The organism is Jongsikchunia kroppenstedtii DSM 45133 (assembly GCF_000380485.1).
GTDB lineage: Bacteria > Actinomycetota > Actinomycetes > Mycobacteriales > Mycobacteriaceae > Jongsikchunia > Jongsikchunia kroppenstedtii.
The window spans coordinates 1-56,308 of sequence record NZ_AQYG01000045.1; the positions used below are offsets into that span (position 1 = coordinate 1).

Annotated in this window: 57 protein-coding genes (1 of these 57 cut by a window edge); 24 read left to right on the forward strand and 33 right to left on the reverse strand. The window is 67.1% G+C overall.

Translation table 11 applies throughout. The features are described 5' to 3' along the window. Positions 1-64: 64 nt before the first annotated feature. The 3 genes from G341_RS21515 to modA are packed head-to-tail and all read right to left on the reverse strand — an operon-like array spanning position 65 to position 2,368. Positions 65-793, reverse strand: coding sequence for an ABC transporter ATP-binding protein (locus G341_RS21515; RefSeq protein ID WP_018178734.1), 729 nt, complete (start codon positions 791-793; stop codon positions 65-67). Beyond that, a complete protein-coding gene (locus G341_RS21520; protein ID WP_043451048.1) occupies positions 790-1,581 on the reverse strand; it encodes an ABC transporter permease in 792 nt (263 codons plus the stop codon). Before G341_RS21520 ends, G341_RS21515 begins: the two co-directional genes overlap by 4 nt. 28 nt (positions 1,582-1,609) lie before the next feature. Then, a complete protein-coding gene (gene modA, locus G341_RS0108695; RefSeq protein ID WP_018178736.1) occupies positions 1,610-2,368 on the reverse strand; it encodes a molybdate ABC transporter substrate-binding protein in 759 nt (252 codons plus the stop codon). Between the two features lie 227 nt (positions 2,369-2,595). Here modA and G341_RS0108700 point away from each other — a divergent pair, with 227 nt between their 5' ends. Together G341_RS0108700 and G341_RS0108705 are read left to right on the forward strand one after the other, a co-directional pair. After that, positions 2,596-3,648 (forward strand): ATP-binding cassette domain-containing protein, encoded by a 1,053-nt coding sequence (locus G341_RS0108700; RefSeq protein WP_018178737.1) that lies wholly within the window; start codon positions 2,596-2,598, stop codon positions 3,646-3,648. Beyond that, complete coding sequence (locus tag G341_RS0108705; protein WP_018178738.1) at positions 3,645-4,499, forward strand: ABC transporter permease; 855 nt, start codon at positions 3,645-3,647, stop codon at positions 4,497-4,499. The genes G341_RS0108700 and G341_RS0108705 overlap by 4 nt, the downstream gene beginning before the upstream one ends. A gap of 164 nt (positions 4,500-4,663) precedes the next feature. On the opposite strand, the gene G341_RS0108710 is transcribed toward G341_RS0108705, so the two are convergent. After that, on the reverse strand, positions 4,664-6,043 hold the full coding sequence (locus tag G341_RS0108710; RefSeq protein ID WP_018178739.1) for an ROK family protein: 1,380 nt from the start codon (positions 6,041-6,043) through the stop codon (positions 4,664-4,666). Between the two features lie 126 nt (positions 6,044-6,169). Then, a complete protein-coding gene (locus G341_RS24285) occupies positions 6,170-6,298 on the reverse strand; it encodes a hypothetical protein (protein WP_281171105.1) in 129 nt (42 codons plus the stop codon). 209 nt (positions 6,299-6,507) lie between these two features. Between G341_RS24285 and G341_RS0108715 the strand changes: the two genes are divergently transcribed. Then, the gene (locus tag G341_RS0108715) at positions 6,508-7,497 is read left to right on the forward strand and encodes a sigma-70 family RNA polymerase sigma factor (protein WP_018178740.1); all 990 of its coding nucleotides are present in this window, start codon (positions 6,508-6,510) and stop codon (positions 7,495-7,497) included. A 15-nt stretch (positions 7,498-7,512) separates the two neighbouring features. Here the strand turns inward: G341_RS0108715 and G341_RS0108720 are convergent, their stop codons facing one another. Next, entirely contained in the window at positions 7,513-8,142 is a 630-nt protein-coding gene (locus tag G341_RS0108720) for a TetR/AcrR family transcriptional regulator (RefSeq protein WP_018178741.1), read from the reverse strand. 177 nt (positions 8,143-8,319) lie between these two features. Between G341_RS0108720 and G341_RS0108725 the strand changes: the two genes are divergently transcribed. The 5 genes from G341_RS0108725 to atzF are packed head-to-tail and all read left to right on the forward strand — an operon-like array spanning position 8,320 to position 15,006. Further along, the gene (locus G341_RS0108725) at positions 8,320-9,864 is read left to right on the forward strand and encodes an amino acid permease (RefSeq protein ID WP_018178742.1); all 1,545 of its coding nucleotides are present in this window, start codon (positions 8,320-8,322) and stop codon (positions 9,862-9,864) included. Between the two features lies 1 nt (position 9,865). Continuing rightward, positions 9,866-10,702 carry an urea amidolyase associated protein UAAP1 gene (locus G341_RS0108730; protein WP_018178743.1) on the forward strand — a complete coding sequence of 279 codons (837 nt, stop codon included), beginning with the start codon at positions 9,866-9,868 and terminating at the stop codon, positions 10,700-10,702. Next, positions 10,699-11,328: an urea amidolyase associated protein UAAP2 gene (locus tag G341_RS0108735; RefSeq protein ID WP_018178744.1), complete on the forward strand. Its 630-nt coding sequence runs from the start codon at positions 10,699-10,701 to the stop codon at positions 11,326-11,328. The genes G341_RS0108730 and G341_RS0108735 overlap by 4 nt, the downstream gene beginning before the upstream one ends. Before the next feature lies 1 nt (position 11,329). Further along, entirely contained in the window at positions 11,330-13,348 is a 2,019-nt protein-coding gene (locus tag G341_RS0108740) for a 5-oxoprolinase/urea amidolyase family protein (RefSeq protein ID WP_018178745.1), read from the forward strand. Further along, a complete protein-coding gene (atzF, locus tag G341_RS0108745) occupies positions 13,345-15,006 on the forward strand; it encodes an allophanate hydrolase (RefSeq protein WP_018178746.1) in 1,662 nt (553 codons plus the stop codon). The genes G341_RS0108740 and atzF overlap by 4 nt, the downstream gene beginning before the upstream one ends. Positions 15,007-15,010: 4 nt before the next feature. Here atzF and G341_RS0108750 read toward each other — a convergent pair whose 3' ends face one another. The 5 genes from G341_RS0108750 to G341_RS0108770 form a co-directional block, all read right to left on the reverse strand. Then, positions 15,011-15,436 carry a universal stress protein gene (locus G341_RS0108750; RefSeq protein WP_018178747.1) on the reverse strand — a complete coding sequence of 142 codons (426 nt, stop codon included), beginning with the start codon at positions 15,434-15,436 and terminating at the stop codon, positions 15,011-15,013. 82 nt (positions 15,437-15,518) lie between these two features. Continuing rightward, positions 15,519-15,848, reverse strand: coding sequence for a helix-turn-helix domain-containing protein (locus tag G341_RS21525; protein WP_018178748.1), 330 nt, complete (start codon positions 15,846-15,848; stop codon positions 15,519-15,521). A 230-nt stretch (positions 15,849-16,078) separates the two neighbouring features. Beyond that, positions 16,079-17,203 carry a site-specific integrase gene (locus G341_RS0108760; protein WP_018178749.1) on the reverse strand — a complete coding sequence of 375 codons (1,125 nt, stop codon included), beginning with the start codon at positions 17,201-17,203 and terminating at the stop codon, positions 16,079-16,081. A gap of 104 nt (positions 17,204-17,307) precedes the next feature. Further along, the gene (locus G341_RS0108765) at positions 17,308-18,012 is read right to left on the reverse strand and encodes a helix-turn-helix domain-containing protein (protein ID WP_018178750.1); all 705 of its coding nucleotides are present in this window, start codon (positions 18,010-18,012) and stop codon (positions 17,308-17,310) included. Next, positions 18,009-18,521 (reverse strand): hypothetical protein, encoded by a 513-nt coding sequence (locus G341_RS0108770; protein ID WP_155826868.1) that lies wholly within the window; start codon positions 18,519-18,521, stop codon positions 18,009-18,011. The genes G341_RS0108765 and G341_RS0108770 overlap by 4 nt, the downstream gene beginning before the upstream one ends. A 207-nt stretch (positions 18,522-18,728) precedes the next feature. Between G341_RS0108770 and G341_RS0108775 the strand changes: the two genes are divergently transcribed. The 6 genes from G341_RS0108775 (at position 18,729) to G341_RS0108810 (ending at position 24,297) form a co-directional block, all read left to right on the forward strand. Continuing rightward, on the forward strand, positions 18,729-18,920 hold the full coding sequence (locus G341_RS0108775; RefSeq protein ID WP_245556945.1) for a helix-turn-helix transcriptional regulator: 192 nt from the start codon (positions 18,729-18,731) through the stop codon (positions 18,918-18,920). Between the two features lie 121 nt (positions 18,921-19,041). After that, positions 19,042-19,680: a hypothetical protein gene (locus G341_RS0108785; RefSeq protein WP_018178754.1), complete on the forward strand. Its 639-nt coding sequence runs from the start codon at positions 19,042-19,044 to the stop codon at positions 19,678-19,680. An 89-nt stretch (positions 19,681-19,769) separates the two neighbouring features. Next, entirely contained in the window at positions 19,770-20,564 is a 795-nt protein-coding gene (locus G341_RS23025; RefSeq protein WP_020411036.1) for a bifunctional DNA primase/polymerase, read from the forward strand. Beyond that, positions 20,555-21,631: an AAA family ATPase gene (locus G341_RS0108795; RefSeq protein WP_020411037.1), complete on the forward strand. Its 1,077-nt coding sequence runs from the start codon at positions 20,555-20,557 to the stop codon at positions 21,629-21,631. Before G341_RS23025 ends, G341_RS0108795 begins: the two co-directional genes overlap by 10 nt. A 147-nt stretch (positions 21,632-21,778) precedes the next feature. Next, positions 21,779-22,393: a hypothetical protein gene (locus tag G341_RS0108800; RefSeq protein ID WP_018178756.1), complete on the forward strand. Its 615-nt coding sequence runs from the start codon at positions 21,779-21,781 to the stop codon at positions 22,391-22,393. A 743-nt stretch (positions 22,394-23,136) separates the two neighbouring features. Continuing rightward, the gene (locus G341_RS0108810) at positions 23,137-24,297 is read left to right on the forward strand and encodes a phage major capsid protein (RefSeq protein WP_018178758.1); all 1,161 of its coding nucleotides are present in this window, start codon (positions 23,137-23,139) and stop codon (positions 24,295-24,297) included. Positions 24,298-24,401: 104 nt separating this feature from the next. On the opposite strand, the gene G341_RS0108815 is transcribed toward G341_RS0108810, so the two are convergent. From G341_RS0108815 to G341_RS0108825, 3 genes are all read right to left on the reverse strand, one after another. After that, entirely contained in the window at positions 24,402-24,830 is a 429-nt protein-coding gene (locus G341_RS0108815) for a hypothetical protein (protein WP_018178759.1), read from the reverse strand. A gap of 45 nt (positions 24,831-24,875) precedes the next feature. Continuing rightward, positions 24,876-25,109 carry a hypothetical protein gene (locus tag G341_RS0108820; protein WP_018178760.1) on the reverse strand — a complete coding sequence of 78 codons (234 nt, stop codon included), beginning with the start codon at positions 25,107-25,109 and terminating at the stop codon, positions 24,876-24,878. Positions 25,110-25,333: 224 nt separating this feature from the next. Then, entirely contained in the window at positions 25,334-26,107 is a 774-nt protein-coding gene (locus G341_RS0108825) for a TetR/AcrR family transcriptional regulator (protein ID WP_026303434.1), read from the reverse strand. 97 nt (positions 26,108-26,204) lie between these two features. On the opposite strand from G341_RS0108825, the gene G341_RS21535 reads away from it, so the two are divergent. The 3 genes from G341_RS21535 to G341_RS0108840 all read left to right on the forward strand — a co-directional run bounded on the left by G341_RS21535 (position 26,205) and on the right by G341_RS0108840 (position 29,868). After that, on the forward strand, positions 26,205-27,752 hold the full coding sequence (locus tag G341_RS21535; protein ID WP_155826870.1) for an MFS transporter: 1,548 nt from the start codon (positions 26,205-26,207) through the stop codon (positions 27,750-27,752). A 34-nt stretch (positions 27,753-27,786) separates the two neighbouring features. After that, complete coding sequence (locus tag G341_RS0108835) at positions 27,787-28,428, forward strand: histidine phosphatase family protein (RefSeq protein ID WP_026303435.1); 642 nt, start codon at positions 27,787-27,789, stop codon at positions 28,426-28,428. A gap of 384 nt (positions 28,429-28,812) precedes the next feature. Continuing rightward, the gene (locus G341_RS0108840) at positions 28,813-29,868 is read left to right on the forward strand and encodes an MCE family protein (RefSeq protein ID WP_018178764.1); all 1,056 of its coding nucleotides are present in this window, start codon (positions 28,813-28,815) and stop codon (positions 29,866-29,868) included. Positions 29,869-29,874: 6 nt separating this feature from the next. Here the strand turns inward: G341_RS0108840 and G341_RS0108845 are convergent, their stop codons facing one another. The 11 genes from G341_RS0108845 to G341_RS0108895 all read right to left on the reverse strand — a co-directional run bounded on the left by G341_RS0108845 (position 29,875) and on the right by G341_RS0108895 (position 43,477). Next, entirely contained in the window at positions 29,875-30,891 is a 1,017-nt protein-coding gene (locus G341_RS0108845) for a phosphotransferase family protein (protein WP_018178765.1), read from the reverse strand. Then, entirely contained in the window at positions 30,884-32,101 is a 1,218-nt protein-coding gene (locus G341_RS0108850) for an acyl-CoA dehydrogenase family protein (RefSeq protein WP_026303436.1), read from the reverse strand. The genes G341_RS0108845 and G341_RS0108850 overlap by 8 nt, the downstream gene beginning before the upstream one ends. A 73-nt stretch (positions 32,102-32,174) precedes the next feature. Next, complete coding sequence (locus tag G341_RS0108855) at positions 32,175-32,819, reverse strand: TetR/AcrR family transcriptional regulator (RefSeq protein WP_018178767.1); 645 nt, start codon at positions 32,817-32,819, stop codon at positions 32,175-32,177. A 17-nt stretch (positions 32,820-32,836) separates the two neighbouring features. After that, entirely contained in the window at positions 32,837-33,316 is a 480-nt protein-coding gene (locus tag G341_RS21540) for a hypothetical protein (protein WP_018178768.1), read from the reverse strand. A 64-nt stretch (positions 33,317-33,380) separates the two neighbouring features. Continuing rightward, complete coding sequence (locus tag G341_RS0108865; RefSeq protein ID WP_018178769.1) at positions 33,381-33,851, reverse strand: DUF4334 domain-containing protein; 471 nt, start codon at positions 33,849-33,851, stop codon at positions 33,381-33,383. Between the two features lie 55 nt (positions 33,852-33,906). Further along, positions 33,907-35,424 carry a flavin-containing monooxygenase gene (locus tag G341_RS0108870; protein ID WP_018178770.1) on the reverse strand — a complete coding sequence of 506 codons (1,518 nt, stop codon included), beginning with the start codon at positions 35,422-35,424 and terminating at the stop codon, positions 33,907-33,909. 121 nt (positions 35,425-35,545) lie between these two features. After that, positions 35,546-37,012, reverse strand: coding sequence for a flavin-containing monooxygenase (locus tag G341_RS0108875; RefSeq protein ID WP_026303437.1), 1,467 nt, complete (start codon positions 37,010-37,012; stop codon positions 35,546-35,548). 9 nt (positions 37,013-37,021) lie between these two features. Then, positions 37,022-38,551, reverse strand: a complete 1,530-nt coding sequence (locus G341_RS0108880) for a flavin-containing monooxygenase (protein ID WP_018178772.1) — start codon at positions 38,549-38,551, stop codon at positions 37,022-37,024. A 10-nt stretch (positions 38,552-38,561) separates the two neighbouring features. After that, positions 38,562-39,482 carry a ferritin family protein gene (locus G341_RS0108885; RefSeq protein WP_018178773.1) on the reverse strand — a complete coding sequence of 307 codons (921 nt, stop codon included), beginning with the start codon at positions 39,480-39,482 and terminating at the stop codon, positions 38,562-38,564. Positions 39,483-39,541: 59 nt separating this feature from the next. Then, complete coding sequence (locus tag G341_RS0108890; RefSeq protein WP_018178774.1) at positions 39,542-40,528, reverse strand: alpha/beta hydrolase fold domain-containing protein; 987 nt, start codon at positions 40,526-40,528, stop codon at positions 39,542-39,544. 87 nt (positions 40,529-40,615) lie between these two features. After that, positions 40,616-43,477, reverse strand: coding sequence for a DUF2232 domain-containing protein (locus G341_RS0108895; protein WP_155826874.1), 2,862 nt, complete (start codon positions 43,475-43,477; stop codon positions 40,616-40,618). Positions 43,478-43,627: 150 nt separating this feature from the next. Between G341_RS0108895 and G341_RS23765 the strand changes: the two genes are divergently transcribed. Together G341_RS23765 and G341_RS0108910 are read left to right on the forward strand one after the other, a co-directional pair. After that, complete coding sequence (locus tag G341_RS23765; RefSeq protein WP_155826876.1) at positions 43,628-44,080, forward strand: hypothetical protein; 453 nt, start codon at positions 43,628-43,630, stop codon at positions 44,078-44,080. A gap of 62 nt (positions 44,081-44,142) precedes the next feature. Further along, a complete protein-coding gene (locus tag G341_RS0108910) occupies positions 44,143-44,607 on the forward strand; it encodes a guanyl-specific ribonuclease (protein WP_425402069.1) in 465 nt (154 codons plus the stop codon). Between the two features lie 10 nt (positions 44,608-44,617). Here the strand turns inward: G341_RS0108910 and G341_RS0108915 are convergent, their stop codons facing one another. Together G341_RS0108915 and ku are read right to left on the reverse strand one after the other, a co-directional pair. Then, positions 44,618-45,010: an NUDIX hydrolase gene (locus tag G341_RS0108915; RefSeq protein WP_018178779.1), complete on the reverse strand. Its 393-nt coding sequence runs from the start codon at positions 45,008-45,010 to the stop codon at positions 44,618-44,620. Then, positions 45,010-45,924, reverse strand: coding sequence for a non-homologous end joining protein Ku (gene ku, locus G341_RS0108920; protein ID WP_018178780.1), 915 nt, complete (start codon positions 45,922-45,924; stop codon positions 45,010-45,012). The genes G341_RS0108915 and ku overlap by 1 nt, the downstream gene beginning before the upstream one ends. Before the next feature lie 75 nt (positions 45,925-45,999). On the opposite strand from ku, the gene G341_RS0108925 reads away from it, so the two are divergent. Together G341_RS0108925 and G341_RS0108930 are read left to right on the forward strand one after the other, a co-directional pair. After that, complete coding sequence (locus G341_RS0108925) at positions 46,000-48,507, forward strand: ATP-dependent DNA ligase (protein WP_018178781.1); 2,508 nt, start codon at positions 46,000-46,002, stop codon at positions 48,505-48,507. 50 nt (positions 48,508-48,557) lie between these two features. Further along, positions 48,558-49,349 carry a metallophosphoesterase gene (locus G341_RS0108930; protein ID WP_245556946.1) on the forward strand — a complete coding sequence of 264 codons (792 nt, stop codon included), beginning with the start codon at positions 48,558-48,560 and terminating at the stop codon, positions 49,347-49,349. Positions 49,350-49,437: 88 nt separating this feature from the next. Here G341_RS0108930 and pntB read toward each other — a convergent pair whose 3' ends face one another. From pntB to G341_RS0108950, 3 genes are all read right to left on the reverse strand, one after another. After that, positions 49,438-50,841, reverse strand: coding sequence for a Re/Si-specific NAD(P)(+) transhydrogenase subunit beta (pntB, locus tag G341_RS0108935; RefSeq protein WP_018178783.1), 1,404 nt, complete (start codon positions 50,839-50,841; stop codon positions 49,438-49,440). Between the two features lie 6 nt (positions 50,842-50,847). Then, positions 50,848-52,386: a Re/Si-specific NAD(P)(+) transhydrogenase subunit alpha gene (locus G341_RS0108940; RefSeq protein WP_018178784.1), complete on the reverse strand. Its 1,539-nt coding sequence runs from the start codon at positions 52,384-52,386 to the stop codon at positions 50,848-50,850. A gap of 188 nt (positions 52,387-52,574) precedes the next feature. Beyond that, entirely contained in the window at positions 52,575-52,883 is a 309-nt protein-coding gene (locus G341_RS0108950; protein WP_018178785.1) for an ArsR/SmtB family transcription factor, read from the reverse strand. Positions 52,884-52,998: 115 nt separating this feature from the next. Here G341_RS0108950 and G341_RS0108955 point away from each other — a divergent pair, with 115 nt between their 5' ends. Beyond that, positions 52,999-54,213, forward strand: coding sequence for an MFS transporter (locus tag G341_RS0108955; RefSeq protein WP_018178786.1), 1,215 nt, complete (start codon positions 52,999-53,001; stop codon positions 54,211-54,213). A 9-nt stretch (positions 54,214-54,222) separates the two neighbouring features. Here G341_RS0108955 and G341_RS0108960 read toward each other — a convergent pair whose 3' ends face one another. Both G341_RS0108960 and G341_RS0108965 read right to left on the reverse strand, forming a co-directional pair. Continuing rightward, the gene (locus G341_RS0108960) at positions 54,223-54,726 is read right to left on the reverse strand and encodes a hypothetical protein (protein WP_018178787.1); all 504 of its coding nucleotides are present in this window, start codon (positions 54,724-54,726) and stop codon (positions 54,223-54,225) included. 8 nt (positions 54,727-54,734) lie between these two features. Further along, on the reverse strand, positions 54,735-54,944 hold the full coding sequence (locus G341_RS0108965; protein ID WP_018178788.1) for a helix-turn-helix transcriptional regulator: 210 nt from the start codon (positions 54,942-54,944) through the stop codon (positions 54,735-54,737). A gap of 109 nt (positions 54,945-55,053) precedes the next feature. Between G341_RS0108965 and G341_RS0108970 the strand changes: the two genes are divergently transcribed. Further along, entirely contained in the window at positions 55,054-55,527 is a 474-nt protein-coding gene (locus G341_RS0108970; RefSeq protein ID WP_162140708.1) for a GtrA family protein, read from the forward strand. 66 nt (positions 55,528-55,593) lie between these two features. Here G341_RS0108970 and G341_RS0108975 read toward each other — a convergent pair whose 3' ends face one another. After that, positions 55,594-56,187 carry a TetR/AcrR family transcriptional regulator gene (locus tag G341_RS0108975; RefSeq protein ID WP_018178790.1) on the reverse strand — a complete coding sequence of 198 codons (594 nt, stop codon included), beginning with the start codon at positions 56,185-56,187 and terminating at the stop codon, positions 55,594-55,596. A 102-nt stretch (positions 56,188-56,289) separates the two neighbouring features. On the opposite strand from G341_RS0108975, the gene G341_RS0108980 reads away from it, so the two are divergent. Then, positions 56,290-56,308, forward strand: the start of a protein-coding gene (locus tag G341_RS0108980) for a cytochrome P450 (RefSeq protein ID WP_018178791.1). It continues 1,130 nt past the right edge of the window; the window shows 19 of its 1,149 coding nt (coding positions 1-19); it begins with the start codon at positions 56,290-56,292; its stop codon lies off the right edge, out of view.

The window sequence follows — 56,308 nt, forward strand, 5'->3', positions numbered from 1 at the left end:
CCTACCGAGCCGCCGTGGTCCTACAGGCATGCCTCCGCTGGACACGCCTATTAGGAGACACGCCCTAGCTGAAGTAGTCGTCTACACCGCCCGTCGGGCGGACCAGCCGTTCGATCAGCGGACTCTTCGGCTCCGCCAGCACCCGGCGGGTGGGTCCGCTGTCGATGATGCGGCCGTGTTCGACCACGGCAGCGGTGGCGGACAGGACCGCGGCATCCGCCAGATCATGCGTCACCAGAACGCAGGTCTGGTCGACCAGCAAGTCGCGCAGCAGGACCCGCATCCGATCGGCGATGTCGACGTCGAGCGCGGCGAAGGGTTCGTCCAGCAGCAGCAGCCGCGGATGCGTTGCCAGCGCCCGTGCCAGTGCGACCCGGGCGGCCTGGCCGCCCGACAACTCGGCGGGCCGTCGATCGGCCAGGCCGGCCACGTCGACCCGCTCCATCCACTCGTCGACCCGACGAGCCACCTCGTCGCGGCCGAGTCTCAATGCGGCCGGGCCGAATCCGACGTTGTGACGGACATTCAGATGCGGGAACAGCGTCGGCTGTTGCGTCAGCAGCACCACGCCGCGACGATGCGGCGGAACCGAGTGGGCCGCATCGAACAGCACGTCATCGCCCAGTTCGATGCGGCCGGCATCCGGATCCGTCAGTCCGGCAAGCAGGTTGAGGATCGTCGATTTGCCGGCGCCGTTCGAACCGAGCAAGGACAGCGTATGCCCGGCCGCCACGTCGAGGGCCACCTCGATATCCGGGGTCCGCAGCCGCAGCTGCGCGCGCAGGGCCGTCAAATCACCAGGCTCCGTTGCCGATTCGACTCTCGTGCATGCACCGCGATCACCACGACGAGCGCCACCACCACCAGCAGCACCGACATCGGCAGCGCGTGCGCCGGATCGTCGATCTGGTCGACATAGATCGCCAGCGGCGCCGTCTGGGTGACCCCCGGAAGATTGCCGGCAAAGGTGATCGTGGCACCGAATTCGCCGAGCGCCCTGGCGAAAGCCAGCACGGTCCCCGACGCGAGGGCCGGGCCGATCAGCGGCAACGTCACCCGGCCCAGGGTACGAGCCGGTGACGCGCCGAGCGTCGCCGCCACCCGGTCGTAGCGGTCGCCGACGGTGCGCAGCGCACTCTCGACGGTGATAACCACGAATGGCAACGACACGAACAGCTGCGCCAGCACCACGGCCGTCGTACTGAAGGCGATGTCGATTCCCCAGGCGTGCAATTGTTTTCCGAGCATCCCCTGCCGCCCGAAGACATACAGCAGCGCCAGACCGCCGACCACCGGCGGCAGCACCAACGGCAGCAGGACGATCGCGCGCGCAACTCGAAGTATCCGGGAACGATTGTGGGCGAACACGATCGCCAGTGGGACTCCCAGGACCAGACATCCGACCGTGCTCAACGCGGCCGTGCGCAGGCTCAGCCCCAGCGCCGTCAACGCGTCATGGGATGTGATCGACGACCAGAAACTCCCCCAGGGCGTCTTCACCAGGATCGCCACCAGCGGCAGCAGGACCACTGTAATACCCAGGGCGGCCGGTAGGTACAGCCAACGGGGGACGGCCCTCACCGGCGCAACCTTGCTGCCACCTGGGCTGTCACGCGGGCCCGAATCCGAACTGTCCCAGCACTTCCTGTCCGGTCTGCCCGCGCACGAGATCGACGAATGCGGTTGCGTCGGCCTCGTGCTTGGTGCCGGCCACCACCGCGATCGGGTAGTGGTTCACCACACCACCGAACGCGGGATCGCTGACGGTGTCCACTTGCCGGGCGGCCGTCTCGGCATCGGTGACGTACACGATCCCGGCATCCGCCTGCCCGGTGCGCACCTTGGTGAGAACACCCGTCACGGACGTCTCCTGGCTGACCGGCGCAATGGTGACACCCGCCTGCTGTTCCGCCTTCAGGCTGGCCGCACCGCACGGGACCGGTGGTGCGCACAGAACAGTCGTGATCCCGGGCTTGGTGAGGTCGGCGAGTGATGCGATGTGCTTCGGATTCCCTTCGGCCGTGACGATCGTCAGCGTGTTCGTCGCGAAGTCCCCACGATCGGCGGCCTCGGTTCCCAGCGCATCCATCGTCTTCGTGTCGGCCGTGGCGATCACGTCGGCGGTGGCCCCCTGTTTGATCCGGGTGACCAAGGCGTTGGAGCCGTCGTAGCTGATATTCACCGTGACGCCCGGGTGCTGCTGCTCGTATGCATCCTTGAGCTTCTCAAAGGAATCCTTCAACGATGCCGCGGCGAACACCGTCAGCGTCGTCTTGTCGTTGTCGCTCCCGTCGGAGCACGCGGCTACCGAACCCGCCGCGCAGATCCCCGCGACGACCGCGACCGTTCCCTTGGTGTACCAGTTCATCACGCGGGCCCTCTCAGCAGCCGATTTCGCCTTCGATGATGCTATCGGCTGCTGCCGGATCCGGCCTGATGTGCGGCCGGTTCGCAATCGAGTTCGCGATCGACCGATGAGTTTGAGCGACAGGTCTTGTCTGTACTCATGTCCGCTTTCCCGATGGCGCGTTCACCGCGCGCACTGTCAGAAAAGAGCTTGCGAACATGTCCGACTTGCCAGCTACCTTGGAACACATGACCGCACCGGCCCCATCACCTCCGCACCCGGCTTCCGGCCCAGACATCGCCATCGAGGCCATCGGTCTGGTGAAGCGATTCGGCGAGCAGACCGCCGTCGATGACGTCAGTTTCGCGGTTCCGCAGGGCACCGTGCTGGGACTGCTCGGTCCGAACGGCGCCGGCAAGACCACCATCGTGCGGATGATGACCACGCTGACCAAGCCGACGGCCGGCACCGCGACCATCGCCGGCTACGACGTGCTCAAGGATCCCGACGCGGTGCGCCGCAACATGGGGGTCACCGGCCAGGCCGCAACCGTGGACGAGCTGCTGACCGGCCGCGAGAACCTCCGGATGATCGGCGGCCTGTACGGCATCGGCCGCCGTGAATTGAAGTCGGTCGGCGAACGACTCCTCGAGCAGTTCTCGTTGGCGGACGCCGGCGACAAAGTGGTCAAGTCCTACTCGGGCGGCATGCGCCGCCGGCTCGACCTGGCCGTCAGCCTGCTCGCCGCCCCGCCGGTGCTGTTCCTCGACGAGCCGACCACCGGCCTCGACCCGCGCAGCCGCAACGAACTCTGGGACGTGCTGCGCGACCTCGTCCGCGACGGCACCACCCTGCTGCTGACGACGCAGTACCTGGAGGAGGCCGACCAGCTGGCCGACGACATCGTCGTCATCGATCGAGGCAAGATCATCGCGGCCGGCACCCCGCTGCAGCTCAAGGAGCAGGCGGGCCAGGCGGCACTGGTGGTCACGGTGTCGCACGCCGGCGATATCGCCGAATCCGCGCGGCTGCTTCGCGATCTACGCGGTGAGGTCTACGTCGAGGACTCCGCGCGGCGGCTGACCGCACCGGCCGACGGCATCGCCGATCTCACCAAGATCGCTGGTGTCTTCGAACGCAGCGGGATCGCGGTCGACGACATTGGACTCTCCCGCCCCAGCCTGGACGATGTGTTCCTGTCGCTCACGGGCCACCGCGCCGAGGACGCAGCCGACCCCGACTCCGACGACAGCGATGCCGACACCGATAATTCCGACTCCGAGAAGGAGGCCTCGCGATGAGCGTCGCCATCGAGACCACCGCGGCCACCGGGACGTCCCGACGACCCACGATCACCGACACCACCCTGTTGCAGCAGTCGCTGATCATGGTGAAGCGCAACCTGATTCACACCAAGCGCATGCCCGAGATGCTTTCGGACGTCACCATTCAGCCGATCATGTTCGTGCTGTTGTTCGCGTATGTGTTCGGCGCGTCGATCTCGCCGGCGCCGGGCTACGGCTACAAGGAATGGCTGCTGCCCGGCATCATGGCGCAGACGATCACCTTCGCGTCGTTCGTCGTCGCCACCGGCATCACCGCCGACCTGGACAAGGGCATCATCGATCGATTCCGGTCGCTTCCGATCGCCCGTTCGTCGGTGCTGATCGGCCGCAGTCTCGCAGGTCTGCTGCATTCATCGATCGGCATCGGCGTGATGGCGCTGACCGGTCTGGCGATCGGTTGGCGGATCCATACGAACGTGGGCAAGGCGATCGCGGCGTTCGCGCTGATCCTGTTGTGGGGCTTTGCGATGGTGTGGTTCGGCATACTGGTCGGCTCGCTGATGCGATCGGTCGAGGGCGTCAACGGCGTCATGTTCTCGACGATGTTCCCGATAACCTTCTTGGCGAACACCTTCGCACCGACGGCCAACATGCCGACTTGGCTGCGGGTGACCGCCGAGTGGAATCCGATCTCATCGTTGACTCAGGCGATGCGAGAACTCTGGGGCAACGGCCCTAACGCGACCGCGAGTTCGCAATGGCCGCTCCAGCATTCGGTGATCATGACCATCGTCTGGTCGCTGGCGCTGGCGGCGCTGATCGCACCGTTCGCCCTGCGCGCATACAACCGGCGCACCGCGAACTGACGCCACTACCCAGAAATCCGCGCCGCGGTGTCGTCGCAGCCACCGACGAAATCCGCGCCAGTTCCGGTCACCAACGACCGAATCCGCGCCACTTTTGCAGATCCGCGCCGGTTGCAGGCGGCGCGGATCCACGGAAGTGGCGCGGATTTCATACTGAGGCGCCGCTAGCTCGTGAGCGCCAGCGCCTCGATCGGGTCGTTGTAGATCGCGTCCAGCGACACGGCGCCCGCGGCTAGCTGCTGCACCGTCGCGCCCGACCGCGACACCCGCACATCGCGGTTCTCCGCGACAGACGTCGCGCGGACCGCGGCGGCGACCTTCGGCAGCGTCGCCGGCGCGTCGGTGAACGCCTGCCCGCCCAGGACGACGTGATCCGGATTGAAGATGTCGGCGATCATTCCGACGGCGCGACCCAGCACCGTGGCCCGCTCATCGAGAATTGCCTGCGCCCGCTCGTCGCCGTCCGCGGCCAGTCGATGCACCTCGTCGGCCTCGTCGACGGCCAGGCCCGCGGCGCGCGCGGCCTCGACGACGCCGGTGTCGCTCACCGTGTCCTCGAGCCGACCCGTGTTCTTCGGGTCGAGCAGCTCCGTCCGACCGACCGGGAAATGCCCGATGACCGGCGGGCCCGCGGTCGGCGTGTAGACCGCGCCGTCCACGGTGAAGGACACGCCCACGGTCTCGCGGGCGTAGAAGTAGAGGAAGTTGGCCCCGGTGTCCGACGGGTTCAGCAGCAGCTCGGCTGCGGCCATCGCCTCGACGTGCGAGGCGACCGACACCGGCAGCCCGGTGATGTCGGCGATGGTGGCGCCGACCGGGACGCCGCGCCAGCCCAGTCGCGGGTGGTCGACGACGCCGCCCTCTCCGACGCGACCGCCGATCGCGACGCCCGCCCACAGCACATGCTTGACCGGCCAGCGCGTCAGAAAACGCTTGGCGCTCACCGAGATCGACGCGAGCGTCTGCTCGGGGGTGTCGGCCGCCGGCGTCGGGATCTGGATCGCGCCGACCACCCGGTGGAACAGGTCGTGGGTGGTGATGGAGGTGACCTTGTAGCCGATATGGATTCCGACAGTGAGGAATTCGGCGGAATTCAGCTCGAACGGGAGCCGCGGTCGACCGATGGCGCCTGCCGGGGCCAGGTCCGCGCGCTCACGCAGTAGGCCCGCCTTCAGCAGTGCGCTGACCTGACGGTTGACCGTCGAGATGCTCAGGCCCGACGCCTGCGCCGCGGCATCCCGGAAGACCGGCCCGCGCAGGCGAGCGGCCCGCAGCACGACGGCCGAGGGCTTCGTCGACAGCTGCAGCTTGGGGGTCGAGACGTAAATCTTTCCGGTCCTCCCTGTGTGCGCGGCCGTGCCCGTCACGGTGCGCTCCAGCGATGAAGTCCGCGCGCGATTGCGCACCAGTATGGGCGCAACGGTACGTGCCGGTGTCGATTTGGGTGCACGCGGCGCATACGGGCGCCGAACCGGGCCGGTGACATCGGCGCCGGAGCCGGCCGACGGGATGCGTGCGGGAAACGTGGTGGTGATGACGGTCATCTGAGTTCAGTCCTCTGAAAAAGGGCCCGGCGAACAGCGGTGCACGGCACCGCTGGGTTGTCGCTCGGGTGGGAATCGAATGTCTGCGCCGACCGGAGGCCGGTCGGGTCTGGCGAGTCGGATCGATCAGGACATTCGACAACAGAGGATGCGCGCCAGCGGCAGACGGCATCCCAGCGCGACGGTCATGTAACTGACCGTCACGCATTCGTCCGCCACCTGGGTGGCGGACGGGATCCGCGGCTGACTCGGCATGCGCAAAAATCTAGCGGCAGCCGCCGCACCAGCCAACAATGTCCGGATCGGCCCGCTCGCGAGCCACGCGCCATTTCGGTCGCGAAAACACCTCGTGGCGTGCGCGTTCACCGTGCCGCAGGCAAATGGAATCAGCGTGCGCAAATCCCTCGCTCCGCTCTCGGGCGACATCGGCCACCACTGTCGGATCTGCCGCTTATCGTGGTGTGATGACCACCGCGACCGCCGATGCCGAGTTCCTCGAGCAGGCCGAGCCGTATCGCCGCGAGCTGATCGCCCACTGCTATCGCATGATGGGCAGCCATCACGACGCCGAAGACCTGGTCCAGGAGACGATGGTCCGTGCCTGGCGCGGCTACGGCGGCTACGACCGCCGCGCGTCGATGCGGACCTGGCTGCACAAGATCGCCACCAATACCTGTCTCACCGCCCTCGGCAGCAGCAGCCGACGCCCCCTGCCGTCCGGGCTCGGCACCGATCCCTCCGACCCGCGCGCGCCGCTCCTCGAAGATCACGAGGTGCCGTGGCTGGAGCCGTTCGCCGGCGATGACACCCGTTCCGGCACGGCCGATCCGGCCGCGGTGGTCACCGAACGCGAGTCCGTACGGCTGGCCTTCGTCGCCGCACTGCAACACCTCCCGGACCGGCAGCGCGCGGTCCTCATCCTCCGCGATGTCCTGCAGTGGCGGGCCGCCGAGGTGGCCGAGACGCTGGGCATCACCGTCGCCACCGCGAACAGCCTGCTGCAGCGGGCCCGCACCCAACTCAAAGACAGTGAACGCGTGCAGCATTCACTCGTGGAGCCGGACAGCCCCACCGAACGCGAACTGCTCCGCCGCTATGTCGACGCCTTCGAGAACTACGACGTCGACGCGATCGTCAAACTGTTCACCGACAAGGCCATCTGGGAGATGCCGCCGTTCACCGGCTGGTATCAGGGCCCGGAGAACATCGGCGAACTGATCCGCGGAAACTGTCCGGCCTCCGGACCGGGCGACCAGATCCTGCTGCCGACGATCGCCAACGGACAGCCGGCCTTCGGCCTGTACATGCGCCAGGGCGACGATCCGACGCACTACCCGTTCCAGCTGCAGGTCCTGGACGTGACGGCGACCGGCGTCGCGCATGTGACCGTGTTCTTCACCGACGACATGACGGCGCTGTTCCACCGCTTCGGGCTGCCGGCGCGGCCGCACTGATCACCGCCGGATCGATCAGCCGCCGACGATCCGCCGGGTGGCCGCGACGATCGCGTCGACGATCTCCGCACGACCGGGACGGCCGCGGCCGCCGATCGCGTTGTCCGACCGCAGGTTGATCACCGACTCCACCAGACGCAGCGGCAGATACTGCAGCGGGTCGTCCGGTCGGCCCAGCGCGTGGGCCGCGAGCTGCTCGTAGGTCACCGCCAGTTCGCTTCGGGCGCTCCGGAACTCGGCGAACCGGTCGGCCCCGAGTTCGGGCAGCAGGTAGAGAGCACCCAGATTCCAACGCGCCGACGCCAGCTGATCGGCATCGAATCGCACGAGTTCGCAGAGTCGATCGATGGCGGGGCCATCGGCAGCGGCCAGTTCACGGGCGCGGGCGAGGGCCGCACTCACGGTCTGTTCCAGGAGCGCGGCCAGGATGTCGTCCTTGGTGGCGAAGTGATGATAGAGCGACGCCTGCCGGATGCCGACCGCCTCGGCGATCATCCGCGTCGACGTGCCGGCGTATCCCCGGGTGGTGAACAGTTCGGCCGCCGCATCGAGAATCTCCTCGGCGGCGGACGCACCCTTACGGCGTCGCGGTTCCAGACGCGGGCGCCCTCGCCCACCGGATGACGTCGACGCAGCGTTGGACACGCCACCGACCCTACCGGGGCCGCGAGTGCGCCGGTTTCCGACGAAACGGCCGCACCGGGGCGGGACGAAACACAACCGTTGCATGCGGTAGCCGACTGGAAACACTTCGGTCATCACGGCGACAACGGAAGACGGTTTTCTATCAATCGACAGATAAACCGCTCCCCGGGGGTTCCCATGACTGCACCGCCTCTCACCGAAACACCAACCGTTTCAAAGGATTCCGACGATCTATCGGAGTTCGGCTACACCGAGCAGCTGCATCGCAGCCTGGGCACATTCGCGTCCTTCGCGGCCGGATTCTCGTTCGTCTCGATCCTGACGACGATCTTCCAGCTGTTCGGTCTGGGTTTCGGGCTCGGCGGCCCGGCCTTCTTCTGGACCTGGCCGATCGTCTACGGCGGCCAGTTCCTCGTCGCCCTCTGCTTCGCCGAGATGGCCGCCCGGTACCCGATCTCCGGAGCGATCTATCAGTGGTCGCGACGCCTCGGCGGCGAGGTGGTCGGCTGGTTCGGCGGCTGGTTCATGATCCTCGCGCAGATCGTCACCGCGTCCGCCGCGGCGATCGCTCTGCAGGTGGTCATGCCGGCCATCTGGACCGGCTTTCAGCTGGTCGGCGGCGATCCTTCGCTCACCAGCACGAGCGGCGCCACCAACGCGGTGATCCTCGGATCGATCCTGCTCACCCTGACCACAGTCATCAACTGCATCGGTGTGCGGTGGATGAGCCGGATCAACAGCATCGGCGTCACCTGCGAGCTGGTCGGCGTCACCGCGGTGATCCTCGCCCTGTTCTTCCACGCAAAGCGCGGCCCCGACGTGGTGCTGCACACCGGCGACATCGGGCACCACGGCGGATACCTCGGCGCGTTCCTGGTCTCCGGTCTGATGGCCGCGTACGTCATGGTCGGGTTCGGCTCAGCCGGCGAACTCGCCGAGGAGACCCGCAATCCGCGCCGCGTCGCCCCGCGCACCATCCGGATGGCGCTGACCGCCTCGGCGATCGGCGGCGGGCTGATGCTCATCGCCGCCCTGATGGCCGCCCCCAAGTTGGGCGACGAACTCGCCACGCAGGGTCTGCCGTACGTGCTCAACGCCGTGCTCGGATCGTTCTGGGGCAAGGTGCTGCTCGCCGATGTCTGCGTCGCGATCTTCATCTGCACCTTGGCGATTCAGACCGCCTGCTCGCGTCTGATGTTCTCGATGGCCCGCGATCATCGCCTGCCGGCGGCCGCCCTGCTGTCAAAGGTCAACGACCGCACCAAGACTCCGCTGGCGCCGTCAATCCTGATCGGCGTGCTGTGCATCGGCGTCCTGCTGGTCAACCTCGGCAACGCCGCGATCTTCGCCACCCTCGCCAGCGTCTGCATCGTGCTGATCTACCTGGCGTATCTGGCGGTCACCGGACCGATGCTGTACCAGCGTCTACGCGGCTGGAAGCCGGATCAGACGCTGACCGACGCCGACGGCAAGAAGCTCTTCGGCCTGGGCCGCTTCGGAATCGTCGTCAACGCGCTCGCAGTCCTCTACGGACTCGCCATGGTGGTCAACCTGGCCTGGCCGCGCCCGGAGATCTACAACCCGACCGGGAACAACCCGGTGCTGCTGTGGGCGGGTCCGCTGTCCATCGGCGCCTGCATCCTGCTCGGAATCCTCTGCTTCCCGCATCGCAAGCCGCATCCGATGCCCGTCCGCACCCCTCTCGCCATCGAAGGAGCCTGACATGACCGCGACAACGAGCGCCGCCCGGGCGCACGCCCGCGCGCAGTCCGGAACGATCACCGAGTCGATGCCGTTCGTCCCGGCGAGCAGCTTCGCCGAGATCCCGGAAGATGTTGCGCCCGCGGACATGGTGTGGGCCGAGATGGTCGCCGGCGGCCGGTACACCACCAAGGTGCTGGCCCGCGGCACCCGGATCCGGTTGACCGACATCACCGGGACCGGTTGCGCACACCTCCTGCTGTGGCGCTCCGATGCCCCGTGGGAACGGCTGAATGTCGCCGACACGGTGAAGGTGCCGTGGCAGGCGTACCTGAGCACCGGCCATCCGCTGCTGTCGGATCAGGGCCGGGTGCTCGCCACCGTCATGACGGATACCTCGGGCAGGCACGACGCCCTGTGCGGCACCACTACGCTGAGCCAGAACGTCACCAAATACGGTGCCGGCCAGGTGCACTCGGCGAGCCCGGCCGGCCGCGAGCTGTTCATCCTGGCCGCGGCCAAACACGGACTCACACCTACCGATGTCGCGCCCTCGGTGTCGTTCTTCCACGGCATCCGCGTGTCCGACGACGGGTCGCTCGAGTCCACCGGATCGGCCGGCGCCGGCAAGCATGTCGACCTGATCCTGCATTTGCCATGCACGGTCGCGATCGTCAACACCGCGCACCCGCTGGACCCGTCGACGGCATTCGACGTCGGCCCGATCCAGGTGCTCGCCTGGCGAGCGGCCGACGATCTCGCCGCGCAGATAGCCCGCACCGATACCGAACCGGAATACCAACGTGCCGTTGCCAATTCCGAGGACACCCACCTCGCTCGCACTCAGGAGCCGTCATGACCGTCACCGCCACTCCCACCGTCCTCATCGACGAAGAGGTCGGCGAGCGCGGACCCTGGTCGGGGGTCGTACCCGCCGGCGGCACCCTCACGCTGGTCGACCTGCACGGCAACCAGGCCGTCGACACCCTGTTCTACGGAGCCGACGATCACCGCATCCGCTACTCGGCGCAGGCGACCATCGCCGGTCAGGGCAACATCTTCCTGACCACCGGATCGGTTCTGCGCGACCAGGAATCGCAGCCGATGCTGACGATCATCGAGGACGAGGTCGGCAATCACGACACCCTGGGCGGCGCCTGTTCACAGGAGTCGAACACGCTGCGCTACGGCCAGCACACCAAGCATCAGCACGCCTGCGTCGAGAACTTCCTCATCGAGGGCGCCGCACACGGGCTCGGCAAAGCCGACCTGGTCGGCAACATCAACTTCTACATGAACGTGCCGGTCGATCCGGACGGCAGCCTCGGCATCGTCGACGGACTGTCGGCGCCGGGCAAGAAGCTGGTGCTGTGCGCGGAGATCGACACGCTGGTGCTCATCTCGAACTGCCCGCAGATCAACAACCCCTGCAACGGATTCGACCCCACCGCGGTGCGGGTCGTCATCACCGCACCGGAGGACTGACATGACACGCGCAGCGATCGCCACCGTGGTGACCCCCGGACCGCAGACCACGGTCCAGGACTGGCCGGGCCGCACCGGCTACTGGGAGGTCGGGGTGCCGCCGTCGGGGCCGATGGACGACCTGTCGATGCGGCTGGCCAACATCGCGGTCGGCAACGCCGAGGGCGCGGCCGCGCTGGAATGCACGCTCGCCGGCCCGACCCTGCGCTTTCACGCCGATGCCGTGGTCGCCGTCACCGGCGCGCATGTCGACGTGTCGGTCTCGGGAACGCCTATGCCCCAGTGGCTTCCCCTCACCGTGCGGGCCGGCGACGAGCTGCGCGTCGGCGGCACCGGCGACTACGGGATGCGGGCCTACGTCGCGATTCGCGGGGGCATCGATACCCCCGAATACCTCGGCAGCCGATCGACGTTCACGCTCGGCAGGTTCGGCGGGGTGCAGGGCCGCGCGCTCGCGGCCGGCGACGAGCTCGTCCGGGGCGACCAGACCGCCGGCGATCCCCGCCGAATCCTCGGCGACGAGCTGCCGCATATCTCCAACAGCTGGCATCTCGCGGTCACGGTCGGCCCGCACAGCGCGCCGGAGTTCTTCACCCCGTCAGACATCGAGACGCTCTACGAGACCGAGTACGAGGTGCATTTCAACTCCGACCGCACCGGCGTGCGGCTGATCGGGCCGCGTCCGGAGTGGGCCCGCCCCGACGGCGGCGAGGCCGGGCTGCATCCGTCGAATATCCATGACACTCCATATTCGATTGGGGCGCTGGACTTCACCGGCGACACCCCGATCCTGCTCGGACCGGACGGACCCAGTCTCGGCGGTTTCGTCTGTCCCGTCACCGTGACCGCCGCCGAGCGGTGGAAGCTGGGGCAGCTCAAGCCGGGCGATACGATCCGCTTCGTCCCGGTCGCCGTGTCGGCGGCGGCATCGCCCGCCGCCACCTGCCGGGCCCGCCGCGCCGGGCAGGCACGGGTGGCACCGCTGCCCTGCGACGCCGACTCCGGAATCCTGGGTCGCGGATGGACCGCCGACGGCGAGACCCCGATCACCTACCGCCGCAGCGGCGACGACAACGTCCTCGTCGAATACGGCCCGATGACACTGGATCTAGAACTACGTGCCCGAGTCCATGCCCTCGCCGGACGGCTCGGCGCCGATCGTCCGGCCGCGTTGACCGACCTGACCCCCGGAATCCGTTCGCTCCAGGTCAAATTCGATCCGGCGCGGATGTCGCAGCCGGCGGTGCTCGACTGGATCGTCGAGGCCGAATCGCAGCTGCCGTCGGCCGACGATCTGATCGTCCCGAGTCGGACGGTATCGCTGCCGCTGTCCTGGGACGACCCGTCGACCCGCGAGGCGATCGAGCGGTACATGAACGGCGTCCGCAACGACGCCCCGTGGTGCCCGTGGAATATCGAGTTCATCCGGCGGATGAACGGCCTCGATTCGGTCCAGGAGGTGTTCGACATCGTCTTCGACGCCGAGTATCTGGTGCTCGGGCTCGGCGACGTGTATCTCGGTGCACCGGTGGCGGTTCCGCTGGATCCGCGGCATCGGCTGGTCACCACCAAGTACAACCCCGCCCGCACCTGGACGCCGGAGAATGCGGTGGGCATCGGGGGCGCCTACCTGTGCATCTACGGGATGGAAGGGCCCGGCGGCTACCAGTTCGTCGGCCGCACCACGCAGGTCTGGAACCACCGCCACCCGCGGGCCGCGGGCGGATTCGAACCCGACAACCCGTGGCTGCTCCGGCATTTCGACCGGATCAGCTGGTACTCGGTGTCCACCGAGGAGCTTGCCGATCTGCGAGCCGACACCGCCGCGGGACGCGGCAGCATCGACATCACCCCGGGTACGTTTTCGCTGGCGCAGCATCGACAGTTCTTGCAGCGCAACGCCACCGACATCGCACGGGTGCGCAATTCGATGGAGGCCGCCCGCTCGGAGGAGCGCCGGCGGTGGGCCGCGGCCGGTGAATTCGACAGCAGCAAGAGCAGCGGAAGGCGGGCGGCATGAGCCGCGTATCCGAGATCTACCGGAAGATCGAGGCCGACGGGCGCGACGAGGTCTTCATCGCCCTGCGCCCCGAGGCCGACGTCGAGACTGACTACACGGCATCAGCGGCCGGTGACGGACCGCTGGCCGGAATGATCGTTGCGGTCAAGGACAACATCGATGTGGCCGGCCTGCCGACGACGGCGGCCTGTCCCGGGTACTCGTATGTGCCGCAGCGGGATTCCGCCGCGGTCGCGGCACTGCGCGCGGCCGGTGCGGTCGTCATCGGCAAGACGAACCTGGACCAGTTCGCCACCGGCCTCGTCGGCACCCGCAGTCCCTATGGGGCGGTGCGAGATTCACGCCGACCGGACTACATCTCGGGCGGATCGAGTTCCGGTTCCGCGGTGGCGGTCGCCCTCGGCTACGCCGATGCCGCTCTCGGCACCGATACCGCCGGATCCGGCCGCGTGCCGGCGGCCCTGCAGGGCATCGTCGGCATCAAACCGACCGTCGACGCGGTCAGCACCGCCGGCGTCGTGCCCGCCTGCGCCGGCTACGACTGCGTCACCGTCTTCGCCGGCGACCTCGGCACCGCCAACCGGATGATGTCGGTGCTCGGCACCACCGGCGGGCGGGCCTGGCCGGTCGATGCGCCCCTGGCCGCGGGTGATGCGCCCGTCCTCGCCGTGCCGGACGGGCTCGCCGGGCTGTCGCCAGCCTGGCGCGACGCGTTCGACGCCACCGTGGCGCGCGCCGAATCGCTGGGTATGACGGTGAAATCGGTGTCGATCGCTCCGCTGCAGGAGGCGGCGCGGCTGCTGTACGACGGCGCGCTCGTCGCGCTGCGCTACGCCGCCGTCGGCGACTTCATCGACGGCGCGTCCGATGCGGCCGGCCTGGATCCGACCGTGGCCTCGATCATCGCCGCCGCCAAGGACATTCCGGCGCACGCCCTCGCCGCCGACCAGCGGCGTCTCACGGAACTCGCCGCCGAGGCCACCGACGTGCTGGACGGCTGCGCCGGGCTGCTGCTGCCGACGGTGCCACGGCATCCGTCCATCGCCGAGGTGGCGGCTGATCCGGTCGGGGTCAACAGCGAGCTCGGAACGTTCACCAACTTCTGCAACCTGCTCGATTTCTGCGCCGTGGCCTTCCCCGCGGGAACGGTCGACGATCCCGGCGGCACAGCGCAATTCGGCGTCACCGTATTCGGCCGGGCCGGGCACGATGCCGCGGCCATGGATATCGCGGCCGCGTTGGCCGGCGAGCCCATCGTCAGCGGCTACTGGCCCGAATCCGCTGGTGTGCAGTCGATCCCGCTGGCCGTGTTCGGCGCCCATTTGCGCGGTCAGCCGCTGGAATGGCAGTTGGCCGATCGCGGCGCCCGCTGGTCCGGGACGATCAGCACCGCGCCGGCGTACCGGCTCGTCGAACTGGCGACCACGCCGCCCAAGCCCGGACTCCTGCGAGACTCCGCCGCCGGCAGCGCCATTCGCGGCGAGGTCTGGCGGGTTCCGGCGGCCGCCCTCGGCGACTTTCTCGCTGAACTGCCGTCCCCGATGACGCTCGGCTCGGTGGAGCTGTCGACCGGCGAATGGATACCCGGATTCGTCTGCGACCTGGGGGCGGCGCAGGCCGGCCGACCGCTGACCGTCGACTACTGGCCCGACCGGTAGGCGGTCAGCCCTCGGGCACCACCAGCACCGGGCAGCCGGTGTGCCGCACGATGCTCGACGCCACCGGCCGATCGAAGATGGACGACAGCGCCGCGCGCAATCCCGGGCGCCGCTCGCCGATCACCAGAATCGATTCGGGATATCGGTCCGACATCCGGCGCAGAGCATTGCGGATCGGGCCGTGCACACAGGTGAAGTCCCAATCCTTGGCGTCGGCGCCGAGCAGATCGCGCGCGACACGTTCATGGCGATGCAGATTGGTCTGCAGCTCGGCCTCGTAGTCGAGCTCGTCTGGGTCAACCGGCTGATCCGACGAGTCTTCGACATGCACGACGTGGATCTCGGTGCCGAGCCGCCGGGCGAGTCCGGCGCCGTACGTCAGCGCCGCGCGACTGGATGGGTGCGAGTCGAACCCGATGATCACCGACATCGCAGACCCTCCACCGACGAGCCCGACAGATTCCCTTGCCGCAGCTTGATTTTACGCCGGCAGGCGAGACGCAGGAGGGCGTTCAGGCAACCGCGAGAGTGGCGGCCCGATCGGCGCCCGAGGCGACCGTCGTGTCGGCGCCGACGAGCTGGCCGCTCATCTCGGCGAGAAGATCGATGAGGCTGCCGCCCAGTGCCCGGGTGATCGCGGCGATAACCTCCGAGGAGGCTTCCTTCTGACCGCGCTCGACCTCCGACAGGTAGGTCATCGACACGCCGGCATCGGTGGATACCTCTTTGAGGGTGCGGCCCTGCCGCTGCCGAACCGATCGCAGCGTCTCACCGAGGAGCGCCCGCATCAGCGGTTCGGGGGCGGGAGAAGCAGCGTCCGCAGCGACCACGCGCAGATCCATGTCTCCTCCTTCGCTCCCGTGCCGATGCCCGAGGGACATTCCCTGCGTTGCTGTGGACCGGGTGTTCGCAACCTTATCCCCATAGCGGCTGCGCCCACCGAAGCGACCTGGCCTCTTCGCTCACAGCGAAACGCGGTCGTCGAGCCCCGGCTGACACCTCCGAAAATGCTGCACCCCCGCTGGCCTGCGGTGGAGCAGGGGCGGGGGTGCGAGGCGGAATTTCGCAGACGTCACTGCGAGGCCGCCGAGGGCGCACCGGGGGCGCAAGCGTCGGCGCGTGCGCGGTCCAGGGCGTCCGACACCTGCTCCAGATCGTCGGAGAACAGCGACGCGTATACGTCGAGAGTGACCGCCGCCGAGGCATGGCCGACCATCCGTTGAATCGCCTTGACGTTCGCGCCCGCCGAGATCGCCAGCGAGACGGCCGTCGCGCGCAGGTCGTGCACGGTCACCTTCGGGAAGTCCTCGTCCTTCGCCTGACACCGCTCCACTGCCGGGCGGTACACCCGCTTGCGCCAGCCGCCGACCCGCAACGGCTTGTCCTTGCCGGAGCCGAATAGCAGATCGTCGCGACCCTTGCCGGTCGCCAGCTGCGCCAGCGGTTCGGCGAGGAACTTCGGGAACGGCACCGTGCGGGTCTCGTGTGTCTTGGGGGTGGTGAACACCATGCCCTTGCCGGTCACGTACGACACCGATCGGGTGACCGAGATCCGGCGTCGCAGGAAGTCGATGTCGCACACCCGCAGCGCGGCCAGCTCCCCGACCCGCAGTCCCGTGTACGCCAGCGTCAGCACCACCGTGCTGTCGTCGCCGACCTCGTCGGCCAACCGCTGCACCTGCCGGTGCGTCAGGTACTTCTTGTCCTTCGGCTCGCGGCGGGGTGCCTTGACCCCGTCCGCCGGGTTCGATGGGATCAGCCGGTCCTGCACCGCCATCGTCAGCACTCCGCGCAGGATCGCGAGGGCATCGGAGATCGTGGCGGGCTTGCAGCCCTTGGCCTGCATCTGCCCCACCCACCCGCGCACCGACGACGGGCGGATCTTGCCGATCTCGGCCTTGTCCCAGTGCGGCTTGACGTGTTTGCCCCAGGTGACCTCGCGGGTGGCGCGGGTGGTCGCCTTGATCCGGGCGGATCCGGCCATCCATTGCGGGTACAGAACACCGACCGTTACCTGACCGCTGCGCGGATCGACGTAACCGCCGGTGGCGATGGTGGTCTCGACCGTCGCGGCGTACAGCTTCGCCTCGCGACGGGTCTCGAACGACTTCTTGCGCTGGGTCCCCTCAGGGGTGCGCCACCGCACCTGAAACCGCACGGGGCGATCGGGGTGCTCGACCTTATGGATACTGCTCATGGTGTCTTCCCTTGTCTTTCCTTGAATCTCGTGGCCGGGGGCCGTGTTTTGGGGCCAAAAAAACCGCCGACGCGTTCGCGTGGCGGTCTCTCTGGCGAGGGGGGTCAGTCCTCGGTGCGGGCTCGTAGTTCAGCCCGCAGTTCTGCGGTGACATCTGCGGGCCACAACTCGACGTCGCTCGATTCGGCGCAACGTCGGTCGCGTTCGGCACCGAGGGTGTGCCCCCACATTGCCCACGACCAGGCGGCCAGGACTACCGGGCGCAGGTTGAGCATCCGCGCGGTGCGCTCCTCGACCAGGCCGGAGCGTTCGGCTATTGACCGCAACTGCGACAACTTCGGCCGACGCGACTTGGCCGCCCAATCCATCGACGAATAGACCTCGGCCAGCAGCGATTCCGGGTCATCGAAGCCCTGCCTCTCGGCCCATTGCTGATCGCTCAGAGCCTTGTCGGGGTCCGGCACGAGCGCAGGGGTGACCTCAGGGAACATCTGCATCAGTTCGAGTCGGTGGATCAGCACACCGCCGAGATCGACCAGGTTGCCCGTGTCCTTGCGCCCCTGAGGCGACGGCACGGACGACACAAGATCGCGCGGGGTGCAGGACAGCGCGACCGCCAGCACCAAAATCGTGGCGTACTTCGGTTCGCGTGCGCCGCGCTCGATGGCGTTAACCCGGCTGGTGGACCAGTTGAATCCGAGTGAACGAACCGCTCGACCAACATCTTCGAGGGTGGCGTCCTGCTCCAGGCGAAGCCGCCGGACGTTGCGTCCGACGACCTGCCCGAGCGTCTCGGTGGTGGTCTTCACGCCGCCTCACCCTCCGAGTCGGCCTTGAGGTTGACGGACAGGCGACCGGCAAACTGGCGCAGGTCGCGGCCGAGGCCCCGGCGGTAAGCCGTCAGCGTCTTGTCGGCGGGCCGCTCCTCTTGCCAGTCGGCGAAGTCCTCGATCACCGCGATGGCACGGTCGAGTGCCTTGTAGTCCGGCTCGCCGCTGGTGTTCAAGAACTCGCCCGGTGTGCCGGTTCCGGTGCCGTGGTCGCGGATGCGGTCGGCGGGGTCCCAGCCGCAGGGACAGAGTTCTGTAACAGGACTTGTCGTTGTCTCCAGATATCGACGCACTCGCCGCAGTTCTTCGACTCGCCGCACTTTTTCGACCTCGTCTTCCTCCTTGAGCATGTCCAAGCCCATTCGGCAGTTCGAGACCCCGCCGAGGTAGCCCCCCGCGTCGTGGCCGCTCCTCATCAGGGATACAGCGGCCCGGTCGATGGTCTCGATAGCGGCCTCAAGCTCCGCTAGGTCAGTCGTGCTGGTCATCTTGTCTCCTCGTGTTGTGCCGAGCGACTGCCGCCCGGCATGCAACAACAGTAGCACCAATATTGCCTACCGTGCAATCCGATGCACTAACTATGCAGTTCAACGGACACTTCTGGTTGCATGGAGTTACAAGCCTGTGCTTCGATTGTGGCTGGTTGCACCGGCCGGTGTGACTACCGCACGATACGGGAAATCGAGGACACCATCGTGGCCATCAAGACAGACGGACCCGAGCAGCTGCTCACAACCAAGGAAGTCGCCGAATGGGTGCAGCTCGCCGAGCGCAGCCTGGCGATCAAGCGTCAGCGGGGCACCGGACCGGAGTACATCAAGGTCGGCAACCGCGTCCGGTACCGCCGCGCCGACGTCGAGGCGTGGATCGAGAGCGGCGGCCGATGACCAACCCCGCGACTGACCAGCATGACCGAGACCTGCTGGAAGACATGCAAATTCGAGACGACAGCGCCGACCACCTCGGCGAAGACACTGACACCCCAACACCCAAGGAGCACGAAACCCGATGAATGACCAAGCAATTCGAACCGCCGAAGTTCGCGCACGCCGACTACACACCGCGTGGGTCGCGAACGATCAGGAGTTCGGCGAGCAGGTACGCACCGAACTCAATGCCGACAAGCAGATCGAGACGGCGGTCGGCGGCTACCCCTACGACGCCTGGGAACTGTGCACGATCTCGCTCGCGCTGCGGGCTGTGCGCGAGCGGCTCGCGCGGTTCGGGATCCACGCCAACGAGTTGCACTCCGGGAAGCCATTGCGGCCCGAGATCCGGGAAACGCTTGAGGCGGACTTGGTTTACGAGCAGGAGCGCGAGAAGGCGATGAAGGCGCAGGGCACCACTGCGGACAAGCTGATGGACCAACTGGCTCGGCAGTACGCGCTGCGCCTGCAGATCGCGCTGATCGACGCCGACCTGCTCCGCTTGGAGTTCAATCGACTGCTCGGCGCACTGATCGAGATCGACGGCCGGGAACTGCTTGGCGCGCGAGCCGTCGAGTTCTGGCCGGTGACCTTGAACCTGTGTGACCTGATCGTGGGCGAGCGGTTTCGCGGCGAGCGTTCAAACATGCTCACCGAGAACCTGGCCGTGATTGACCGGCTGCTTGGTGAGGCCGACGACGCCCCCGAGGCTGACACGTGACCCGGATACGCAGAAGGCCGGGCGTCCTAAATGACGGACCCGGCCAACTGCTGATTTCCCGTTCGACTTCCCCCAGGTAAGGAGAAACCATGGCCCAGTATACCGGTGAATTGCTAAGCGCTGCAATCCAATACGCCGAGTCTGGCTGGCCGGTGCTGCCGCTGCAGGTTGGCGACAAGAAGCCCTATGGCGGGTTCCGATGGCGCGAAGAAGCCTCGACCGACCCCGACCTGATCCGGCGATGGTGGGCGGACGGCAAGCCGCACAACATCGGGATCGCGGTCCCGCGTTGGTACCTGGTGCTGGACGTGGACCCCCGCAACGGCGGCAACGGCACCTACTACCGGCTTGCCGCCGAGCTGGGTTCGCTGCCGGACACGTGGATCGCCCAGACCCGCGATGGCGGTTTGCACGTCTGGTTCCGTACCGATCTGCCGCCCGAGCAGATTCGTGGCGCGCTGGGGCCGGGGGTCGATGTCAAGAAGTCCGGCGGATACGTCGTCGCGCCCCCGTCGCGGATCGAAGCCGAAACTCCCGGCGGCACAGGGCAATATCGCTGGCTGGACTCGGGCGAGGTCGGGATCCTGCCTGCGCGCTGGGTGACGGCGGTCCGGCGACCGGTTCGGCCGACACGGGCGACCCTGCCTGCCGCTGGCCCGGCCGAGGTGCGGGCGCTGGCGCGTTGGTGGTGTTCGGTCCTGCGGCACACCCCCGAGGGCAACCGAAACCACCAGCTGTTTGTGTCGGCGGTGCGATTGGCCGAACGCCATTGCCTGACAGCCGAAGTCGAGCGCGAGCTGGCCGACGCGGCGCAGCAGGTGGGGCTGCAGGATCACGAGATCGAGGCGACCATCCGGTCCGCCAAGGAGGAAGCATGCGGGTAAGCGAAGCGCTCAAACTGGTTCCGAACGCCGAGGACGAGCCGCCCGGCCCGCAGCTGCCGCCGGTGGTCGGCTTGGACGCGTTGTTGCAGCTGGTGCCCGCCGAGCCGTTGCTCGGGCGGCTGCTGTATCGCGACACCTTGGCGCAGATCGCCGGGGCGGCCGGGTCATTCAAGTCATTCATCGCGGTCGGTATCGGTTGCGCAATCGCCTCCGGCAAGCCCTGGGGTCAGCACGAGGTCGGCGAGCGGGCGAAGGTGCTGTACGTCGCCGCCGAGGGTGGCAAGGGTGTCGGCCAACGTGCGGCGGCCTGGTGCCTGCACTACGGGATCGAGCCGAGCGACCTGTTCGAGTGGTTCTACACGATCCCGGAGCCGGTGCAGCTGGCCAACGAGACGCACGTGGACCACCTGCTCGGCATCGTGGAAGAGATGCAGCCGGATCTGGTCATCCTCGACACCCGAGCGCGGGTAACCGTTGGGCTGGAGGAGAACTCGGCGACCGACCAGGGCGAGGCGATCGAGAACGCGGAGCGGGTGCGGCGCAGTGTTGGCTGCACCGTGCTGGTGGTGCACCACACCGGCAAGAACGGCACCCAGCGCGGCACCACCGCATGGCCCGGCGCGATCTGGTCGGACCTGACGTTGGAGCGCACCGGGCAGCAGGTGGACGCCACCGGCAAGCCGCTGGGCGCGACGGTGACGGTTGAGAAGCACAAGGACGCCGAGATTCCCGGCCCGAAGTCGTTCGACATGGTTGCGGTCGAGATCCCACCCGAGTGGATGCCGAACGTCACCGATCCGGCGCAACTGCGGTCCTTGGTCGCGGTCCCGACCGACGCGCCGCACACGTCGGTTGCGCGGATGGAAGACCGTCGCGGCGCGCAGCAACAAGCGACGGCCGAGGCGATCGGCGTGATCGGCGCGTGGCTGCGCGAGCAGCACGCCGAGACCGGGACGGTTCCGGGTCGCCGCAAGACCCAGGCGTGGATGAAGGACGAGGGGGTCGGGCTGGACACCTCGACGCTGTCCGAACTCATCCGCGACACCAAGAAGGAGCTGACCGAGTGATGTGTCTGGAGTGTCTCAGACACGTGTCTGACCACAGACACATCCGGCCCAGGTCCGATGTGTCTGCTGTGTCTGCCCCCCTTGGGGGCAGACACACAGACACATGCCGGACCCCAGACACACAGGGAGACAACCGAGGAGGACAACGTGACTGAGACAGCCGAGACGACCGAGCCCGAGGGACTGGAGCAGGCGGTGGCCAAGGGGCGCAGGCGACTACTGCGGGATGGGATCGTCAAGCGGGGGCACCTGCGCACCGCGCTGGGCAAACACAAACCGTTGGTTGATGAGGTGGCGAGCATGCTGGTCGAGTCGGGACTGGCGCGCCGGGTGGAGACGGTGCGCAGCGGGCAACGGTCGTGGCGGCTGGTGCTGATGCACGTGACCGACGAGCAGCTGCGGCGGGCGGACGAGGAGAAGCGGCGGCAGGCACACGGCACCGGCGCGGCCGAGACCACCGCGCAGGCCGACCGGCTGGGGCCGCTGCTGAACCCGCTGGCCGAGCGCTTCCAGGACTGCGCCGACTCGACCTCGGTCGTGTACCGCCTGGTCGATCTGCTGGTGGCCAAGAAGCTGGACGGGCCGGTGGTGGGCCACACCGAGCGGGGTGTACCGATTCACGAGCCCGACCTGGAGCAGGTGATGCAGGCGGCCAGGGCTGCGGCGGTGCGGCTCGGCGAGATCGGGCAACGGCAGGCAGACCGGGTGGCGACCGAAACCGTGCGGCGGATGCAAGCGTCCCGGCGGTCTCTCGCAAACTGACGAGGCCAGGGTCGCCACCGATAGCCGGCCTCGGTCTCCCGATTTGAGGACGGGCAAAGGAGATACCCGGACGACCCCCTCGGGTGGGACAGACGGACAGGGGGGAGTTCGAGCCGCTAGCAGCAATGCTTGCAAGAAGCTACGCCAAGGTGTGACTTCTATCCCCCTGGCTCTCCCTTCCAAAATCGACACGGCCGCAGGTGTTTTCCTGGGAAGCATGGCGATTCACGAATGCATCGATTGCGGCCAGCTCAAGCCCCGCAAGGCGCGCGGCAGGTGCCAGGCGTGCTACGACAAGTGGAAGACGAGCCCTCAGGCAGTTGCGGTCAAGGGCAGGTGCGCCGCGAAGGGGTGCCGACAGCCCCGCCGATCTCGCGGCCTGTGCGACAGCCACTACCAGGAGTGGCGCGCGTCCGATGCGAACCCGGCGAAATGCCAAGTGCCCGAATGCGATCGGCCGGTGCACGGGCACCGCTGGTGCAGCCAGCACTTGCGCAAGTTCGGCTCACCGGCAACTGCCGCGCAGCAGTAGTAACTACCTGAAACACCCAGCTGCACAGTAAAATTGAGATGCAGGCGTCGGCCCATGGTCCGACCCCAGACCCTCCGGGGTGCTGGCGCGTCCGGCTTCGCCGACGCCCGCACGACCAGCGGTCACAGCCTCCTTGGCCTTCAGCCCGTCCGTCGTCCAATCCCGCAAATCTTGCGCGGCCGGACGGCTGCGCCAACCAAGGAGTTAAGCAATGGATAAGTGGCTCAAGCAACGCGCTGAGCTGATCAAGTCAGCCAAGAGTCTGATCGACGCCCGCAAGTCCGCCGACCAGAACCTCAGCGACGACGACCGCGCGCACCTGGAGAAGCTCTCGAATCAGGTCGAGGAAATCGACGCCCTGATCGAGGGCGGCCGCAAGGACGCGGCGCTACTGGAGCACTTCAAGGGTCGGCGGCCGGGTCCGAAGCTGTCGGGCGCGGGCGATGACCCCGAGGTCGTCGGTCTCGAACTGAAGTCGATCAGCCCTGCGGGCATCCGCAGCATGGCGCACAAGTTCGCGCAGCAGGCGACCGATGGGTCCAAGTCGTTCGAGATGCTCTCGGCCGGTGGTACTTCGGCGATGCTGGTGGAGCTAGCGGCGCTGCCGCAGGCTCCGAACTCGCTGCTGGAGGTCATCCCGCAGCGCAAACTGGTGTCGCCGCCGCAGTTCCGGTTCTTGCAGCAGCGGGTCCGCGCGAACAACGCGGCTCCGGTGGCACCGGGCGACACCAAGCCGACCACACCGATCTCGATCGAGCCGATCGAATCGAGCCTGCGGGTCATCGCCCACATGTCCGAGCCGGTCGACAAGTACATCTGGTCGGACGTGGTCGGGCTGGCCGGTTTCGTGCAGGGCGAGCTGCAGTACGGGCTGTACCAGGCGTTGGAGGCGCAGGCGCTCAACGGCAACGGGACCGCGCCGAACCTGCACGGCATCCTGGGCACCTCGGGGTTGCTGAATCAGCCGTTCAGCACCGACATCTCGCGGTCCGTCCGCGCGGCGATCACCAAGCTCGAAACGGCCGGGTACACCCCGGCGGCAGTGGCGATGAGCCCGGCCGATTGGGAGTCGGTCGAGACCTCGGTGACGACCGGCTCGGGGGAGTTCGTGCTGCCCAACTCGCCGGTGGACCGCGCGAACCAGAAGCTGTGGGGCGTGCGGGTGGTGCTGTCGAATGCGTTGCCCGCCAAGACCGCACTGCTGCTCGGGCAGGACACCTGCTGGATCGGCACCGATGGCATCGTCGCGCTCGACATCGACAAGTCCACCGGGTTCGACAAGAACCAGATCCGGTTCCGTCTGGAGGGCCGCTGGGAGACTGCGGTCACCCGGCCGTCCGGCATCGCCAAGGTCGCCACCGCTGCCGCCTGACGCCGCCAGCTCTGGCCCGCTAACCGTCCGGGATCCTCAGCCCGGATAGCGATCGACCCCGTCACTGTTGGACCTTCGGTGACGGGGTCGATCCGTGTTTGGGTTCAGGCGGCCGGGGTGAGTCGCACGATCTGCGCCTGCGCCTTCAGCTGGAGAGCCTGCGAGCCGAGCTGGTCCATGCCCTCGGCCAGCGAGATCTCCTTGGCGACCACTGCGCGCGCCACCTGCCCGACGTGCCGGGCGTCGTGGCCGGGGCGGTAGTTGCCGCCGCCGGTCATCTCGCCACAACCACACCGGCACTCCTGCGGGGTCCGCTTACCCTTCCGCTTGCCTTCCGTCGAACTCGCGGGCGGCTCGGCCACCTGCAGCCCCACCGACGACGCGACGGGCTTGCCGTCGATCTGAATGACCAGGCCGCGCCGGGCCAGCGCGCCGATCGTGCGGCTGTTGGCCTTGGCGGGCAGCGGCTCGCCCGAGGCAATCGCGTTCAGAGTCTCCAGCGCCAGCGGGCTGAGTTCAGTTGTTGCGGTCATGGTGGATTCCTCTCGATGGGTTCGGGTTCGGTTGGTTTGGCGGGGTCAGAGGGTGACGCGCAAGATCTCGCGGGCCTCGACGAACCACGGGTCCAAGTCGTCGGTGCTGTCCCAGATCGCGTCGATGTCGGCCCACTCGGTGCCCTTGGCGCGCTCGTCCATGTAGAGCAGGGTCTGCGCCAGGTCCTCGACCCGCTCGGCGCGCTGGTCCTCGGTGGCGTGGATGGCGTTGGCCTTCGCGTCGGCGATGACCTGCTCGCGGGTTTCGATCTTGTCCATTGCGAATCTCCTTGTGCGGGTTAGGGTTTCGGGCGATTTCGTTACTACAGTTTACTATGCCAAATTTGGCCCGCACAATTTCGAACCGGCCCCCAGGGGCGCAAGAGGGGCGCAGACGCCGTTGCACTGGGTTGCATCCAGATGTATACCAAGGGGTGTAACTAGGCCGACTAGAGCGCTCGTCAGGTCTCCGACCGGGGGTCAGTCAGACGGCCGCCCTTCGCTCAGAGCGAAGCGGTGCGTTCGATCTTCGCCGCGAGCCCGTCCAGGATCACGCCGATGCCGAAATCCAGCTCGCCGCCGTAGAAGTCCGTGTGGTCATCGGCGGCCGCCGCGGCCGCGGTCGTCAGCAGCGGGAACCGCTCCGGCGTCACGAGCTGTCCGATGAAGACGTGGTAGCGGTCCTCGTGCGGCTTGGTGTGATCGAAGTCGGCCCCGGCCTGACCGAGCTGTATCGACTGCGCGACATGACTGCGTACGAAGCCGTCGAGCAGCAGCATCGATGACAGCTTGGCCGTCTCGGGCAGATCCACACCCTCGAAGGCAGCCAGGCCGCATTCCTCCCAGAGCAGCACGTTCGGCCCGAGCGGCGCCCAGCCGCTGGCCGCATGTGCGGCGATCATCCAGGGCCGCGCCACCAGCCGGGCGGCGATTTCTCGGGCCCACCTGTCCAGGCCGACGCGCCAGCCCACACCGCGCGTCCATGACGGATCTGGAGGGCCGTAGCCCACGTTCAGCATCAGGTCGACCAGATCGTCTTTCGAGTCGACGTAGCGATAGAGCGACATCGCGGTCATGCCGAGGGCGTCCGCGACGGCCTTCATCGAGACCGCGTCGAATCCCTCCCGATCGGCCAGCTCGGCCGCGGCGTTCCCGATCTGCTCGATCGACACCCGAGGCTTCGGACCGCGCCGGCCCGCAGGCTCGCGGCCCCACAGCAGCTGGACGTATCGGGGCAGCTCAGGGCCCGTTGGCTGGGGGTCGTCCGAGGCGGTCATGAAACCAGCCTACTCAATTGCTTGCGCCCTACGCAGTTCTGTTGCATTATTGCGTTAGGCATAAACAGTTACTGCCGTACACAGATTGGATGAAGCCATGAGCCCTCGCCTCGCTTCCCGGCTCGGGGATCGGTCGCCCCTCGCGAACCGGTCGCCCTGGATCGGACTTGCCGCCCTTTGCCTGCCGATGCTGATCGCATCGATGGACGTCTCGGTGCTGTTCTTCGCCGTCCCGTTCATCTCGGCCGACCTGCATCCCTCGCCCGAACAGCAGCTGTGGATCTTCGACGCCTACGGATTCGTGCTCGCCGGGCTGCTGATCACCGTCGGCACCATCGCCGATCGGTTCGGGCATCGCCGGCTGCTGCTGATCGGCGCGGCCGCCTTCGGCGCCACCTCCCTCCTCGCCGCCTACGCGAATTCGGCGGAGATGCTGATCGGTGCCCGCGCGTTGCTCGGCATCGCCGGGGCCACGCTGATGCCCTCGTCATTGGCACTGATCCGGGAGATGTTCGACGACGACTCCGACCGCACGCGGGCCGTCGGCATCTGGTCGGCGGTGATGGCCAGCGGAGTCGCCATCGGCCCGATCATCAGCGGCCTGCTGCTCGAGCATTTCTGGTGGGGCTCGGTGTTCCTGATCAATCTGCCCGTGATGGCGCTGCTGCTGGTCGTCGGACCGATGCTGCTCCCCAATGACACCGGCGACCGCGCACGGCGCGTGGACCTGCTGAGCGCGATACTCGTGCTGGCGGCCATCTGCTCGACCATTCATGGCATCAAGTCGCTTGCCGCCGATGGCTTTTCGATCGTTCGTGTCACCTTCGTGGTGATCGGACTGGTCCTGGGTGCGGCGTTCGTGGCACGGCAGCATCGAGCCGCACACCCGCTGGTCGACCTGAAGGCGTTCGCCGACCGCGTCTTCAGCATGGGTCTGGTCGTGAATCTCGTGGCGATGTTCGGACTCGTCGGCAACGCGATCCTGGTGACGCAGTATCTGCAGTCGGTGCTCGGCTACTCGCCGCTGCGGGCGGCGATGTGGAGCCTGGCCCCGTCGCTCCTCGTCGGCGCCGCGGCCCCGCTCGCCGGTGCCGCCGCCGAGAAGTTCGGGCGGGTCCGCATCGTGTCCGCCGGACTCGCCTGCGCGGCAAGCGGGTTCGTGGTCGTGGCCGCCACGGCCGCCGACCGGCCGCTGTGGCCGGTGCTGATCGGCTGCACGATGCTGGCATGCGGTCTCGTCATCGCGACGAGCCTGGTGGCCGATCAGGTGGTCTCCGGAGCCGAGGCCGGCCGCAGCGGCGCCACCGCGGGCCTCCTCGAGACCACCAGCGAGTTCGGTGGCGCCCTGGGCATCGCGATTCTGGGCAGCGTCCTGGCGGCCGTCTACCACCACACCTACCCGGTGGCCTCCGATCCGGCGGGCGCCCGCACCGACCTGGCGACCGCACTGCAGACCGCCGGCAGCGATCCGGGCCATGCCGCGGCCGTGATCGATCACGCCCGCACGGCGTTCACCAACGGGATGACCGTGGCCGCCATCGTCGGGTCCGTCGTTCTCCTCTCGGTCGCCGTCGGCAATCTGGTCCTGCTGCGCGGTGAGCGTCGCGCGGCCGGTGTGCTCGCTGTCGCCGCCGCCCCGGAGTGACGGCAGCCGACGGCGACCGGACATGATGGACCGCATGGGTGTTGTCTATCTGGTCCGACATGGTCAGGCGCACGGTATTGCCGCTGATGACGAACTGACCGAACTCGGTCGACGACAAGCCGCCGCCTCCGGCGCCCATCTTCGGATGCTGGCGCCGGAGGCGGCGGTCGTCGTATCCGGCTCGTTCAATCGGCAACGCGACACCGCCGACATCATCGCGGCGCAGTTCGACCCAGCAGTGCCGCGCACAGTCAACGACGACTGGGACGAGTACCGCGCCGACCCGATCGGCGGTCGGTTCGACAGTTTCACCGGGACGCCCAAGGAACTGCAGACCCGGATCAACGAAGGACTGCGCGCCTGGATCACCGGCGAAACCGATGACGCTGTCGAAGATTTCGGCAGCTACTGGGCCCGAGTACAGCGTGCCGCCGCCGACCTCCGCGAGATCGGCGGCCCGGGTCAGACCGCCATCGTCGTGACGTCGGCCGGCACCATCACGGCGGTGCTCGCACAGCTCTGGGGCGTCGACCGGACCACCTGGCCGACCCTCGCGTCATCGGTCGTCAACGCGTCGCTCACCAAGCTGGTCGTCGGCGCCAGCGGCGTCACGCTCATCTCCTTCAACGAGCACGCGCACCTAGAGCAGCCCGAGCCACTGATGACGTACCGCTGAGAGCTCTGAAATAGGCGGCGAGAGAATTACCCGCAGAAATACCGATGCCGCGTTTTCAGCATCATCCTGCGCTCACCATTACGCAGGTCTCATGGCAAACAAAATGTGATTACCGACTCAAATTCATGTGCCGGGTGCTGCCCCTCACAGGACCCATATCTAGAGGTCACGGGCATCCTGATATAGCGTTCCCAGTCGTGTGCCGACTGCTCGTTCAATTTCCTGAGACGCTGATTGCTTCTCATTTCTATCGCCGGCTATCGGCAGCACAAGTCCCGGGATTTCAATCGTGACCGGCAGCCGCCGCACACTGCTGAAGTCTGAGAAGGCGACGCCGACCAGCCGCCCCATCGCCTGCGCTGCAGGCCGGCGGATCTGACGGCCATGGCACTCAACCGTGAGAACCTGTGGGGCCTGAAGGGCAAGCCGAAAGACGAACGGTTCCCCGAAGAAGAGGTCACCAAGGCGCAACGAATCTGGCTGGCCGCCATAGTGAGCGTCGTGGTGATCGTTGCGATCGTCACCACCCTCCTGATCAACTCCGCGGGCGTGGGCAAGCGTGACTACAAGCTGGATTTTGCGCAGGCCGGCGAGATGCGACCCGGCGACCGGGTCAAGGTGGCCGGCGTCGATGTCGGCACGGTCAAGCACCTCGCCCTGAACCCCGACATGACGTCCGTGACCATTACGGTGCAGGTGAACAACGACGTGCACATCACGGCGAACGGGTCGGCGTCGATCAAGTTGATGACGCTGTTGGGTCAGCGGTATGTGGCGATCGACCTGGGCAATTCGCCGAATACGTTGCCCAGCAACCACATGCCGATCACCCAGACACAGGTGCCGTATGACCTGCAGAAGACATTGGATGCCAGCGGCACTTTGTTGACCGGGACCGATGCGGGGCAGCTGTCGCAGGGGTTGCAGGCGCTCAATCAGCAGATGGCCGGGGTCCCCGACTCGATCAAGCAGACCTTGACCGGTCTGGGGGATCTGTCGAACATCATCAATAACCGGCGCGATCAGATCACCAAGCTGGTCAACGACACCGACTCGATCACCACGCTGGTATCGAACAATCAGTATCAGCTGGCGGTCATCGTGGGCCAGGGTCAGTTGTTGACGCAGAAGATCGCGACCCGTGAGCAGTTGGTGACCAAGTTGCTCGACGGTATTGCCGGTGTGGTCAATCAGGCCAAGCTGCTGGGTGACCAGACCAACGGTCAGGTGGCGCCGTTGATCGCCAACCTGAACAACATCGCCGGCGGCCTCCAGCAGAACCGTCAAAGCCTCCGCGACATGCTCGGCGTGCTGCCCCTCGTGTCCCGCAACATCGCCAATGCCACCGGCAACGGCGCGTACGTGGACGTTGACCAGCCGTGGGGGCTGTTCCCCGACAACTGGCTCTGCTTCGCCAAGGTGCTCGACGGCTGCCAGTAGCCGCGCCTATGCCCGACTGATCGCCTTCAGTCCGGCGGCGATGAATTCGCCGGTGACCTCGGCAGCTCGGGCGGCGTTCGGGGCGCCGGAGTCGGCGCCGCTGAGCGCGCGGTGGGTGATGCCCTCGCCGATCACGCCGATCTTGAAGTTCGCCAGCGCCATGTAGAAGTTCCAGTGCGCCAGCTGATTTCCGGAGGCGCGCGCATAGCGCTCGGCCAGCTCGTCGGGCGACGGGTAGCGGTCACTGGTCCACGCCGCCTCCGCACCCAGCACGACGTTGAAGATCGGCTGTCGATACGCACACATCAGGGCGACGTCGGTCAACGGATCACCGAGCGCCGACAACTCCCAATCGACCACGGCGAGAACGGTTCCGGGATCGTCAGCGGCGAGAATCGTGTTGTCGACTCGATAGTCGCCGTGCACGATGGTGTTCGCCGAGTCGGCCGGGATCGATTCTGCCAGCGCCGCATGCAGTTTCGCGACGTCGGGCAGCTCCCGCGTCTGGACGATCTCCCACTGCCGCGCCCAGAGCGCCACCTGCCGCTCCACATAGCCCACGGGCCGACCGAACTCGCCGAGCCCGACGGCCTGGTAGTCGACGGCGTGCAACCGGGCCATGCCGTCGACCAGCGCGGTGGCGTTCGCGTCGACCTGCGCATCGGTCCAGGCGCCGAGCTCCTCGGTGTCGCGCACCACCGATCCGTCGACGAACTCCACGACGGTGAACGGCGCACCCAGCACCTCGCCGGTGAGATCGGCGGCGACGGTGCCGGCGACCGGAACGGCGGTGTCCTGCAACGCCTTCGTCACGGTCCACTCGCGCTTCATGTCATGCGCGGATGGCGTCAGGCCGCCGGTCGGTGGCCGGCGTGCGACCCAGCGATGAGTACCGTCGGTGACCTCGTAGGTCAGATTGGACCGACCGCCGCTGATCAGCGTGACGTCCAGCTCGCCGTTCACCTGCACGCCGCTGTCGATCAGAAATTTCTGCAGCAGCACGGGATCCATCGGATCAGCCATGATCGGCCTCGTTTCGTATCGCCTTCTTCGCCTGTCCGACAGCCCGTTTGGCCAGCGCCCATCGGTGCACCTCGGACGGTCCGTCGTAGATCCGGAACGGCCGAAGCTCGCGCTGCAGCCGGGCGAGCGGCAGGTCGTCGGAGACACCCAGCCCGCCGCACATCTGCATGCTGCGATCGACGATCCGCGAGTAGGCCTCGGCGGCATAGGTCTTCGCGATCGATGTCGAGTTCGACGCGTGCTCGCCGCGGTCCAGCTCGGCGCACGCCACCATCAGCAGCGCCTCCGATGCCGCCAGGTCGATCTCGTTGTCGGCGACCTGCTGCTGGATCATGCCGAGATCGCCGAGCACCGAACCGAACGCCTGGCGTTCGGCCACATAGCGGACCGCCACATCCTGGCAGCGCCGCGCGACGCCCAGCCAACGCATCACGTGCGTCATCCGCGCCGGACCCAACCGCACCTGCGCGTACCGGTATCCCTCGTGCGGCTCTCCGAGGACGTCGGCATTCGGGACGAACACGTCGGTGAACTGCACCTCGCAATGCCCGCCGACCATCGAGCGGTCGATCGTCGGAATATGCCGTCCCACAGCGATTCCCGGCGTATCCGCGGGCGCAAGGAACATCGTCGCGCCGCCGCGGTCGCCGGGCTTGCCGACCGTGCGCGCCATGATGATGAAGAAGCCGGCGCCGTCGGCGCCGGTGATGAACTGCTTGGTGCCGTTGATCTTCCAGCCGCCGTCGACCGGCTCCGCGATGGTGGCCAAGGCGGACGGGTCGGAGCCGGCGCCGGGCGCGGGTTCGGTCATCGCGAACGCCGAGCGCATATCGCCGGCGACCAGCGGTGCCAGGTAGCGCTGCTTCTGCTCCGCGGTCGCGATCGCCGCCATCATGTGGACGTTGCCCTCGTCGGGCGCGCCGATGTTGAGCGCAACCGCGCCGAACACCGAGTAACCGGCCGCCGCGAACACCGGCGCCCGGTCGCACATGTTCAGTCCCAGCCCACCGAACTCGACCGGCGCATGCGGCGCATAGACGCCCGCGGCCTTGGCCTGACGCTGCAGGTCGATCCGGCGCTCGTCGCCGCCCGCCGCGGTGATGTCGCCGTCGAACTCGGTCTCGATCGGCAGCACGACCTGCTCGATGAACCTTTCCGTGCGGACAACCAGGTCCCGTACGGATTCGTCGTGTTGCAGCTCGATCGCCATATCCACCTTCCGACCGAGCACTCGCTCGGAACTGAGTTCAGGTTATCGGTCGCGCCCAGCCGGGGTCAACCGATCAGCCGTGGTATCCGACGGTCTGACGCGCGACGCTCAGGTAGCGGCGTACCAGCTCGTCCGGGCCGAGCGCGCCACTCGGCCGATACCAGGTGGACACCGCGACGCACATCGTGGTGATCGCGCGGCTGGCGTCCAACGGGTATTCGGTGGTGAAGTCACCGGAATCCTTGCCGTCCTGCACGATTCGGTCGAGCGTGCGCTGCTGCTGGTCGCGGCGGGCGATATAGCCCACGCGATAGTCGGGATCGAGACTGCGGATCTCGGTGGACGCCACGAACGCCAGCTCGCGGCGGTACATGTGGAATCGCAGCAGGAGTTCGACGACGGCGTCGAATCGGGCCACCGGATCGGCGCCCGCGGCGGTCTCGGCCACCGCCGAGCGCTCGAGCAGATCACCCATCGCCGCATCCAACAACGCCTGCAGCAGCGCCTGTTTGGACGGGTAGTAGTGGTACAGACCGGGTACCGACAGGCCGGCCCGGTTGGCGATCTCCCGCACCGACGAACCGTGGTAACCCTGCTCGGAGAACAGCTCGAGAGCAGCCTTCAACGGCCCGGCCAGGCCGGCGTCCGCGAACTCGCGCCAATCGGCCACGGACGCATGCCCGGGCTCGCGGCTCAACTGCCCCGCTTGGTTGTTCATTCGCCCAACTGTAGTGCCTATCCGATCGCTCGTTCGGCCAACCCGCGCATGGGCCGCCCGAATTGTCGCTCGGCGCGCCGGGTCACGAGCAGGTTCTGGACCAGCAGCACCGCACCGAAATAGAGCATCAGCGACGCCGAGGCCAGGCCCGGGTCGACGACCAAATGGATCGCGACATGCTGCGCGATCGCCACGATCCACAGCACCAGCGTCGCCGCGGTTCCGGTGCGCCAGACCTGTCCCGACTCGTCGCGATGCAACCGGACGGTGTGCGCACGGGCCGCGGCCAGCCCGACGCCGACCAGCATCGACACGGCGACGAGGCCGATATCGGCGATCGAGGACACCCCGTGCTGGAAGTGCTGGACGGTCTGCACGCCACCGATGATCAGCAGGATCAGCGGCAGTCGCGACGCGGCGCGCACCGGGCGCGGAGTCATCTGGCGGTAGAGGACGAACCCGATGACGACGACGGCGATGAGGACGTTGGTGACCATGCATCCAGCCTCATCGGATGCCGTGCCGATCCCCACCACCCACGGGTGGAGGCCGGGTGGAGATCTAGTTCTCGCGGCGCAGGAAGAAGTAGTAGTGCGCGTCGCGCACCAGCGAGGTCTTGCCGTTCATGATGCCCATCACCGTGTCGTCGTCGATCCGCTTGAAGTGATCGATCACCGGCTGGCCGTCATAGACCATCGACGCGGTCACCTCGCCACGGAACTCGACCATCCACAGGCTGGCCTCGCCCTTGCCCAATTCCTTGTTGGAGAACAGGTTTCCATCGCCGTCACGGCAGACCAGTGGCTGCACGTCGTAACGCGAGCCGAAGGTCTTGCCGTGCCACGCGGCGCGTTCGAGCCCGCCGTCCATGGGATGGCCGCTGGGCAGCTCGCCGCCCTTCCAGGGGCCGATCATGAAGTCGATCGACACCGGTTCCAGCGCCGCCCAGATCTCATCGAGTTCGGCGGCCGTGCTGATCTGCTGGCTCGCGGCCCGCTGTTCGAAGAGTTCGACGGCCTGTTCGCGGTTCATGCATCCGACCCTAAACTATGGACACACCTGTGACCAATAGTTCAGGCGTGCGGCATCAGCCGGCGACCTTCTCCTTGGCGTCCGCGACCTTGCTGAACTTCATCGACTGGGTCACCGACGCGCGGCGGAAGTCGTAGTAGTCGAGCAGGAAGTTGTGCCGCACCATCCACGGCATGCTGCTGCCCGACTTCGGCAGCTGGTCGGCCGCGCGCTGGACATAACCGCTGGACAGCTCCATCGCCGGCTTCTCGGCCAGGATCTCGCCGGCCCGATCGGCCTCGGCGTGGGTGTAGCCGTTGTCGCCCATGTGCTTGAGCAGCCGCGCGACGTGCTGGCTGGTGATATCGGCCTTCAACGTCCAGGAGGCGTTGATGTAGCCGATGGTCCAGGCCATGTTGGGCACACCGTCGAGCATGTAGCCGCGGTACAGGTAGTGATCGCTGATCTTCACGGGCGAACCGTCGACCGCGATCTCGGTGCCGCCGAGCGCCTGCATCTGCAGTCCGGTGGCGGTGATGATGATGTCGGCCTCGAGCTCCCGGCCCGATGTCAGCTTGATGCCGGTCGCGGTCACGCGGTCGATGGTGTCGGTGACGACCTCGGCCTGTCCGTTGCGGATCGCCTTGAACAGGTCACCGTTCGGCACCACGCACAGTCGCTGATCCCACGGGGCGTACTTCGGCTTGAAATGCACGTCGACCGGGTAGTCGGCGGGCAGCATCGCCTTGGTCATCCGGCGGATCAGCGCACGGCCGGCCTTCGGGGCCTTGCGCATGAAGAGGTAGCTGCCCAGCGTCTGGGTGGCCCACCGCCAGCGGGTGACGTTGTGAGCCAGGTTGGGGGGCAACACCTTCCGGGTGGCCAGCGCGATCGGGTCCTTGTTGGGCAGCGACGTGATGTACGTCGGCGACCGCTGCAGCATGGTGATGTGCTCGACGTCGTCGGCCATCGACGGGATCAGGGTGATGGCGGTGGCGCCCGACCCGATCACCACGACCTTCTTGCCCTTGTAGTCCAGGTCCTCCGGCCAGAACTGCGGGTGCACGACCTGCCCCTGGAAGTCCTCGATGCCCGGGAACTCGGGGGTGTAGCCCTCGTCGTAGGAGTAGTAGCCGGTGCACATGAACAGGAACCGGGTCTCGAAGGTCTTCGGCTTGCCGCCGGAGATCGTCTCCACGGTCCAGATGTCGGTGGCCGAATCGAAGTTGGCGGACGTGACCTGCGTCTCGAACTGGATCTTCTTGTCGATGCCGAACTTGCGAGCGGTGTCCCAGATGTAGTTGCGGATGTCCTCGCCCTGTCCGATCGAGGTGTTCCCGGTCCACGGGTTGAACGGCAGGCTGAACGTGAAGATGTCACTGTCCGAACGGATCCCGGGATAACGGAACAGATCCCAGGTGCCGCCGGTCCGCTCGCGACGCTCGATCAGCGCGTAGTCCAGATCCGGGTTCAGCTCGTGGATCCGGTAGGCCGCGTCGATGCCCGACAGGCCGGCGCCGACGATGAGTACATCGTGGAACTCGGCCTTGCCGCCGGTGGTGGTCTTGGCCTTCTTATCGGCAACCGTGGTCATGGATGTCCTTACCTCTGGCGCGGCGTCTGTGTGGACTGAGCTCGGGGCTTGAGCGTCAAGAAACCGCGACAACGTTCCATGTCACGATACGGCTAGTTGTACTACGAGTCAATAAGAATTTTCAGTGCGCGAACACCATGCTCAGGGTGATGTGATCGCGGCGGTGAGCCCACGCGTCGGCGAAGAAGTGGTGCTCGATCGCCCACGGCCGCTCGGTCCCGGACTTCGGCATGACATGGCCCTCACGCTGCAGATATCCCGAACTCAGGTTGAAGAACGGCCGCGCCTCGATCGGCTTGTCGCCGCGGTGCGGATAGGCCACCTGGTACCCGTTGCTGCGCATGTAGCTCATCAGCCGGACCAGCGCCCGAGCCGACAGATCGGCACGGAGCGTCCACGATGCGTTGGTGTAGCCGACGCTCCAGCCGAAGTTCGGCACACCGTCGAGCAGATAGCCCTTGTAGACGAACCGCTCCCCCGGCACGACCTCCTCGCCGTCGACGGTCAGCGTGATGCCGCCGAAGGCCTGCAGCCGCAGCCCGGTCGCGGTGACGACGACATCCGCCTCCAGCTCCCGGCCCGACTTCAACCGGATCCCGTTCTCGGTGAAAGTGTCGATGTGGTCGGTGACCATCTCGACGTCACCGGAGGCGATCTCGTCGAACAGCACCCCGTCGGCATCGGCGCACAGCCGCTGCTCCCACGGGTTGTACGCAGGATTGAAATGGACCGCGAGGTCGTAGTCGGCCGGCAGCTTCTTGGCCATCTTCTTCGTCAGCAGCCGCCGCGAGTAGTTCGGGAACTTCGAACAGATCTGGTAGATCGTCGCCGTCCACCACGCGTTCTTCAGCCGGACGAGATCGTGAGCGGCCTGGGCGGGCAGCAGCTTTCGCGCCAGGTCCGGAAAGACGCCGACGGTCGGCACCGGATAGACCCAGCTGGGCGAGCGCTGCAGCATCTGCACGCGGGCCCCCGATCGGGCCAGCGCCGGTGCCAGTGTCACGGCGGTCGCACCGCTGCCGATCACCACCACCCGCTTGCCGGTGAAGTCCTCCCCGTCCGGCCAATGCTGGGGGTGGATGACCTGCCCGCGATAGTCGGAGATGCCGGGAAAGTCAGGCGTGTAGCCGTCGTCGTAGTCGTAATAGCCCGTGCACAGATACAGGAACCGGGTTCGGTATTCGACTGTGCCCGAACCATTCTCCGCAACGACCGTCCAGCGCTGCGCGGCGCTGTCCCAGGACGCACTGCGCACCGTGGTGCCGAAGTGGATACGCCGGTCGATGCCGTGCTTGCTCGCGGTGTCCTCGATGTAGTCGCGAATATCCGGTCCGTCGGCGATCTGCTTGGCGCCGCGCCACGGCTCGAACGGCAGGCTGAGCGTGAACATGTCGCTGTCCGAACGGACCCCCGGGTAGGTGAACAGGTCCCAGGTGCCGCCGACCCGATCGCGCCGCTCGAGGATCTCGTAACTCAGGCCGGGAAACTCGTTCGCGACCCGATACGCGGCATCAATGCCCGACAGTCCGGCGCCGACGATCAGCAGATCGCGATGCTCCACCCGACTCTGATCAGATTCATCAGACATATCTCGACGCTACTGCACGCTGACCAGGTCACCGGCGGATTCCGCCCCCGGGGCCATCGCACTGGGGTCGCGATAGCCGGTGATCTTGTAGTCGTCCAGGTCGACGTGCTTGAGCTGATTGACGTACTGCGTCGCAAAGCCGGGGAACATGGTCGCGTTGAAGCCGTCGTCGGTCAGATACCAGCTCTGGCAGCCAGAATTCCACGTCGTCGCCTGCAGTCGCCGCTGGATGTCGGCGTTGTAGCGGGCCTGCACCTCCGGCCGGACATCAAGCGCCTTCCAGTCGAGCCGCAGCAGCTTCTCGACCGCCTCGACGATGTAGTTGATCTGGGCCTCCATGTACACCAGTGCCGAGCTGTGCCCGGGTCCCGAGTTCGGACCGAAGGTGAAATACAGATTCGGATAGCCCGATACCGCGACGCTGCGATAGGCATAGGCGCCGCCGCTCCACTCGTCGCCGAGGCTGCGTCCGCCGATCCCGGTGATGGGTATCGGTGCACCGGCCTTCGACACCTCGAATCCGGTTGCGAAGACGATCGCGTCGAATTGATGCTCGATGCCCTCGACCGTGCGAATGCCCTTAGGCGCCAGGCGCGCGATCGGCCAGGTGACCAGCTTGCAGTTATCGGCCTGCAGCGCCGGGTAGTAGTCACTGGTCATCAGCAGCCGCTTGCAGCCGGCCGAGAAGTCCGGCGTCAGCTGCCGGCGCAGCCATGGATCCTTCACCTGCAGACGCAGATTCGCCTTGCTGAGCTGCTCGACCAGCCGGGTGAACGGGGTGTCCCAGACGACGCCCAGCGCCACCGACTCGTGACCCCAGAACCAGGCCGCCCGCGACGCCTCCTGCGCGAACGGCACCGTACGGTACAGCTGCTTGAGCAGGCCGCTGGTCGGCCGGTTCAGCCGCGGTAGCACCCAGCCGGGCGTCCGCTGAAAGACCTTGACCGACTTTGCTGTCTTGACCAGCTCGGGCACGATCTGCACCGCGCTCGCGCCGGTACCGATCACCGCGACCTTCTTGCCGGTGAAGTCGTAGTCGTGATCCCAACGGGCACTGTGGATCTTGTGACCCTCGTAGGTCTCGATGCCGGGGATGTCCGGCAGGCTCGCATTCGACAGCGGTCCGGGCGCGGCGATCACCGTGCGTGCCCGCACCGGCTCGCGACCCTCGAACTCGACGGTCCACTGGCCGGCCGCCTCGTCATAGATCAGCCCGGTGACGTTGTGCCCGAACCGAATATGCGGCGCGATGCCCGAATCGGTCGCCATGCGATCGATATACGCGAGGATCTCATCGCTGCCCGAGTAGGTATGCGACCAGTTGGGATTCGGCGCGAAGCTGTAGGAGTAGAGCCGCGACGGGATGTCGCAGGCGGCACCGGGATAGGTGTTGTCCCGCCACGTTCCGCCGATCCGGTCGCCGCGCTCGAAGATCGCGAAGTCGGTGATGCCCTCCTGCCGCAGGCGGATCGCCGCACCGATGCCGGCGAACCCGGCCCCGATGATCGCGACGGACAGGGTCTTGTCGGTGTCTGCCATATCGATTCCTTTACGCGACCGGCTCGTAGGTCAGTTCCTGCGACCAGGTCGGCGTGCGATGCACCAGCCGGAACGGAATCACGCCGGTCACCTTCACCAGCGAGTCGGCCAGCAGGTGGTAGCTCGAGCTGCGGTCGATGACCTTCTTGCCCTGCCACGAGATGAACTGATACATCGGCACGCGGCGCACGAACTCGCTGCGCTCGCCGACGCTGCGGAATCGGCGCATCGCGCCGTAGAGCTTCTCCTCGTCGACACCCATCGCGACGATGTTGTCACGCATCTTGTTCAGCAACGGGATGTAGCTGAGGGTGCCGACGATCAGCGCGGGATTGGTCCAGCCGCCGACCGTCTCGATGACCAGCTTGCGCATGCTCGCATGCCCGAGAATGTCCATCACCTCGAAATCGACTGCGAGATGCCGGGACTCGTCGTTGTTGATGCGCTTGAACACCTCTTGCGCGATCGGGTCCTTCACCTCGTCGGTGATGAACTTGATCAGGGCGCCGTCCAGCGCGACCTCCAGCATCGGAATCACGGTGCCCAGGAACGACAGCGACATCTCATCCGAATGCTTGTCGAGCCAGTTGATGATCAGCTGCACATTCACGTTGGGCGCCGGGATCTCGTCGTCCTCGAGCATTCCCCAGCGGCGCATCAGCGCCAGTTCGGCGTTCGCGTGCTTCTGCTCCTCGGCGTGGAAGTGCTCGTAGATGCTCTTGAGCGTCGGCGTCGGCGCCTTCTTGGCCAGCGCCGCGAACCCGCGGGCACCGACGTTCTCGATCCACATCAGGTCCGTCATGAACGGCTTGAGCTTCGCCCACAGATCAGGCTCGATGAGCTCGGCCCCCGGGGCGTCCCACTCGATGTCGGCCAGCGCCCACTGCCGGTCCTTGATCATCTGCAGCATGTTGTCGAGATCCATCGCCATGACGAATTCCTTTCAGCAAGTTGTGAATTAGGTCTTGTGATCAGTCGAGATACAGTCCGTCAGCCGATCCGCACCAGGCTGGCCGCGCGCCGGTCGTCGGCGTAGGCGGTGGCGACGAAATCGGCCGCGCGACGCAGGGCGGCCGCGCTCTCCGGAGCCAGCCGCGGCAGCGCCTGGAAGACGTGCATCATTCCGGGCCACTCCTCGAGCGTGCAGCGCCCGCCCGCACGCCGGACCGCGGCGTCGAGATGACGGGCGTCGGCGCGCAGCATCTCGTACCCGCCGACCTGCACCAGCAGCGGCGGCAGGTCCGCCGCCCGGGTGAAGTCGAGCCGCAGTCGCGGGTGATTCGGATCCGTATCGCCGCAATACAATTCGACGAGCTTGCGGGCGGTCCCGGCCGACATCGCCGGCTCCCGCACCACCTGTTCGGCCAGGCGCAGGGTGAGATCGATCAGCGGCGAGAACAGCACCACGCCGGCCGGCTGGAAGCGCGGCTCGTCGATATGCGCCAGCAGCAGGTCGAGCGCGAGGTGGCCGCCCGCGGAGTCGCCGGCGATCACCAGGTCCGAGCCGGCGTAGCCCTGCCCCTGCAACCACCGGTAGCCGTTCTCGACATCGATTGCCGCCGTGGGAAATAGGTGTTCGGGCGCGAGCCGGTAGTCGATCGAGAAGATCGGCAATCCGGTCGCCTCGGACAGCCGTGCCACGAGTTTGCGGTGCGTGCGCGCCGAGCAGATCGCATACGCGCTGCCATGGATGTAGTACCCGGCCCGCTCGCCGAACTCGACCCCGGCCGCCAGCACCCACTCGCCGCGCAGTCCGTCTTCCCGGACCGGAATGACCCGGGTCCCGCCGGGCATCGACCCGAGCGCGGACATCACGGCCGCGACGATGCCGCGATCGACCATGACGGCCGGGCGCCCCTCGGGCATGAGGTCGGACAACAGGCCCACCGTCCAGCGCGTCAGCGCTGCAGCGGAGGCCGCTCGCAGGTTCGTCGACGCCGGGATATCCGGCACATCGGACGACTCGGTTTCACTCACATCAGGTACACCACCACCAAAGGTGCCATTTGTCAATGGCACGATTAGTGATGTAAAAGCTCCGGCGGCGCTCGCCGCGTAGAGCGCTTAGAGGAGGCCGGGCAGCGCGATCGCCGCCACGACCAGCACCAACACCACGCCGAACACCGCCGCGTCGCGCAGCCGCGGGCCGCGATCGGCCCGAGCCACCGCACCGACTCCGCCGCGCGCGTCGATGGCATCGGCGAACTCTCGGGCGTTGCTGCTGGCCAGCATGCAGGCGATCGGCAGGATCCCGGCCACCTCCCGGAACCGCTCCCGACCGGCCTGCGGCCGGTCCGGTCGCCGTTGCCGCACCGTCTGCAGCAGCGTTCGGCAGTCGTTGATGAAGAACGGGCACAGCCGCAGCGCGAGCGCGATCGAGGTGGCCAGCGGCCGCAGCGGGAGCCGCACCTTCTCGCCGATCCGCACGATGCGCTGCAGGAATGCCGGAATCTCGACCATCGGCGTGGTCCAGCACAGCAGCATCGACGCATACAGCGACAGCACCGTGATCGAGATCAGGATGCCCCAGGTGCTCGCGCCGCCCAGGCCGAACCGCACACCCCCGACGCTCACATACGGCGCGCCGCCGCCGAAGGCCGTGAGTGCTCCGCCGAAAAGCGTCGCGACGACGAGCCACCACGGCAGCCGCGGCAATGCGGTTCGCGGTATCCGGCCGAGCAGCGACCAGCCGATCACGATCACCAGCGCGGCACCGGCGCTGGCCCAGGTCGGGCTCAGCGCGAACATCAGGGCGATGACGATGAGCGTGCCCAGCTTGGTCCCCACCCACAGCCGGTGTGCCGGCGATTCGCCGGGCAGCATCCGGCCCATCACGGTCGCCAATGTGGCCCGCGATTTCGGCTGGGAGACGGTCGCTTCCGGGAGCGTCGCCGGCAGCTGCACCGGTTCCTGATCGACGATCCGGCCGTCGGCGAGGGTGATGCAGCGGTCGGCCAGGGATGCCAGCTCGTCGAGGTCGTGCGAGACGATCACCGTCGTCAGCCCCGATGCCTGCACCCGCCGCAGCGCCCGCATCATCGCGATCCGGGACGCGGCGTCCAGACCGGCGAGCGGTTCGTCGAGCACCAGCACCCGCGGCTTGCACGCAAGTAGTCCGGCGAGCATCACCCGGCGCTGCTGACCCACCGACAGCTCATCGATCCGCTTGTCGCCGAAGATATCCGGATCCAGCCCCAACTCCGCCAGCACCGCGTCGGCGCGCTGCGGCGGCACATCGGCAGCGTGCCGGATGTCGTCGCGCACCCGATGGCGCAGCAAACCGAGGCGCGCATGCTGCAGTCCGAACAACGCTGCGCGCCTGCCGTTCTCGGCCGGACGACCGTCGATCACCACCTGGCCGGACACCGGCTGGTCCAGGCCCGCGATCAGGCGCGCCAACGTCGACTTGCCGGCGCCGTTCTCGCCGGTGATCAGCACCATCTCGCCGGGGTCGATCGCCAGGCTGACGTCATGCAGTGCGTCGTGATGCCACGGCGTGCCGGCGTCGTGGGCGTATCGCACGCGGTCGACGATGACCGGCGCGCCGAGCACCCGCAGCGAACTCTCCAGCACGGCCGGCGAATTCGAGTACCCGCTGTCGGTCGCGCCGGCGACCGGGTGCAGATCGATGATCCGATCGGCGTCGGCGATCTCGGCCGGGTCATGCGTGATGTGGACGACTTCGGCCCCGGAGGTCACCGCGTCGCGATAGAGCGCGACGATATCCGCGCGACCGGCCCGGTCGATCATCGCCGTGCTCTCGTCGCTGATCAACAGCCGCGGGTCCCGTGCCAGCGCGGCGGCCACGGCGAGGCGCTGCAACTGTCCGCCGGAGAGCGAACCGGTCTCCGCGTGAGCCAGCCCCGCCAGGCCCACCCGCTGCAGCAGGGCGTCGATCTGGTCGTCGGTGAGATCGATTGCACCCCAGGAGAGGTCGTCGGCCACCCGCATGCCCAGCACCTGGGTCTCCGGGCGCTGCCCGATGACGGCGGTCCCCCCGACCTCACCGAGCCCGGGCGGACCCGGCCTGGTGACGACGCCGGCGGTCGGCTCCCGGCCGGCCAGGACGCGGGCCAACGTCGACTTGCCGGCACCGTTGGGCCCCACCACCGCCACCAGCTCGGCGCCGGTGAGGTCCAGATCGACGTCCGCGAGCGCCGGGTGCGCGGCCCCCGGGTGCACGACCTCGATACCGCGGGCGGACAGCGGGACCGGGCCGGGCGCGGCATCGCTGCGGGTGACCCGGTCCGTCGCGGGCGTTCCGAGCAGACTCACCAGGCGGGGCACGAATCGTCGATGCAATCGGAATATCAACCGGCACAACAGGACCACGCCGAGCAGCGAAGCGGCCGGCAGCGCGATCCACCACCACCGCAGGGTCCAGTCGAGGATGTCGTCGCCGACCTGCGCGACACCGTCCGCGTTCGCGTTGCGCAGCCCCCGCGCCACACCGCCCCAGCCGTTGCGCGCCTGGTCGAACATGAACTCGCGGTAGCTGCCGAAGATCGCCAGCACCGCGGTCGACACCGCCGCCGATCCGAGGCCGACCGTTCCGGCAGCGACGACCGTGAGGGTGCCCATCGACCACTGTCGACGCAGCGCGATACCGGACATGATGCCGACCATCGCGGCGCCCGCCACCATGTTCGCGGTGCCGTAGCCGCCGAACAGGAACGCCACCACGTAACCGGTCGCGGCGGCCATCAGGTCGACCCGGAGCCGCCGGCGCGCGGCGAGTACGGCGAACGGGATCGACGCGACCCCCATCGCGAAGCCGGCGATCGGCAGGAACCGGCTGAGCACGCAGATCGCCGCGGCGACGTCGGCGAACGCCGCCGCCTCGGCGAGTTCGATCACGCTCACGCGGCGCGACACCGACGGGTCCGGAACCGAATCCCGCCGCCGGGACGTCTGTAGAGGAAGCATCACATCAAGAGTGCCATCGAACGACCGCTGCATCGATCCGGTAACACCCTGATTCAATTCCGCAAATCACCCACAACGCCCCTGGGCCGGACCTAGCATCCGGAGGCATTCCGGCTGATCGAGCTGGCGGACTGATGGAGGCACAGATCGATGAACGTGAGCAGAAGGATCGCGGCGGGCGCATTCGCGCTCGCGCTGATGGCGTTCGGGGCGGCGTGCAGCAGCTCCGACAGCGACAGCACCCCGAGTTCGTCGAGCGCGACCAGCAGTTCCGCGGTCTCGTCCGCCGAGACCACCAGCACGACACAGAACGCGCCGACGACGCACAACAACCCGGCCCCGCACACGACCACCCAGCCGGCCAACAAGTTGGGACAGCCGTGCACCGACCAGAGCGGCGCGCCGGGGCACTACATCGCGGCGAGCGACGGACAACTGGTCTGCGAGATCACCGGCGACGCGCCGCAGGTCACCACGACCACGCCGGTCCGCGATGACGATCCCGGCGGCAAGCCCTGCACCGACCAGAGCGGGGCCCCGGGCCACTACATCTGGGCCGACGGTCAATGGATCTGCCAGATCACGGGCGACGCACCCCGCTGATAGCCGATCCATCGACACCGAAGACGATCCGTCATGATTTGTTCGTGACGGATCGTCTTCGTTTGTTCGTATCGGCGGTAGCCGCGACCGCGGCCATCGGCGCCGCGGTGACCGGCTGCAGCTCTCATTCCGACAATTCGCCGACCGCGCAGAGCAGCCGGCAACCTGGCGCGGCCACCAGCACGACCGCATCGCGGCCCGGCACCGCGGGCCGGACGAACACCGACGCCGGCACCTGTGCGCTGTCGAGCCTGCCCCCGCAGGCTGCCGACACCGTGCGGCTGATCCACTCCGGCGGCCCGTTCCCGCATCCCCGCAACGATGGCGTCGTCTTCCAGAATCGGGAACGCCGGCTGCCCAACCAGGCGCGCGGCTACTACCACGAGTACACCGTCGATACGCCGGGCGCGTCGACGCGCGGCACCCGTCGGGTCATCACCGGCGGCACGCCGCTCAAGTCCCCGCGGGTCTACTACTACACCGGCGATCACTACTCGACGTTCTGCACCATCACCGGCGCCGACTGAAATCGGCGGATCAGCTCGGCGCCGCGTCCAGCACGCTGATCAGCAACGGCGCGTACTCGTCGCCCGATACCTGACTCGTTGTGACCCAACGGATCTCGGCGATCTCGGCGGCCGCCGTCGGGTTCACCGGCGGTCCGACGTACTCGAAGACCGTGGATTCCAGATCGTGGTCGGGCTCGTTGGCGGCGGCCGTATGCCACACGCCGACCTCGCGAAGGTCATCGCGCGCGATGGTGATACCGAGCTCTTCGGCGCACTCGCGGATCGCGGTGTCGATCATCGCCTCGCCCGGTTCGGGCTTGCCGCCCGGATGCATGAACCTGGTGGTGCCCCGCTTACGAACGGTCAGCACGCGGCCGGCGTCATCCCGAATCGTCACGGCCGCAACGATGATCGTCGGCATCAACCGGCCTTCTTGGCGGGCGACTTCTTCGCCGCCGTCTTCTTGGCCGGCGTCTTCTTGGCCGGCGTCTTCTTGGCGGCGGCCTTCTTGGCGGGCGACTTCTTCGCCGCCGTCTTCTTCGCCGGCGCGGCCGGGGTGCTGCGGTCCTTCACCGAAGCACGCAGGGCCGCAAGCAGATCCGCGACCTCGTCGTCATCACCCTCATCAGTGGCCGCGGGGGTCGGCTCGAATGCCTGGGTGCCATCGGCCTTCGCCTCGATCAGCTTGGCCAGCTCCGTCTGATAGGTGTCCTCGTACTTGCTCGGATCGAAATCGTCGGCCATCGACTCGATCAGCGACGCCGCCATCTTCAACTCTTGCGGCTTGATCGGGGTATCGGTCTCGAGCGCGGGGAAATCGGCGGCACGCACCTCGTCCGGCCACAGCAGGGTCTGCAGCGTCATCACATTGCCGATCACCCGCAGCGCCGCCAGCCGGGTCTTGTTGCGCAGGGTGAACGTGGCGATGGCCAGCCGATCGGTCTCCTCGAGCGCCTGCCGCAGCAGCGCGTACGCCTTCGGCGACTTCGACGCCGGCTCCAGATAGTAGGGCTTGTCGAAGTAGATCGGGTCGACCTGATCGACCGGAACGAAGTCGGTGATCGCGATCTCCGGGCTGCGCTCAACCGGCAGCTCCGAGAGGTCGTCCTTGGTCAGAACGACGGTGTCGCCGCTCTCGGTCTCGTACGCATTCGCGATGTCCGAGAACTCGACCTCGGTGTCGGTGCCCTCCCGGACCCGGCGGTAGCGGATCCGGGTGCCGTCGGACTTGTCGACCTGGTGCGACTTGCGGTCGTGGCTCTCGGTGGCCGAGTACGCCTTGACCGGCACGTTGACCAGCCCGAAGCTCAGGTCGCCCTTCCAAATTGAGCGCATAGTTGACATTGTGCAGCAGAATCGGACTGCCGTGTAGATCTAACGGGCGGGAGAGATGAAGGCGGGTCGGAGGCGATGAGCGCAGGAGGCACGATCGACGTCAACGGTCACGAGATCTCCGTGACCCATCTCGACAAAGTCATCTACCCGCAGACCGGCACCCGCAAGGTCGAAATCATCGACTACTACAACCGGATCGCCGACGTGATGATCCCGCACATCACCCGCCGACCGGTGACACGTAAGCGCTGGCCGGACGGCGTCGACGCGACACCATTCTTCGAGAAGAACCTGCCCGATCACGCTCCGGCGTGGATCGAGCGCCAGTCCATCGAACACAGCGACCGCGACGTGAAGTATCCGATCATCGACACCCGCGCGGCGTTGGTGTGGTTCGGTCAGCAGTCGGCGCTGGAACTGCATGTGCCGCAATATCGATTCGACGACGCGCTCGGCGATGGGATCGCTCGCGAGGAACTGCGGGCCACCCGGAAGGCCGATCGCATCGTGTTCGACCTCGATCCGGGCCCGGGCATCGAGCTCGCGCGCTGCGCCGAGGTGGCACTGGCGATCCGCGAGATTCTGGCCGGCGTCGGGATGACGGCATATCCGGTCACCAGTGGCAGCAAGGGAATTCACGTGTACGCGCGGCTGCCCGCACCGGTATCGCCCGACGGCGCCCGCAAGGTCGCCAAGCAGATCGCGACCCAGCTGCAGCACGAGATGCCGGATCGGGTCACGGCGTCGATGGCCAAGTCGCAGCGTGTCGGGCGGGTGTTCATCGACTGGAGTCAGAACAGCGGCTCCAAGACCACCCTCGCGCCCTACTCCCTGCGCGGCACCCCGCAGCCCTGTGCCGCGGCGCCGCGGGAGTGGGATGAATTGACGGAGAAGGATATTCGCCAGCTTCTCTTCACCGAGGTGCTCGAGCGCGCCGAGGAGTACGGGGATCTCATCGCCGATCTCGACCCGCCGAGTGGACACTCAGGTTCGCCCACCGGACACTCACGTCCATCGAGTGGACGAACCGGTCCAGTCGATCAACATGACGGTCCACTCGGCGGGCATGAGCGTCCGGTCGGCGGGCATGAGCGTCCGGTCGGCGGGCATGAGCGTCCGGTCGGCGAACATGAGCGTCCGGTCGGCGGGGGGCCGGTCGTCGACCTGGGCGAGTATCGCCGCAAGCGCGACGAGACCAAGACCCCCGAGCCTTTCGGCGACGAACAGCACCAGAGTGAAATCCGTTCGAGTGAACCGATATTCGTCATCCAGGAGCATCACGCAACCCGGCTGCACTATGACTTCCGGCTCGAACGCGACGGCGTCCTGGTGTCGTGGGCCGTGCCGAAGAATCTGCCGGTCGACAGCGACCAGAATCGGCTCGCGATCCAGACCGAAGACCACCCGATGGACTATGCGACCTTCGAGGGGAAGATCCCAAAGGGCGAGTACGGCGGCGGCACCGTGTCGATCTGGGATCACGGGACTTACGAAACCGAGAAATGGCGCGACAAGGAGATCATCGTCCGGCTGCACGGCGAGCGCATCCAGGGCCGCTACGTGCTGATCAAGACCGGCGACAAGAACTGGTTGGCGCACTTGATGTCCGACGTCCCGCGGCCGATCCTGCCGGACAGTCTCCGCGATCCGCGGCCGATGCTGGCATCGGACGAGTCGATCGAGAACCTCACCGACGATCGCTGGGCCTTCGAAGGGAAGTGGGACGGGTACCGAGTCCTGGTGCGATATCAGGGCGGAAAGCTGCGGTTGACCAGCCGCAGCGGCCAGGACCTGACTGCCGACTTCCCCGAATTGCACGAGGTGGCAGATGATCTCGGGCTGATCGACGTGATCCTCGACGGCGAGATCGTCGCGGTCGACCGCCACGGCCGCACCAACTTCACCCTGCTCGCCAGCCGCAGTAAACGCTCGAACGCCGAATCAGAGGACGACGTCACCATCAAGCTGATGCTGTTCGACGCGCTGTACCTCAACGGGACATCGTTGCTGCGCCGCCCCTGGTCCGACCGCCGAGCGCTGCTCGATGAGCTGGCACCGGTCTTCGCGAGGTCGAGCGTCGTCGAGATCCCACCGCTGCTCGACGGTCCGGGGTCCGCCGCGATGGCGCACAGCCGGGAGAAGGGCTGGGAGGGCGTCGTCGCCAAACGCCGCGACTCCACCTACCAGCAGGGTCGCCGCACGACCACCTGGCTGAAGCAGAAGAACTGGCGCGACATCGAGGTGGTCATCGGCGGCTGGCGGCCCGGCAAGGGCAATCGCGACCGCCGCATCGGGTCGCTGCTGGTGGGGCTGCCCGAGGAGACCGGTCTGCGCTATGTCGGCCGCGTGGGGTCCGGCCTCTCGGACCGGGAGCTCGACGATCTGCGCGCCGAGCTGGAACCACTGCAGATCAAGCGGTCGCCGTTCATCGAGAAGCTCGACCGGCCGGTGCAGTTCGACGCGGTCTGGGTACTGCCGAAGCTCGTGGTCGAGGTGCGGTTCATGGACTGGACCAGCACGGGTCACCTGCGTCACCCGACCTGGCGCGGTATCCGGCGCGACAAGCTGCCCGGCGACCTGTAGCCCCGGCCACGGTGGCGGCGAACAGCGGAAACACCGACTACGGTGTGGGTGTGCAAACGGATATCGACCCCGGGTCGCAGGCGGACACCGCGGTCCTGACGATTGCACACATCAGCGATCTGCACTTCAACGGCACCGAGCACAACAACCGGCGCGTCCGCGCGGTCCTCGACTACATCAACGAGCGCAGCAGCGGGATCGACGTGCTGCTGGTGACCGGCGACATCGCCGACAGCGGACATCCGTCGCAGTACGAGGAAGCGACCAAGACGCTGTGGTCGCCGCTGCCGATGCTCATCTGCCCCGGCAACCACGACGCCCGCGACGAATTCGGGTTCGGTCTGCTCGGCAAGCACAGCCATGACGATCCACTCAACCGGGCGCAGTTGATCGCGGGCGCACTGTTCATTTCGGTCGACAGTTCGGTGCGCGGCCAGCCGTACGGTCACCTGAGCGATCACACGCTGGCGTGGATGGAGGCGCAGATCGACGCGCAGCCGACGACGACGCCGGTCTTCCTGTCGTTCCATCACCCGCCGGTGCGGCTGCGGATGCCGTTCATGGACCACATCCGCATGGCCGACAACGAAGGCCTCGAGCAGCTGGTCGCGAACCATCCCAATATCGCGGCGATGTTCTGCGGGCATGCGCACACCGGCGCCGTGACGACCTTCGCCGGTCGGCCGCTATGCCTCGCGCCCGGCGTGGCGTCGACGCTGAACCTGCCCTTCGAGGGCACGGAGGTCATCAACCCCACGCAGCCGCCGGGTCTGGCCTTCCACACCTACGCCGATGGCCGGCTGATCAGCCACTTCCGTTCGGTCGTCGTACCGCAGAGCTAGGCCTACGCCGCCGACAACTGTTGCTCTCACGCGCGCACCGACAATTATTGTCGCGAGCCGCCGGATCTCTGACAGTTATCCGCAGGAGCTACAGCGCCTTCAAAATGTCTTCCACGCGCTCCTTGGCGTCGCCGAAGAGCATCTGCGCGTTGTCCCGGAAGAACAGCGGGTTCTGCACGCCCGCATAGCCGGACGCCATCGACCGCTTGAAGACGATCACTTCGTCGGCTTCCCAGACCTTGAGGACGGGCATGCCGGCGATCGGCGAGCCCGGGTCTTCGGCGGCGGCCGGGTTGACGGTGTCGTTGGCGCCGATCACCAGCACCACCGAGGTGCCCTCGAAGTCGTCGTTGATCTCGTCCATCTCCAGGACGATGTCGTACGGGACTTTCGCCTCGGCGAGAAGCACATTCATGTGGCCCGGCAGCCGACCCGCGACCGGGTGGATGCCGAAGCGCACGTCGACCCCGCGCTGGCGCAGCTTGCTGGTCAGCTCGGCGACTGGATACTGCGCCTGCGCGACGGCCATGCCGTAGCCGGGGGTGATGATCACGGTCGAGGCCTCGGCCAGGATGTCCGCGGCGTCGGCGGCGCTGACCTCGCGGTGGTCGCCGTATTCGGTCTCCGACGAGCTCGGTGCCTCGACGCCGAAGCCGCCGGCGATGACCGACACGAAGGAGCGGTTCATGCCCTGGCACATGATGTAGGACAGGTACGCACCGGAGGATCCGACGAGCGCGCCGGTGATGATCAGCAGGTTGTTGTTCAGCAGGAAGCCCGAAGCCGCTGCGGCCCAACCGGAGTAGCTGTTGAGCATCGACACGACGACCGGCATGTCGCCGCCGCCGATGGAGGCGACCAGATGCCAGCCCAAAGCCAGCGCGACCACGGTCACCGCGATCAGCAGGCCCAGGTTCGGCGACACGGTGAACGCGATCGTCAGCGCGATGAAGGCGGCCAGCGCACCGAGGTTGATGAAGTTCTTGCCCGGCAACATCATCGGCTTGGAATTCATCCGCGCCGACAGCTTCAGGAACGCCACGATCGAGCCGGTGAAGGTGACCGCACCGATGAAGATGCCGATGAACACTTCGGCGTGGTGGATCTTCAGCAGCGAACCGGCGAACTCGGTCTGCCCGCTGTGATGCTCCACGGCGAAGTAGCTGGACCAGCCGACGAGGACGGCGGCCAGACCGACGAAGCTGTGCAGCAACGCGATCAGCTCCGGCATGCCGGTCATCTCGACGATCCTGGCGCGCCACAGGCCGATCGCGGCGCCGATGGCGATAGCGACCAGCAGCAGCGCGATCGAGATTCCGGCGGCGTGGTTTGCGACCTGGCCGATGGTGGCGACCAGGGCGATCGTCATACCGGCGATGCCGTAGACGATGCCCTGCTTGGAGGTCTCATGTTTGGACAGTCCTGCCAACGACAGGATGAACAACAGGGCCGCGACGATATAGGCGGCGAAGGCAATGCTCTGTGCGGTCATTCGTGATCAGCCTTTGGAGAACATGGCGAGCATGCGCCGGGTCACGGCGAAACCGCCGAAGATGTTGATGGAAGCCAGCAGGATCGCGACGAACGACAGCGCCCGGATGACGTTGTTGTCGTCGGCGATCTGCACCAGCGCGCCGACCACGATGATTCCGGAGATCGCGTTGGTCACCGACATCAGCGGCGTGTGCAGCGCGTGGTGCACCTTGCCGATCACGTAGTAGCCGATGACGATCGCCAGCATCAGGACCGTGAAGTGCTGCGGGATCGGGTCCGGCGCATAGGCGGTCACCAGCCACAGCAGCACCGCACCCAGGCCGACCAGTCCCAGCTTCGTGCGCGCCGACATCGGCGTCTTCTCGGGCTTGACCGGGGCCGGCTCCGCTGCGGCGGCAGCCGGCGCCGGAGCCGCCGAGACCGAGACTGCCGGTGGCGGCCACAGCTTTTCGCCGCCCTTGGACACGACGATGCCGCGCTGCACGACATCGTCCAGGTCGAGGGTGAGCTCGCCGTCCTTGTTCGGGGTCAACAGCTTCATCAGGTTCACCAGGTTGGTGCCGTACAACTGCGAGGCCTGCGCGGGCAGTCGGCCGGCCAGGTCGGTGTAGCCGATGATGGTCACACCGCCCTCGGTCGTGATCACCTCGCCCGCAACGGTTCCCGCGACATTTCCGCCCTGTGCGGCGGCCATGTCGACGATCACCGAACCCGACTTCATCGACGCCACCATCTCCTCGGTGATCAGCCGCGGCGCCGGGCGGCCGGGGATCAGCGCGGTGGTGATGATGATGTCGACATCCGGCGCCTGCTCGCTGTAGAGCTGGGCGGCCAGATCGTTGTAGTTGGTCGACATCTCCTTGGCGTAGCCGGTCGAGGACACCTCGGACTCGCCACTGTCGACCGAGAGGTACTCGCCACCAAGTGATTTCACCTGATCGGCGACCTCGGGCCGGGGATCGGTGGCCCGCACGATCGCGCCCAGGCTGCCGGCCGCACCGATGGCTGCGAGACCGGCGACGCCCGCGCCGCAGACAAGCACCTTGGCCGGCGGCACCTTGCCGGCCGCGGTGACCTGACCGGTGAAGAAACGGCCGAACTCATGCGCGGCCTCGACGACGGCGCGGTAGCCGGCGATATTGGCCATCGACGACAGCACGTCCATCGACTGCGCCCGCGAGATCCGCGGCACCGCATCCATCGCCATACCGGTGACGCCGCGCGCGGTAAGTGCGTCCACGAGTTCGGGATTGAGGGCAGGCGCCATCAACGACACGATCGTGGCGCCGGAGCTGAGCTCGGCGATCTCCGCGTCACTCGGCGCATTGACCTTCAGGACGACGTCGGCGCCGAGCGCCTCGGACGTCGAACCGATACGCGCACCGGCATCTTCGTACGCCGAGTCGGCGAAGCTGGACGCAACGCCCGCACCGGTTTCCAGGACGACCTCATAGCCGAGGGCGCGTAACTGCTCCACCGTCTTCGGCGTCGCAGCGACCCGGGTCTCACCGGGCGCGCTCTCGCGAGGGACTCCGACAATCATGCGTAGCTCCATATCAGCAAGAAACCGGGCATAACGGACTGCCCGGCCTTCGCAGCGTAATCAAGCCTGATCAGCACGAATCAATCAAGACCCGCGCATTTTCGCCCGTGACCTGCTAGTTTCAGCAGTGCGGAACGAATTTGTAAAGACACTAGGCGAGTGTCCACCTTACTGACAAGTAAGATACGTCACGTTCCCACTGACTCGGACAGTTGGTTGGCTGCGGCCACGATCGCGCCGACTACCCCGGGCAGGTCGCGCTCCAATTCCGTCTCGAGCAATCGCTGATGAACGGACCCGTCCACCGTCACCGACTCGGTCACCCCCGCCTCGCGCAGCACCGCGAAATGATGCGACGCCGTCGACTTGCTGATGCCGTCGTAGAGGAATTTGCACTGCACCGGTTCGCCGGCATTCGCCAGGCGACGGACCATCTCCAGGCGCACCGGATCGTCGAGCGCGGCCAGCACCTCGCCGATCGCCGGAATAGCGGGCATGTGTCCTCCGTTACAAAGTTTGATCGCCGTCGAACCGCAGAGATAGCCTGAGCATCGGGTTCGATACACATCAAACTACGCCACACTGGGCGTCTCGGGTTCGCAGGAGGACTTCATGACGGTGACCGCGTCCGCACCCGGAACGACCACCGCCGTCGAACCGGCACCGCCCACCGCGCGCCGGGTGGCCTACGGACTCATCCTCACGCTCGCGGCCATCGGGCTCGGCGTCTCCGGACTGCCGGCGCCGCTGTACGGGCTGTACGAAACGAAGTGGGATCTGTCGCCGCTCACCACCACGATCGTGTTCGCCGTCTACGCGGTCGCCGCGCTGGCCGCGATCCTGATCGCCGGCAAGGTGTCCGACGTGGTCGGCCGCAAGCCCGTGCTGCTGGTCGCCGGAGCCGGATTGATCGTCGGGCTGATCGTCTTCATGACCGCGCAGGACGTGGCGATGCTGCTGATCGCCCGCGCCATCCACGGGCTGTCGGTCGGCTCGATCGTCGTGGCGTCGGCGGCCGCACTGCTGGATCTGCGCCCGAACCACGGCGCGCGCTCCGGACAGCTCACCGGTGTGGTGTTCAACGTCGGCATGGCGATCGCGATCTCGGGATCGGCGCTGCTGGCGCAATACGTCTCCGAGCCGCTGCTCACGCCGTATGCGGTGGTCAGCGTCATCTGCCTGCTCGCGCTCATCGGCATAGCGCTGCTCGACGAGACCCATCTCGAGCGGCAGCCGACCAAGATCCGGATCGCCAAACCGGCGGTACCGCCGGCGATCCGCGGCGACTTCTGGTTCGCGGCCCTGGGCGTGATGGCGTCGTGGTCGGTGCTGGGGGTGCTGCTGTCGCTGTATCCGACGCTGGCGAGCACGTCGACGCATATCCACAACCTGGCGTTCGGCGGGGCCGTGGTCGCGACGACCGCCGCCACCGCCGCGGTGGCACAGTTCTTCGGCAGCGCCTTCACCCCGCGGACGTCGGCGATCATCGGCGACGTCGGCATGGCCGTTGCGCTCGGGCTGTCGATCCCGGCGATCAACAGCCATCAGTGGGGCTGGATCGTCGCGGCCGCGGTCCTGCTCGGCGGCACCTTCGGGCTCGGGTTCGGCGGATCGATCCGGCACTTGTCCCATGTGGTTCCGGAATCGGCACGCGGCGAGACGATGTCGGCGTATTACCTGCTCGCCTACACGTCGATGGCGGTGCCGACGATCCTCGCCGGCTGGGCCGCGACCGAGTGGGGCCTGGAGCGGATCTTCCCGTGGTTCGCGGCGGCGACGGCGGTCGCCTGCGTCATCGCAGCAGTCCTCGGCATGCGGCGGCGCTAGCCGCACCCGCTAGTCGAACCGGTCGTCCTCGGCCGCGGACGCATCGAGCCTCCGCTGCTCGCTGCGCCTCATCCACACGCCGACACCGACGGCGAACAGACCGCCCACGATCCCGCCGACCACGGCGCCGGCGACCGTTCCCCCGTCCAATGATCCGCGCGCCCGGAGCGTGAACGCGAGCCACAGCACGATGAAGGGCATCGTGGTGCCGAATCCGATCCACCGACGCCCACCTTTGTTGAAGTCACGGGTCACCGCGGCGATCGGGATGCCGCGGCGTCGGCAGTAGCTCCAGGAGACCAGCTGGGCAAAGCACAACCCGACCAGGGCGATCACCGACGCCCCTACGGCACCCTGCGCGGCCGCAACGACCATCACGAGCAGCACGACATATTGCATCCACCAGAAGCCCAACGCGGCTCCGCGGTAGTACTCGTCGCGGGCTCGTTCGTCGCCCCATCGCGGGTCATTCGGCGCGAGCGCGAATTCCTCGATTCGGTTCTGCACAGACATCTCGCTCCTCATTCGTTCGTCGGCACCGGGAAAAGGCACTCGACAGTGGAGTCGAGGGCCCCGGCGATGCGAATGGCGACATAGACGCTCGGCGCGTAGTCGCCCTTCTCGATGGCGACCACCGTCTGCCGGCTCACGCCGACCGCGGCCGCCAATTCGGCCTGCGTCACCCGTCGCTCGCGGCGCCGGACGCGTACCGGATTCACATCGTCAACCACGAGCAGAAGTCAAACATGCTTGACATTTGAACGTCAAGCATGTTTGACATTTCTGTCGCCGAAACGGCTTCCCATCAGCACGGTTTTGGCGAAGCTATACAGTGACCCGGTGAGCATCGGCCGAGTACCCGGCGAGGAGCTCGACGACACCCGCGTCAAGATCACGCAGCCGAAGCGGCCCATCGTCGGGCAACTCGCGCGCTTCACGGTGGTCGGGTTGAGCTGCACCACCGCCTACGCGCTGATGTACATCGCGCTGCATCCGATGTTCGGCGCTCAGGCCGCGAACTTCGTCGCGATGCTCGCCGCCGCGGTGCTCAACACCGCCGGCAACCGCGCATTCACCTTCGGCCTCCGCGGGCCCGAGGGCCTCACCGCCCACCACATCCAGGGTGTGCTGATCTTCGGTTTCGGTTGGGGCATCACGGCATTCGGCTTGTTCGCCCTGCATCAGATCCACCGGTCGCCGTCCCGGACCACCGAGCTGGTCGTGCTGATGGCGGTCAATCTGGTCGCCACCGCGATCCGGTTCATCCTGTTCCGACAGATCTTCCGATCGCGCGCCCCCGCGCCGCGCGGATAACCGTTGCCCTGGAGCGCGCATAGACAATAATGTCGGCTGAACGCTCCACAGCCACAGATAATTCGGCTACCCGGCGAGCCGTTCCAGGCGGCTGGCGACGAACTCCACCCATTCGGCGACGATCTCGTCATCGCCCGGTGATGCCGACTCCCCCAGGACATCCCGAGTCGCGCGATAGCCGAACAGCGCGTTGAGGGCGACCGTCGCGGTCGTCTCCGCCTGCGCCCGTTCGATGTCCGGCACCTGTCGCTCGATCCAGTTCGCCAGCTGGCGATACGAGTCGGCCAGCATCTGCTCGACCGCGTCGGTCAGCTTCTGCGGCCGATCGCGCAGCTCCGACGACACGATGCGCAGCAGCTGCGACTCCTCGTCCAGCACCTCCAGGGTGAAGCGCCCGAGCACCGTCAACTCCGACCGCATATCGGCCAGTCCCTCGAAGATCTGGCTGATATCGCGCAGGGCGCGGACCCGGTCGAGGTGCCGGTCGATCCCGGCCTCGAGCAGCAATTCCTTCGATCGGAAGTGGTGATACAGACCGCCCGATCCCGGTGCGAGCCCGGCGGCCGCCTCGATCTGCGCCACGCTGGTCGCGCGGTAGCCCTGCTCACCGAAGAGCCGCATCGCCTCGTCGACCAGGCGATCGCGGGTGGGAGCGGTCATCTGGGTGCCTCCTCGACTGATCGGCGAACTCATTGACAGGCCCTAAGTGCTCACTTAGTGTAGCCAAGTGAAGCGGCTAAGTGATCACTTGGGAGGATTCCGATGAGCGTCGACACCCTCG

Bases quoted from the DNA above. Each gene is read 5' to 3' on its own strand.
- modA (WP_018178736.1), bottom strand. From the start codon at position 2,368: ATGAACTGGTACACCAAGGGAACGGTCGCGGTCGTCGCGGGGATCTGC.
- G341_RS0108700 (WP_018178737.1), top strand. From the start codon at position 2,596: ATGACCGCACCGGCCCCATCACCTCCGCACCCGGCTTCCGGCCCAGAC.
- G341_RS0108705 (WP_018178738.1), top strand. From the start codon at position 3,645: ATGAGCGTCGCCATCGAGACCACCGCGGCCACCGGGACGTCCCGACGA.
- G341_RS0108710 (WP_018178739.1), bottom strand. From the start codon at position 6,043: ATGACCGTCATCACCACCACGTTTCCCGCACGCATCCCGTCGGCCGGC.
- G341_RS24285 (WP_281171105.1), bottom strand. From the start codon at position 6,298: ATGCCGAGTCAGCCGCGGATCCCGTCCGCCACCCAGGTGGCGGACGAA.
- G341_RS0108715 (WP_018178740.1), top strand. From the start codon at position 6,508: ATGACCACCGCGACCGCCGATGCCGAGTTCCTCGAGCAGGCCGAGCCG.
- G341_RS0108725 (WP_018178742.1), top strand. From the start codon at position 8,320: ATGACTGCACCGCCTCTCACCGAAACACCAACCGTTTCAAAGGATTCC.
- G341_RS0108730 (WP_018178743.1), top strand. From the start codon at position 9,866: ATGACCGCGACAACGAGCGCCGCCCGGGCGCACGCCCGCGCGCAGTCC.
- G341_RS0108735 (WP_018178744.1), top strand. From the start codon at position 10,699: ATGACCGTCACCGCCACTCCCACCGTCCTCATCGACGAAGAGGTCGGC.
- G341_RS0108740 (WP_018178745.1), top strand. From the start codon at position 11,330: ATGACACGCGCAGCGATCGCCACCGTGGTGACCCCCGGACCGCAGACC.
- atzF (WP_018178746.1), top strand. From the start codon at position 13,345: ATGAGCCGCGTATCCGAGATCTACCGGAAGATCGAGGCCGACGGGCGC.
- G341_RS0108750 (WP_018178747.1), bottom strand. From the start codon at position 15,436: ATGTCGGTGATCATCGGGTTCGACTCGCACCCATCCAGTCGCGCGGCG.
- G341_RS21525 (WP_018178748.1), bottom strand. From the start codon at position 15,848: ATGGATCTGCGCGTGGTCGCTGCGGACGCTGCTTCTCCCGCCCCCGAA.
- G341_RS0108760 (WP_018178749.1), bottom strand. From the start codon at position 17,203: ATGAGCAGTATCCATAAGGTCGAGCACCCCGATCGCCCCGTGCGGTTT.
- G341_RS0108770 (WP_155826868.1), bottom strand. From the start codon at position 18,521: ATGACCAGCACGACTGACCTAGCGGAGCTTGAGGCCGCTATCGAGACC.
- G341_RS0108785 (WP_018178754.1), top strand. From the start codon at position 19,042: ATGAATGACCAAGCAATTCGAACCGCCGAAGTTCGCGCACGCCGACTA.
- G341_RS23025 (WP_020411036.1), top strand. From the start codon at position 19,770: ATGGCCCAGTATACCGGTGAATTGCTAAGCGCTGCAATCCAATACGCC.
- G341_RS0108795 (WP_020411037.1), top strand. From the start codon at position 20,555: ATGCGGGTAAGCGAAGCGCTCAAACTGGTTCCGAACGCCGAGGACGAG.
- G341_RS0108810 (WP_018178758.1), top strand. From the start codon at position 23,137: ATGGATAAGTGGCTCAAGCAACGCGCTGAGCTGATCAAGTCAGCCAAG.
- G341_RS0108815 (WP_018178759.1), bottom strand. From the start codon at position 24,830: ATGACCGCAACAACTGAACTCAGCCCGCTGGCGCTGGAGACTCTGAAC.
- G341_RS0108820 (WP_018178760.1), bottom strand. From the start codon at position 25,109: ATGGACAAGATCGAAACCCGCGAGCAGGTCATCGCCGACGCGAAGGCC.
- G341_RS0108825 (WP_026303434.1), bottom strand. From the start codon at position 26,107: ATGACCGCCTCGGACGACCCCCAGCCAACGGGCCCTGAGCTGCCCCGA.
- G341_RS21535 (WP_155826870.1), top strand. From the start codon at position 26,205: ATGAGCCCTCGCCTCGCTTCCCGGCTCGGGGATCGGTCGCCCCTCGCG.
- G341_RS0108835 (WP_026303435.1), top strand. From the start codon at position 27,787: ATGGGTGTTGTCTATCTGGTCCGACATGGTCAGGCGCACGGTATTGCC.
- G341_RS0108840 (WP_018178764.1), top strand. From the start codon at position 28,813: ATGGCACTCAACCGTGAGAACCTGTGGGGCCTGAAGGGCAAGCCGAAA.
- G341_RS0108845 (WP_018178765.1), bottom strand. From the start codon at position 30,891: ATGGCTGATCCGATGGATCCCGTGCTGCTGCAGAAATTTCTGATCGAC.
- G341_RS0108850 (WP_026303436.1), bottom strand. From the start codon at position 32,101: ATGGCGATCGAGCTGCAACACGACGAATCCGTACGGGACCTGGTTGTC.
- G341_RS0108855 (WP_018178767.1), bottom strand. From the start codon at position 32,819: ATGAACAACCAAGCGGGGCAGTTGAGCCGCGAGCCCGGGCATGCGTCC.
- G341_RS21540 (WP_018178768.1), bottom strand. From the start codon at position 33,316: ATGGTCACCAACGTCCTCATCGCCGTCGTCGTCATCGGGTTCGTCCTC.
- G341_RS0108865 (WP_018178769.1), bottom strand. From the start codon at position 33,851: ATGAACCGCGAACAGGCCGTCGAACTCTTCGAACAGCGGGCCGCGAGC.
- G341_RS0108870 (WP_018178770.1), bottom strand. From the start codon at position 35,424: ATGACCACGGTTGCCGATAAGAAGGCCAAGACCACCACCGGCGGCAAG.
- G341_RS0108875 (WP_026303437.1), bottom strand. From the start codon at position 37,012: ATGTCTGATGAATCTGATCAGAGTCGGGTGGAGCATCGCGATCTGCTG.
- G341_RS0108880 (WP_018178772.1), bottom strand. From the start codon at position 38,551: ATGGCAGACACCGACAAGACCCTGTCCGTCGCGATCATCGGGGCCGGG.
- G341_RS0108885 (WP_018178773.1), bottom strand. From the start codon at position 39,482: ATGGCGATGGATCTCGACAACATGCTGCAGATGATCAAGGACCGGCAG.
- G341_RS0108895 (WP_155826874.1), bottom strand. From the start codon at position 43,477: ATGCTTCCTCTACAGACGTCCCGGCGGCGGGATTCGGTTCCGGACCCG.
- G341_RS23765 (WP_155826876.1), top strand. From the start codon at position 43,628: ATGAACGTGAGCAGAAGGATCGCGGCGGGCGCATTCGCGCTCGCGCTG.
- G341_RS0108915 (WP_018178779.1), bottom strand. From the start codon at position 45,010: ATGCCGACGATCATCGTTGCGGCCGTGACGATTCGGGATGACGCCGGC.
- ku (WP_018178780.1), bottom strand. From the start codon at position 45,924: ATGCGCTCAATTTGGAAGGGCGACCTGAGCTTCGGGCTGGTCAACGTG.
- G341_RS0108925 (WP_018178781.1), top strand. From the start codon at position 46,000: ATGAGCGCAGGAGGCACGATCGACGTCAACGGTCACGAGATCTCCGTG.
- pntB (WP_018178783.1), bottom strand. From the start codon at position 50,841: ATGACCGCACAGAGCATTGCCTTCGCCGCCTATATCGTCGCGGCCCTG.
- G341_RS0108940 (WP_018178784.1), bottom strand. From the start codon at position 52,386: ATGATTGTCGGAGTCCCTCGCGAGAGCGCGCCCGGTGAGACCCGGGTC.
- G341_RS0108950 (WP_018178785.1), bottom strand. From the start codon at position 52,883: ATGCCCGCTATTCCGGCGATCGGCGAGGTGCTGGCCGCGCTCGACGAT.
- G341_RS0108955 (WP_018178786.1), top strand. From the start codon at position 52,999: ATGACGGTGACCGCGTCCGCACCCGGAACGACCACCGCCGTCGAACCG.
- G341_RS0108960 (WP_018178787.1), bottom strand. From the start codon at position 54,726: ATGTCTGTGCAGAACCGAATCGAGGAATTCGCGCTCGCGCCGAATGAC.
- G341_RS0108975 (WP_018178790.1), bottom strand. From the start codon at position 56,187: ATGACCGCTCCCACCCGCGATCGCCTGGTCGACGAGGCGATGCGGCTC.